This window comes from Streptomyces sp. NPDC058008 (genome assembly GCF_042886395.1).
Taxonomy (GTDB): Bacteria; Actinomycetota; Actinomycetes; order Streptomycetales; family Streptomycetaceae; genus Streptomyces.
Map to the genome: position 1 here is coordinate 1 of NZ_JBHVQX010000046.1, position 56,622 is coordinate 56,622.

Consider the following 56,622-nt stretch of genomic DNA (forward strand, 5'->3'; position numbering starts at 1 on the left):
GGTCGGGCCCGCCCGGGGAACGGCGCGGCGGCGGGGACACCGGGGCGTGTGGCGCGCCCTACCCCAGGTGCTGCGGCCCGAAGGCCTGCGGCAGCATCTCGTCGAGCGTACGGAGGCCGTCGGGGGTCTCCAGGACGAGCCCGGGCCCTCCGAACTCGTAAAGGAGCTGGCGGCACCGTCCGCACGGCACGAGCACCGAGCCCGTGCCGTCCACGCAGGTGAAGTGGGTCAGCCGGCCGCCGCCCGTGGCGGCCAGCCGCGAGACCAGCCCGCACTCGGCGCAGAGGCCGATGCCGTACGAGGCGTTCTCGACGTTGCATCCGGTGATCACGCGGCCGTCGTCGACGAGGGCCGCCGCGCCGACCGGGTAGCCCGAGTACGGGGCGTACGCCCGGGACATCGCGTCCCGGGCGGCCTCGCGCAGCCCCTCCCAGTCGACGGGAGCCGGGGCCGTCACTTGCCCTCGCCCTTGCGGTACGGCACGCCGTCCGCCTTCGGCATGCGCAGTCGCTGGGCGGAGAGCGCGAGCACCAGCAGCGTCGTGACGTACGGGGCGGCGTCGACGAACTGGCTCGGGACCTGGTCGGTCAGGGCGTACCAGGTGAACAGCACCGCGGAGATGACCGCCGAGATCAGCGCCGTCAGGTACTTCTTCCGGTACAGCTGCCAGAACACGACGATCACGAGGAGGATCGCCAGGAGCAGCAGCATCGCGTGGACGTTCTCGGCACCGCCGCGGAGCTTGAGGCTGTCGGTGAAGCCGAAGAGGCCCGCGCCCAGCGCCATGCCGCCCGGCATCCAGTTGCCGAAGATCATCGCGGCGAGACCGATGTATCCGCGCCCGCCGGTCTGGCCCTCCTGGTAGATGCTGGTGGCCACGATGGCCAGGAAGGCGCCGCCGAGTCCCGCCAGACCGCCCGAGATCGTCACGGCGATGTACTTGTACTTGTAGACGTTCACGCCGAGGGTCTCGGCCGCCACCGGGCTCTCACCGCAGGAGCGGAGCCGCAGGCCGAACGCGGTGCGCCACAGCACCCACCAGGTGACGGGGATGAGCAGCAGGGCCACGACGGTCAGCAGGGACAGGCCGGTGACCAGGCCGCCGATGATGCCCGCGAGGTCCGAGACGAAGAACCAGTGGTGTTGTTGGAGGTCCTGCATCCAGTCCGAGAGGCCTGGGACGGTGATCTTGTCGATCTCGGCCAGTCGCGGGGACTGCTTGGAGGACCCGCCGGGCGCGTCGGCGAAGGTGAAGTTCGAGAGGTAGCGGGTGACGCCGACGGCGAGGATGTTGATGGCCACACCGGAGACGATGTGGTTCACGCCGAAGGTGACGGTGATGACCGCGTGGAGCAGCCCGCCGAGCGCGCCGCCGATGATGCCGAAGAGGACGCCGACCCACGGGCCCCACTGGAAACCGGCCCAGGCACCGAACCAGGTGCCGAGGATCATCATGCCCTCGAGGCCGATGTTGACGACACCGGCCCGCTCCGCCCAGAGCCCGCCGAGACCGGCGAGGCCGATCGGCACGGCGAGTTCGAGAGCGCCGCTGACCTGGCCCACGGAGGTCACGTCGTTCGCGCCGCTGATCAGGCGGACCAGCGAGACCAGGGCCAGCGCCCCGGCGATGATCAGCAGGACGACGGGCAGGGAGAGTGTGCGTCGGCCGCCGCCCTTCTTGGGGGCGACGCGTGCGGCGTGGACATCGGTGCTCACAGGGCCGCCTCCTTCTCGGTGGTGAGGGCGTGGCCGGCGGCGAGTTCCTCGCCGACCTTCTGCTGCTGGCGGCGGGTCCCGTAACGGCGGACGAGTTCGTAGCTGACGACGACCGAGATCACGATCAGGCCCTGCATGATCGTGGCGATCTCCTTCTCGAAGCCGAACTGGTCGAGCGGGGACGACGCCTTGTCCAGGAACGCGATCAGCAGCGCGCTGAGCGCGATGCCCACCGGGTGGTTGCGGCCGAGCAGGGCGATGGTGATGCCGGTGAAGCCGAGGCCGACGGGGAAGTCGAGGCTGTAGGTGTGCGTGTCGCCCAGCAGCGTCGGCATGCCGACGAGGCCGGCGATGGCACCGGAGATCAGCATCGAGGTCAGGATCATCTTCTTGGCGTCCACGCCCGACGCCTGGGCGGCGCTCTCGCTGGCGCCGGTGGCGCGCAGGTCGAACCCGAACCGGGTGCGGTTGAGGACCAGCCAGTAGACGAGGCCGCAGCCCGCGGCGACGAAGGTGAAGCCGTAGATCTCACCGGCGTCGGGGCTCAGGGAGAGTCCGGGGAACCAGCCCGACTCCGGGATCTCCCCGGTCGTCAGGTTGTTGGAGCCCGTCGCCTGGTCGCCGAAGTTCTTCGGCAGGATGAGCCAGGCGATCAGCGAGGTGGAGATGGAGTTGAGCATGATCGTCGCGACGACCTCGCTCACCCCGCGCGTGGTCTTGAGGATGCCGGCGATGCCCGCCCAGAAGGCGCCCACGAGCATCGCGACGACGACGATCAGCGCGATCTGGAGCGGCCCGGGAAGGGTCACGCTGGCGCCGACGAGGGCGGCCACCATCGCCGCGAGGCGGTACTGCCCGTCCACGCCGATGTTGAAGAGGTTCATGCGGAAGCCGACCGCGACCGCGAGGGCGGCGAGGTAGTACGTCCCGGCCTGGTTGATGATCAGGACCTGTACGTCGCTGTACGACACCTGCTCGAAGAGCAGGCGGTACAGCTCGAAGGGGTCGCGGTCGGAGACGAGCAGCACCAGGGTGCTGAGCGCGAAGGCCACGACCAGGGCGAGTACCGGGCCGGCGAGGCCCAGGATCAGCCGGTCCTTGTCGAATTTCCTCATCAGGCCTCGTCCTCCGGTGCTGCTTCGAGGTGGCCTGCGGCGGCGCCGGTCATGGCCGAGCCCAGTTCCTCGGGTGTGATGGTGGCGGGATCGGCGTCGGCGACCAGCTGTCCGCGGTACATGACGCGCAGGGTGTCGGAGAGCCCGATGAGCTCGTCCAGGTCCGCCGAGATGAGCAGGACGGCCAGCCCCTCGCGGCGGGCCTCGCGGATCTGGTCCCAGATCTGCGCCTGTGCGCCGACGTCCACCCCGCGGGTGGGGTGGGCGGCGATCAGGAGCTTCGGGGCGTGGCTCATCTCGCGGCCGACGATCAGCTTCTGCTGGTTGCCGCCGGAGAGGGAGGCCGCCGTGACCTCGATGCCCGGGGTGCGCACGTCGTACTCGCGCACGATCCGCTCGGTGTCGGCGCGCGCGGCCTTCGGGTCGAGCAGCCAGCCCCTGCTGTTGGGCTTCTCGGTGACGTGGCCGAGGATGCGGTTCTCCCAGAGCGGGGCGTCCAGCAGTACCCCGTGCCGGTGGCGGTCCTCGGGGATGTAGCCGATACCGCCCTCGCGCCTCTTGCGGGTGGGGGTGCGCGAGATGTCGTCGGTGTCCAGCGTGATGGTCCCGCCGTCCGGGGCCCGCATGCCGACGAGCGTCTCGATCAGCTCGGTCTGGCCGTTGCCCTCGACGCCGGCGATGCCCAGGACCTCGCCCTTGTGGATCGTGAAGCCGACGTCGGACAGGACGTCGCGCACGACGCCGTCCGGGTCCGTCACGCTGAGGGAGAGGCCTTCGACGCGCAGCATCGGCACGTCGGTCACCGTGGACTCGCGGGTCTCCGGCGAGGGCAGCTCGCTGCCGACCATCAGTTCGGCGAGCTGCTTGGTGGTGGTGTTCGCGGGGTCGGCGGTGCCCACCGTGGTACCGCGCCGGATCACCGTGATCTCGTCGGCGACGGAGAGGACCTCGCCGAGCTTGTGCGAGATGAAGATGACGGTGAGGCCCTCGGCCTTGAGCTCGCGGAGGTTCGCGAAGAGCGCGTCGACCTCCTGGGGGACGAGCACGGCGGTCGGCTCGTCGAGGATGAGGATGCGGGCGCCGCGGTAGAGGACCTTGAGGATCTCCACGCGCTGGCGGTCGGCGACCCCGAGGTCCTCGACGAGGGCGTCGGGGCGCACCCCGAGACCGTACGCGTCGGAGATCTCCTTGATCTTCCTGCGCGCGGCGGATCCGATGCCGTGCAGCCCTTCGCCGCCGAGGACGACGTTCTCCAGGACGGTGAAGTTGTCGGCGAGCATGAAGTGCTGGTGGACCATGCCGATTCCGCGCGCGATGGCGTCACCGGGGTTGCCGAAGGAGACCTGCTCGCCGTCCACGGCGATGGTGCCCTCGTCCGGCTTCTGCATGCCGTAGAGGATCTTCATCAGGGTGGACTTACCGGCGCCGTTCTCACCGACGAGGGCGTGGACCGTTCCCTTGCGTACGGTGATGCCGATGTCGTGGTTGGCCACGACCCCGGGGAAGCGCTTGGTGATGCCGTGCAGTTCTACGGCGGGGGGGCTGCTGGACGCGTTGATGACGAACTCTCCTTGGCCGGACAGGAGCGGGGGCACAGGGGGCAGAGGGGCTGGATGGAATTATCGCCCCCGAGGGCTGTCTACACGCGTAGCGCTGCCGAATCGTGAGGCGCGGGGCCCGCGGCCCGGTCCGGTACACCCGGTTCAGCACCTCTGCGAGCGGGGCACCGCGGACGGCACGACTTCCTCGATGAGCACCCCACGGGCCCGGAGCGGCGGATGCGCGCCCCGGGCCCACGGGAAACCAGCGTGACGACCGGAATCGTTACGGGGCGGTCTTGACGGTGATCTTGCCGTCGATGATCTCCTGCTTCGCCTTGTCCACCGCGGCGATGACCTCGGTCATGCCGGTGAAGGCGGGGTTGGACAGGGCCAGGCCCACGCCGTCCTTGTCGAGGCCGTAGCGCACCTCGCCGGACTGCGGCTTGCCGTCCTGGGCGGACTTGATCAGGTTGAAGACGGAGTCCTCGACGTCCTTGGTGACCGAGGTCAGGATCGACGCCTTGTAGGCGGCGAGGCCTTCCTGCTTGTACTGGTCGGAGTCGACGCCGATGTTCCACTTGCCGGCCTTCGAGACGGCCTCGATGGCACCGGAACCGGCCAGGCCGGCCGCCGAGTAGACCACGTCGGCGCCCTTGTCGAGCTGCCCCTGGGCGGCGGCCTTGCCGAGGTCCGGCTTGGAGAAGCCGTCGAAGTTCGGCGGCTGCGTCAGGTACTGCGGGACGACCTTGACCGAGGCGTCGGTGTCCTTGACGCCCTGCTCGAAGCCCGCCTGGAACTTCTTGATGAGCGGGGTCTCGACACCGCCGATGAAGCCGACGGTCTTGGTCTTGGTGACCTTGGCCGCGGCGACGCCGGCGAGGTAGGAGCCCTGCTCCTCGTTGAAGACGATGTTGGCGATGTTGTCGCCCGTCACCGAGGCGTCGTCGATGATGCCGAAGGTGATCTTCGGGAACTTCGGGGCGACCTTCTTGATGGCGGGGGCGTAGGCGAAGCCGACACCGATCACCGGGTTGTTGCCGGCGCGGGCCAGCGCGGTGAGGCGCTGCACCTTGTCGGCGTCCGACTCGCCGTCCGACGGCTCGGCCTCGGTGCCCTTGACGTCGAGGTCCTTCTGGGCCTTGACGAGGCCCGCGTAGGCTGCGTCGTTGAACGACTGGTCGCCGCGGCCACCGATGTCGTAAGCGATGGCCGTCTTGTCGGCCTTGGAGTCGGACGCGCTGTCCGACGACGAGTTGCCACAGGCACTGACGCTCAGCGCGAGTGCCGTGGACATGACGCCCACGGTGGCAATCCTGGTGATCCGGCGCAAGGGAAGGCTCCTTCAAACCTGACCGAAGCGCCTCTTCCGGCGCTGGTTTCGCGGCGATCGTAACGCGCGTAGATGTCAGATAAGGACCCCTACGGAAGCCGTTATCGGATCGTCGCGAACAGGAGGTGTCCTGCCCGGTTACGAGCCGTTACGAGTGCGAAACACCAGGTCGTCAGGACTACGGGCGGCGCCCCCGCCCCCCGCCTCCACGGGGAGCACCGGGCGCGGGCGGGGGCCGCGCCGGAAACGGGCCGGCACCTCCCGTCGGCCGGAACCCGCCGGCTGCGCGGGGCGGGGAGCGACGGGGCCGGATACGCGGTGGGAAGCGGCGGACGCGCGGGAGCGGGGAGCGGGCGGCCGGACGCACGGGGCCGGGGCGCCTCCCCCCAGCCGGACGCACGGGGCCGGGGTGCGACCGCCCGGCCGGACGCGCGGGGCAGAGGTGCTGCCGCACGGCCGTGGCGTACGGGACCCTCCCGCACCGCGCCCACGGCGTCAGACGTCCAGCAGGGCGGCCGCGGTGAACAGTTCCACCCCGACCGTGATGGCTTCCTCGTCCACGTCGAAGTTGCCGCGGTGCAGGTCCAGGCCGCGGGTGTCCCCCGGTGCCCGCACGCCGAGCCGCGCCATGGCCCCGGGGATCTTCTCCAGGTACCAGGAGAAGTCCTCGCCTCCCAGGCTCTGCTCGGTGTCCTCGATCGCATACGATCCGCGCCGGATGGTCATCGCGGCGTCCAGCAGGCCGATGGTCTCGGCCTCGTTCACCACGGGAGGGACCCCGCGGACGTAGTCGATGACCGTCTTGGCCCGGTACATTCCGGCCACCTCGTCGATCGCCGCGTGCACCAGGTCGGGCGCCTGCCGCCAGCTCTCCAGATCGAGGCAGCGGACCGTGCCGGACAGCTCGGCGTGCTGCGGGATGACATTGGGCGCGTGACCGGTCTGGAGCCGCCCCCAGGTGACCGCGAGTCCGGCCCGTGCGTCGACGCGGCGGGCGAGCAGCGCGGGCACGTCGGTGGCGACCCTGGCCGCGGCGGTGACCAGGTCGGTGGTCAGGTGCGGCCGGGCGGTGTGTCCGCCGGGCCCGTCGAGGGAGACCTCCACCCGGTCGCAGGCCGAGGTGATCGCCCCGATCCGGAGCCCGATCCGGCCCACGTCCACCTTCGGGTCGCAGTGCACCCCGATGATCCGCCCCACCCCTTCCAGCACCCCGGCCGCGACGGCGTCCGACGCGCCCCCGGGCAGCACCTCCTCGGCGGGCTGGAACAGCAGCCGCACCGGCCGGGGCAGCAGCCCCTGGCGGTCCAGGCCGCTCAGGACGAGCCCGGCACCCAGGACGCAGCTGGTGTGGACGTCGTGCCCGCAGGCGTGCGCCCGGTCGGGGACGGTGGACCGGTAGGGGACCCCCGCCTTGGTGTCCGGGATCGGCAGGGCGTCGATGTCACCCCGGAGGGCCAGCATCGGCGTCACGCCGTCCCACTCCCCCACGTCACAGACGAGCCCCGTGCCCCCGGGCAGCACCCGCGGCTCCAGTCCGGCCTTCTCCAGCCGCGCCTTGATGGCCGCGGTGGTGCGGAACTCCTGGTTGCCGAGCTCGGGGTGCATGTGCAGATCACGGCGGAAGGCGATGAGCTCGGCACGCAGGTCGTCGGGCAGGGTGCCGGGCAGGACGGCCTCGGCGTGGGGCGCACGGGACTTCAACTGGTTCACCCAGTCAAGGGTAGGCCCCTGGTACCCACAACTGGCCACAGATCAACAAAAGTTCAGCCGCTTAGAGGAACAAAAGACGGCGCTGCGGCGTGTGACCGATGGCCCTGACGGGTAAACTCGCCCGTTTTCCGCCGCGATGCACGAGCGGAAGGGCACACGGGGCCTCCCGCCGCCCGGCCGGCCGCAGAGGGAACGGGCGGCGGGGCCGCACCCGCCCGGAACAGCACGTAGCAAGTCAATCACGAAGGGTGATCACACGGGGCCGGGGCACCGGCCGGGAACTCCGGTGCGCGACAGCGGCGTGCGGCCCCGGCGAACTCAAGTGTTCGAGCCGGTACGGGCGTTGCGTTCGAATACCCTGCGCGCATGTCACACGCGGGGGTACACAGCGGCTACCGGACGGGTGCCCTCTGGGCCGCGGCGGGGATCTCGTTCGCCGGCCTGGTGATCGGTTCGGCCATCGCCGCCGTCGGCATGCTGGAGTTCGACGAGCAGTGCACGCACGGTCTGATCCAGGGGCCGGGCAGGCTCCTGCGGGTCCGGGACCAGGCGTTTCCGCCGGCCACCGTCTGCGAGTTCCAGGGCGGGGACATCGCGTCCGTCGGCGGCCGTGAGGTGCTCGGCACCCTGCTCCGGGGCGGCCTGCTGGTCATGGTCCTCTGCGTGTTCGTGGCCCTGCTCGCGGAGTGCTTCGACCCGCGCCCCGGTGGCCGCCTCGTGATGCCGATGTCGCGGGCCGAGAAGCTCCGCCGCACGGGAACGGCGCTCACCGTCACTTGTTCCGTGTTCCTCCTGCTGTACGCGCCGGCCGGCTGGAAGCTGCTCGCGGGGCCGTCGTCGGCCTGCTCGGCGGGGGCGGACTGGGGGGACAACCCGCCCAGGACGCTGGAGTACAGCTTCTTCCCCCCTCAGGCGACCTGTCGGTACACCAGCGGCATGACGGAACGGATGAACCCCGGCTTCCTGGCCTCCCTGGCCGCGCAGTCGGCCGCTCCCGTCCTGCCGGCCGGAGTCGGCTTCGCCCTCGCCCTGCGCCGTTGGAGCAGGGAGCGCGCGGTCCGCAGCGGCGCGGAGGCGGCCGCCGTTCCCGACGGCGGCCGTCAGGACGCGCACTGACCGACCGCCGCGCCGGTCCGAGGGACCCGCGCGGTGGCCGCGTGCACCCCGCTCCGCCCGTCGACGGCGCGCGGCGGCCGGACCGCTGTCGCGCGTCAGCCCTCCGTGACCGCCGTGGCGCGCCACGGTGCCAGCCGCTGCACGTCACGGGCCGTCTCGGTGACCCCGCTCAGGAAGCCCTGGGCGCGCGGGGACGCCGTGTCCCGCAGCCACTCCGGCTCTATGTCGCACACCGCGACCTTCACCCCGGTGCCCGCCAGGGCCAGGGGCAGGGTGTGGACCACGGTGGACGGGAAGCTGAGGACGGTGTGGCCGATGGGACCCCTGCGGGCGATGAGTTCCAGCGGCAGGTCCGGGCGGACGATCTCCAGGCCGGTGGCGGCTTCCAGGGCGTGGAGCTTGTCCGCGGATTCGCGGCGGTGGGCGAAGTAGCGGGTGGCGCCATGGGTGCGGGCCAGCGAGGAGACCGCCTCCTCGTACGGGGCGGGGTCGACCACGCCCGTCTCCACCAGGGAGGTCCCGACCAGGTCGGCGCCCTTGGTGATGCGGGGCGGGCCGAAGCGCTCCCGCGTCCAGGCGAAGGTGTTCGCCGTGACCTCGACGCCCTCGGGGGCCTCGACCGGCATCGCGGTGAACACCTCGACGGTGCGGGTCGCCGACGGGGTGAAGCTGCGGCGGGCCGCCGAGGTGACGGGGGCCAGGAGCAGTTCGCGCGGGCCCCCGCTGCCCCGGCGGTGCCAGCGCACCAGCCGTTCGCCGCGCGCCAGCTGGGCGACGAACTCCATGGTGGCGGTGCCGTCGTCGACGACCGTGATCCGGCGGGTGCGGACCAGGCTGAGGAGCAGTTGCACGTACCGGGAGAACGGGTCGCCGATGACGATGCGGTCCGCCTTGCGGATCAGGCCCGTCAGCGCGCGCAGGGCCTTGAGAGGCGCGCCGGTCTCCCCGCGCGCCTCCTGCCAGCGGACGGTGACGCCCTCGTCGCGGGCCAGCTCCGCCATCCTGCGCAGCTGTCCGCGCGACATCGGGTCGACCGGGGGGAGGACGACGACGGTGGTGTCGGTTCCTCCCCGGGTGTGGGTCCACTCCAGGACGTTCAGGAGCTGGACCGGGCTCTCGACGAAGGCGAGGTTCACCGGTCGGCCCGTCAGACCGCGACCGGCTCGGCGGCCGGCGCGTTCTCGTTCTCGGCGACGACGCCCGCGACGCGGCGGAGCTTCTTCATCGGGCCGAGCTCCGACTCGTACACCTTCTTGACCCCGTCGCCGAGGGACGCCTCGATGGTGCGGATGTCGCGGACGAGGCGGGTGAGGCCCTGCGGCTCGACGGAGGCGGCCTGGTCGGAGCCCCACATGGCGCGGTCCAGGGTGATGTGGCGCTCGACGAACGCGGCACCCAGCGCGACGGCGGCGAGGGTGGTCTGGAGGCCGGTCTCGTGGCCGCTGTAGCCGATCGGGACGTTCGGGTACTCCTGCTGGAGGGTGTTGATGACCCGCAGGTTGAGCTCCTCGGCCTTCGCCGGGTACGTCGAGGTGGCGTGGCAGAGCAGGATGTTGTCGCTGCCGAGCACCTCGACCGCGTGGCGGATCTGCCGGGGCGTCGACATGCCGGTGGACAGGATGACGGTGCGGCCGGTGGCGCGCAGCGCGCGGAGCAGCTCGTCGTCCGTGAGGGAGGCGGAGGCGACCTTGTGCGCGGGGACGTCGAACTTCTCCAGGAAGGCGACGGCCTCGGTGTCCCACGGGGAGGCGAACCAGTCGATGCCGCGCTCGGCGCAGTGCTCCGCGATGGCGGTGTACTCGGCCTCGCCGAACTCGACGCGGTGGCGGTAGTCGATGTACGTCATCCGGCCCCAGGGGGTGTCGCGCTCGATGTCCCACTGGTCGCGCGGGGTGCAGATCTCCGGGGTGCGCTTCTGGAACTTGACCGCGTCGCAGCCGGCCTCGGCGGCCACGTCGATCAGCGCGAGGGCGTTGTCGAGGTCGCCGTTGTGGTTGATGCCGATCTCGCCGGTGACGTAGACGGGGTGGCCGGGGCCGGCGGTGCGGGTGCCGAACGTGCGCAGGCGGGAGGTGCTGCTCATGGTGGTGCTTCCTTACTCGGTGGGGGATGCGGGGGTTTCGGTGGAGAGGGTGAGGGTGGGGCCCAGGAGCCAGGCCGCGATCTCGCGGATGGCGCCGGAGCCGCCGGGGCGTGTGGTCACGGCGCGCGCGGCGGCGCGGACCGAGTCGTGGGCGTTCGCCACGGCGACGGGCCAGCCCGCCAGGCCGAAGCAGGCCAGGTCGTTGACGTCGTTGCCGACGTAGAGCACGCGGTCGGGGGCGATGGACTGCTCCTCGCACCACTGCTTGAGCGCCAGGTCCTTGCGGTCGATGCCGTGCAGGACGGGGACCTGGAGTTTGCGGGCGCGGGCGGCGACGACCGGGTTCTGTTCCGTGGAGAGGATCAGCAGCGGTACGCCGGCCCGGCGCAGGGCGGCGACCCCCAGGCCGTCGCCGCGGTGCACGGCGACGATCTCCCGGCCGTCGGAGTCGATGAGGACGCGGTCGTCGGTCTGCGTGCCGTCGAAGTCGAGGACGACGGCGTCGACGTCCGTCCGGGTGGGGTAGGGCGAGGGGTCCAGGAGCGGCGCGAGGGCGCGGGCGCGGGCCAGGTCGTGCGGGTCGTCGACCTCCAGGACCCGGGCGGGATCGGTCCGCACGAGCGCGGTGTGGCCGAAGAAGCGGTGCCGGTGGGTGCGGAAGCCCTCGACCTCCATGGCGTACGCGGCGCCGGTCTCCAGGTAGTCCTGGGGCCGGTCCTGGCGGCGGGGGCGTACGGCCTTGTCGTGGTTGACGCCGTAGGTGTCGTCCTCGACCGCGCTGCCGTCGCGCCACACGAAGCCGTGGAAGGGGGCCACGGTGACGGCGGTGTCGGCGCCGTCGCGGGCGACCGCGGCGGCGACGCCGTCGATGTCCTCACGGGTGAGGAAGGGGCTCGTGCACTGGACCAGGAGCACCACGTCGGCCTTCCGGCCGTGCGCTGTCGCCTCGTAGGCGTGCAGGGCGTGCAGGACCGCGTCCTCGCTGGTCGCCGTGTCACCGGCGATGGCGGCGGGCCGCTGCACGCAGTGCAGCCGGGCGTCCTCCTCCAGCGCCCCGGCCGCGGCCCGGGCCGCTGCGGCGATGTCCGGGTCGTCGGTGGTGACGACGACGTCCGTGACCTCGGGCGAGGAGAGGCAGGCGCGGACGGCGCGGGCGACGAGCGGGACGCCGCCGACCTGGGCGAGGTTCTTCGCGGGTACGCCCTTGGATCCGCCGCGGGCGGGGATCACGGCGAGCACGGTGGGGGTCGGGGTCATGGGTGCTCCTGAATCGGTGGTCACAGCTCGCCCATCCGCCGGATCACGGGGGCGACCCGCTGGACGCCGTGGCGGTAGGCGCCGCGCGCCGCGTTGCGTACGGTCTCGCGGACCGCGCCCCTGACCCCGCCCGTCCGGTCGGCCGTGACGGCGCCCGGCAGCGGCCGGCCGTCGGGGCCCAGGTGGTAGCGGGCGAGGATGCCGGGGAGGTATCCGGGTGCGGTGGCCGGTGTGTAGTAGGGCGCGACGGGGGGAAGCGGCCCGGCGGCGAGCAGCTCTCCGACCCGGGCGCGGGCGGTGTCGTAGGCGGTGCCGTACGAGCCGTCGGCGGCGACGCCCTGCCCGGCGAGCCACTCCTCGTCGGGCTCCGGGCGGAAGCCGCCGTCGAGGTGGTCCCAGGACGTGATGAGCCCCGAGCCGATGAAGTGGTGGTTGCCCAGGGCCTCGCGGACGCCGAGGTCGGAGAGGACGGCGGTCGGGATCCGCCGGTGCAGGGACTCCAGGGCCGCGGTCGAGGACACGGTGACCAGCAGGTCGGTGCCGTCCAGGACCTCGCCCATGTGCCCGTAGACGAGGCGGAAGTTGGGCGGGAGGCCGCCGGGGATCCGCTCCGCGAGGCGCTGGTAGGGCAGTTCCTCGATGTGGGTGGTGTGCTCGCCCGGCTTGGAGCGCAGCTTCAGCAGCACCTCGCGGCCGGGGTGGAGCCTGGCGTGCTCGACGAGCCGGCGCAGCAGGTACGTGCGGTCGGCGCGGGAGGCGGGGACGGAGGGCTGGGCGGCGAACACGACGGTGTCGCGCCCCTCCCGGGCCCGGTGCGGCTCCCCGCCGAGGAACGGCAGCGCGGCCTCGGTGACGGACGCCGCGTCGGCGCCGACCCCTTCGTACACGGCGCGGAAACGTGCCGCGTCGTGGCGGGAGTTGGCGAGGACGACGTCCGCGCCGTGGCGCAGCAGGAGCCCGTCGGCGAGCTTCTCGTAGACGACCCCGACGTAACCGGTGACGACGACGGGCCTGCGGGGCAGTTCCAGGGCGGCCAGCCCGTGCAGCATCGCCTGGACCGCGCCTCCCACGAGGGCGAGGACGACGACGTCGTACGCCTCGTCGCGCACCGTGTGCAGGAACTCGGCCGCGGTCACCTCGCGCACCCGGCCCGCGTCCACCCCGACCTCGCCCACCTCGGCGAGCTGACGGGGCGTCGGGGTGGCCCGGCCGCGCAGCAGCAGCCCGCTGATCTCCACGGGGCGCTCCACCGTGCCGGTCTCCGGGGCGGCGGAGAGGCGGCGCGCGGTGAGCGCGCCCCACTTCCACCGGGTGTCGGAGTCGGCGAGCACGGCTATGCGCAGAGCCGCGGGGCCGGCTGCTGGGGTGGCGGCCGGAAGGGCCGCGTCATCGGTACGAGGGGGCACGTCGTAAAAGCTAGGAAGCCATTCCGATCCGCGGCCCAACGCGGTGGCAACAGATGGTTAACAGCCGGTCGACGGTTGGGGACCGGGCCCGGCCCGAGGGGGAAAGGGCCCCGCATTCGGGCGGGTTCACTTTTCCGCCGCGCGCCGTTCACTTTCCGTACGGGCGGGGGTCAGGGCGAATGCCGGGACCGCCCCTAGCGTGACGCGGGTGGTTAAGCTCTCCGTCATCGTGCCGTTCTACAACGTCCAGGCATACGCGCCCGACACACTCAGAAGCCTGCGGGCCAATACCCGCGAGGACTTCGAGTTCATCCTCGTCGACGACTGCTCCACCGACGGTACGGCGGACCTCCTGCGCCGCGCGGCGGACGGTATGGAGGGGGTGGTCGTGCGCGGGCACGGACGCAACGCCGGTCTGGCCACGGCGCGCAACACCGGACTGGACGCGGCCCGCGGCGAGTACATCGCCTTCCTGGACGGCGACGACTGGCTCGCCCCCGGCCACTACACCCGTCTGCTCGCCGGGATCGAGGCGCTGGGCTGCGCTTTCGTGCGTACGGACCACGTCCAGGTCACCGGTACGTCCCGCACGGTGCGCCGCGTCCCGCACGGCCCGCGCGGGGTGGTGGGCGACCCCCGGGACGCGATCCTGCCGGCCGGCCGGACGACCTCGGTGGACTACGCCTTCGCCTGGGCGGGGATGTACCACCGCAGCCTGCTGGACCGGGGACTGCTGCGTTTCACCGACGGGCTGCGCACCGCCGAGGACCGGCCGTGGATATGGCGGCTGCACCGGGAGGCGGAATCCTTCGCGGTCCTGGGAACGCTGAGCCATTTCTACCGGCGCGGGGTCGCCACGTCCCTCACGCAGATCGGCGACGAACGCCAACTCGATTTCATTCGCGCGTACGACCAGGTGCTGTCCGAAACCGCGGCGGACCGTGATGCCGGGACACTCATGCCGAAAGCGGTACGGACGTATTGCGCGGTCATTTCCCATCACATCGGTTCCGTCGAGAAATTCGAACCGTCCGTGGCCCGCACGCTGAGAACACTGGGCGCGGCGGCACTCGGGCGTATGCCGCGCGACGTTCTCGACGACGTCCTGGACTCCATGGACACCGAACGGGCGACCGTCCTGCGCAGGCTGCGCCGCCGGTCCGCCACCACCGAGGGAGCGGCTGCCGCGTGACCACCCAGATCTTCGTCGCCTCCGGTCTCCGCGGCACGGCCGTGCTCGCCGCGGCCCTCGACTCCGGCTGCTTCCGGGAGGCCGGCCGCCGCGTCCTGCTGCTCTGCGACGGCTCGGCCGTCCCCGAGGCGGCGGTCCCGGCCGACGCCTCGCCCGGGTTCGGCCGGCTGCGCACCCGCTTCGACCAGGTCCTCTCGTGGAACGACGCCGTCTTCCCCCTGCACCCGGGCGCCTGGACCCCGCGCCCCGACGACGTTCCCCTGTGGGAGCGCCATCTGCGTCGCGCCTGGGGCCTCGGGGACGAGGAGGTCGAACTGGCCCTGGAATCGCCCCACACCGCCCCTGCCCTGGCGCTCGCCCAGATCTTCACCGGCGGTCCGGTGACCGTGTACGCGGACGGCCTGGCCGGTTACGGTCCGACCGGGGGGAAGCTCCCGCCCCTGATCGGCACCCGGGTGCGTCAGCTGCTCCACCCGGACCTGCTCCCGGGCCTGGAGCCGCTGCTGCTGGGCGAGTTCGGCGTACCGGCCCGGCCGCTCCCGGCGCCGGCCCTGCTGAAGGTCTTCCGTGAACTCGCCGAGGACACACCGGAGTCCGGCGGCTCCGACGGAGCCGCGCTCCTGCTGCTCCCCGGGCCGGGTCCGCTCTCCGCGGCGGAGGAGACGGAGCTGCACCTGCGGATGGTCCGGGGCACGGCCGCCCTCGGCCACACCCGTCTCGTCGTGCGGCCCCACCCACAGGGGCCCGCGCCCGCCCTCCCGGCCCTGCGGGCGGAGGCGGAGCGCCTCGGGGCGGAACTGACGGTGCCGGACTCCGGCGTGCCCGGCGTCCCGGTCCCGGCCGAGGTCCTCTACGAGCGGCTGCGCCCCGCGCTCGTCGTCGGCTGCTCCTCGACGGCGCTGCTCACCGCGGCCGTGCACTACGGCCTGCCGGTGGCCAGGACCGGGACCGGCACCCTCCTGGAGCGGCTCACCCCGTACGAGAACCCGGCGCGGATCCCGGTCACCGTCATCGACGCCCTGCTGCCGGACCTGGCGGGGCCCGCCGCCGCGCCGGACCGGCCGCCGGTGACCGTGGCGACGGTGGCGGAGGCGCTCGACGGCCTGCTGCCGGCGGTCGCCTTCGCCATGCAGCCACGCGTCCGCCCGGACCTCCGCCCGGCCGCCGAGCGCTATCTCGCCGGCCATCTGGATGCCCGGACCCGGCGCTACTTCAAACGGCGGCGGCTCGGTGCGCTGGCCCTCCCCGGCGTCGTACCGGCGCGCCTCGCCTTCGTCCGCCGCAGCCCCGTCCTCCGGCGCATCGCGCGGCGGGCACGGGCCCTCAGGCACCGCTGACGGCCGGCCCGTCCCCCGGGCTCAGCCCAGGAGACGGGTCAGGCCGAGGCGGGTCCACAGGAGGGCAGCCCCGAAGGAGAGCGCGGTCGTGGCGGCGGTGACGGCGAGGACCAGGGCCGCCGCCACGGGCAGGGCCGGGCGGGTGTCCACCAGGACGTCGGTGAGGACGCCCAGCACCAGCACGTGGATCATGTACGCGCCGAACGAGGCGCCGGCCAGCCGGGCCAAGGCCGGGCGCGTCCGCTCCGGGACGCGCAGCCGGTGCAGGCCGAACAGCACCGCGGCGCTGAACAGGGCCACCAGGACGCCGGCGTACGGGATCGCGTAGTGCACCTCGTGCTGGTACACGACGATCGCGGCCAGGAAGGCGCCCGCGGGGAGCAGCCACCACAGGCTCCGCCTGCCGAACGTGCCCGCGGGCAGCGCGAGGACCAGGGCGCCGAGGACCGCGTAGATCAGCTGGTACGGGCCGAAGCCCCAGCCGAAGCGTGGCAGGTCCAGGCCGGTGGTAGCGGACAGGTCGCCGGCCAGGGTGGGCGCGGCGCCGAGCGCGAGGAGCGCGACGCCGAGGCCCCACGGGCGCTTGCCCGACATCACCAGGGCGGCGAAGGCCAGGAGCAGGATCACGGGGATGTAGGCGTACAGGTACCAGAGGTGGTAGGCCGGGCGCACCGAGGCGAACAGCGCGTCGAGTCCGAGTTCGCCGGCCGGGGCGCCGTTGGTGCCGCGCACCCGCCCCCACGCGATGTAGAGGACGGTCCACACGGCGAGCGGCACCACGATCCGCACGATCCGCTGCCACAGCCCGCGGCCGTCCCGGACCGGGGCCCCGACGAGGACCACCCAGCCGGCGATGGCGAAGAACAGGGGGACGGCGAAGCGGCCCGCGGAGTCCGCCACCAGGCCCGCCCAGTAGACCCCGGGCCCGTTCGCGGCCTCACGGCCCGCCGTGTTCACGAACGCGGACCCGGTGTGGCAGAGGATCACGCCGACGGAGCAGAGCAGCCGGAGGAGGTCGATGTCGTACCGGTGTTCACGGTGCGGGCGGGCTGCGGGGGCGGGCTGCGGGGACTGCGCGGGGACAGGTGAGCCGGCCTGGGAGACGGAGGAAGGCATGGTCATCGAAGGCTATGGAGGGGCTGTCCCGGGGTGAACTCCGTCCGGGTGAACAGTCACTTCGTCCGGGTGTCGGGCAGGTGAAGGCCCCGTGCCGCCCCGGCGGCGCGGGGGCCGGGGACGTGCGGGGCGGGGGGTGCGGAGAAGGGGTCGGGCAGGCCGAAGAGATCACGGAGCCCGGCGAGGTTGTCGCGGGTGACCGACCAGAGGTGCTCCTGCCGCCCGTGCACGTCGGCCACGGCCGCCCGGTGGTCGTCCAGCACGGCCGCCGCCCGCTCGGCGAGACGGGCGCCCAGCGAGCGGTCGTGGACGGAGACGCCCCAGTCGGGGCGGCCGATGTCGGAGAGGAAGTAGGCGAGTTTGGGGTGCGAGACCAGGCTGATGACCGGCGTGCCACAGCCGAAGGGGATCATTCCCGCGTGCCCGCGCATACCGATCACCAGGCGCGTGCGCCGGTAGAGCTCCCGGATGCGGTCGTTGGTGAACAGGTACAGGGGCTCCACCGGGAGGGCGATGCCGTGCTCCCGGCGCAGGTCGTGGACGAACCGCTCGTCGGCCGGCATGTGGGCGGCGTAGCGGACCTCGGCGCGCGTGCCGATGGCGCGCACGGCGGCGGCCGTCTCGGCCAGGAAGTGGCCGTAGTCGTGTCCGAAGCGCAGTCCGGCGCGGTCGTAGGCGCAGTTGACGAGCACGGTGTCGTCCCGGTGCCCGTCGTCGTCCCGGCGGGGGTCGAGGTGGCGGGCCACCGTCGTGGGGCAGGGCTGGTAGCGCACCCGGTCGCGCAGTTCCTCCGGGAGCAGTTCACGGACCCGTTCCACGGAGCCCCGGTTGCGCAGTCCGAAGAAGGCCGACGTGGCGACCAGGGTGCGCAGGCTCTCCGCGAAGCGCTCCCGGCGGTAGCGCTGGCCGTCGAAGACGTTGTAGCCGACCGCGAAGACGGCGAGCGGCGCGGTCACGCGGGCCAGGATCCCGTCGGGGATGTTCCACTGCCAGCCGCTGTTGCCGTTGGGCGCGGTGTCCGGGAGGAAGAGCCCTCCGCCGCCGACGACGACGCCGCGCCGGGCGTTCAGCTCCTCCAGGGCAGCCCCGTCCACCAGCCGGTGCACGGACCGTTCGTACCAGCGGGCGGGGCCGGTGTCGGGGCCGAAGCACATCCGCACCGCTTCGGGGAGCACCTTGTCACCCGCGTTCTCCTGCCCGTCGGCGAACAGGGCCACATGGGCGAGCTGTTCGTCCGCGGGTGCCGGTGCGGCCGCCGGGACCACGGCCGGGGACGGGGCCGTACGCACGTACCAGGCGTGGCAGTTGCCGTCGGTGGGGTCGGCGTCGAGGCCTTCGGCGGCGTAGGCGCGGGCGTCCTCGGTGCGGCCCAGCAGCCAGGCGAGCCGGGCGAGCTGGCCGTAGGCGCGGGCGGCGAAGTCCGGTGACACGGTGGCCAGCAGGAGGTGCGCCTCGGCCTCCTCGTAGCGGGACAGCGCCATCAGGCTGACGCCCAGCGTCTCGTGGCAGCGCGGCAGGTCGGGCCGGCCCGCCACGGCGTCGGTCAGCAGGGCGACGGCCTCGTCGTGGCGGCCCTGCTGCCGGTGCACCTCGGCGACCTGGCGGACCAGGTCCACCGGCGCGCGCTCCCCCTCGGGGAACGGCAGGGCGCAGTGCAGGAGCAGTTCGGGGTGCTTGGGGCCCGGCAGGGCGCAGAAGGCGGCGCGGAACGCCCCGTCCGTCATCTCGTACCGTTCACGCGCCGCACGCGCCGGGGCGGACGCGGCGCACTCCTCGTCGAAGCGCAGGACGACGGTGCTCGCGGGGACGGGGGTGTCGTCGTGGAGCGGTCCGGCCGGGACGTCGTAGCGTGAGCCGAGCGGTTCGAGGAGACCCGCCGAGGACAGGGCCCGGTCCACCGCGCCCTCGCCCCCCGTGGCCAGGGCGGCGAGAGCGGTGTCCGTCACGTCCTGGGACTGGATCACCAGCAGCCCGCCGTCCGGCACGGCCGCTCCGCCGCCGGGGCCGGGCCGGGGCACCCCGGCGACCCCGGTGCGCAGTGCCAGCAGCGGCAGCAGGGAACCCAGGACGACCATGCCGGGGTCCAGGGCGACGACGGTGTCGTAGCCGGTCGCCCGGAAGACGTCGAGGCGGCTCTCCGCGACGCGGGGGACGAGGCGCGGGTGGAGCCGGCGGGCGGCGTCGAAGGCGGATCCGGGCAGCCCGGGGTGCAGGACGAGGAAGTCCTCGCAGAGGTCCGGGTTGGTCAGGGCGAGGCTGCGCAGGAGCGTCAGGAGCCCGGGCACCCGGCCTGCGTCGGTGTACGCGGCGAAGGCGATCCGCCGCCTGCCGGTGACGGCGCGCCGGTCGTCGGCGCCCTCCCCGGAAGCGGTAGCGGGGGCCGCGCCGGGGACGGCGGGCGGCCCGGGCGGGGAGGTCCCGGCGGACGGTCCGTCCTGGGGCCCGCCCCGTCCGTCGTCGGTGGGTTCGGCAGGGGTGTTCATCGCAGCGCGGTCCTCATCCCGGTCTCGTCCTCGTGTACCGCGCGCGCCCTGACCCACGCGCGCTCGCGCGGCCGCAGCTGCCCCGGCAGCCCGAAACCGATGAGGTCCAGGCGGTCGGCCGCGTCCAGGAAGTCCAGGAGCCGGAGCACCGTGAACGCCGTCGCGGTACCGGGGCCCCAGCCGTCCTCGCCGAGCAGCGCCGGATCGTCCAGGGGGTGCCGCAGCGAGGCGTCGCCGACGCGGTCCTGCGCCCCGGCGACCAGGCGGGCGCGCAGCGACCGGCGCCAGAGCGGGAGCGGACCCCCGAGGACCAGCCTCGTACCGGCCGGCCGGTCCCAGGCCGGGCCCGCCCACGGGGTGTCCCCGCGCAGCGTGACCGCGTGCAGGTCCGTGCGCCGCGCGGCCGGCGGCAGGGTGTCGCAGCGCACCACCACGTCGTATCCGCCGACGAGCCGGCCGATCGGGCCGTCCGGGTCCCGTTCCTCGTCGGCGACCCTGGCCGCGCCCGCGACCAGGCAGACGGACCGGCCGGCGATCAGGCGGCGCAGCCCGGGGACCCCGACCGGTTCCGCGCCGCCGAGCAGGGGGTCGGCCATCCTGTCCCGGTCCAGCAGCCGGCGGTGGGCGGCGTACAGGGTGGTGAGCCGGCGTACGGCCGGGTCGGCCAGGCCGCCGCTCCGCACCGTGCGCAGGCGTACCGCCTCGGCGAAGGCGGTGCGGACCTGCCCGGCGGGTGCGTCGTGGAGCGCGCGCAGTCCGGCGCCGTCCTCACCGGGCAGCAGGCCGGCGGCCTCGTCCAGACAGGCGCGGAGCTCCTTCAGCACGGCGACGCGGCGCACGATGTCCTCGGCCGCCGCCGGGTTCCGCTGGAGCTCCAGATGCCGTTCGTAGGCCCGGACCGCCTCGTCGCGGCGGCCCGCCGCCTCCAGGGCGCTCCCCCGCAGCCGCCACGCGCCCTTGGACCCGGACCGCAGCGCCGTGGCCTCGGCGGCGAGGTCCAGGGCCAGGCGCGTCTCCGTCTCCCCGCCGGTCTCCAGGGCGCGCCGTCCCGTGCGGAGCAGCGCGTCGAACCGCTCGTCCCCGTCGGTCCCGCAGGCGGTGGTGAGCGTGCCGATCGCGGCGACGAGCCGTGTCCGGCCGGTGTCGTCCAGGGGGCCGCTCACGGCGAGGCCCGCGAGGTAGTCGCCGCACAGGCGCAGGACCTCGGCGGAGACCGCACCGCCCTGCCCGGATCTGGCCCGGGCTGCCTTGAGCAGCCCCGTGAAGGTCTGGCCCATGCTCGTTCCGCCGTTCTGTCATCGGGGGCCGGATCCGGGGCGCGCCCCGGTTGCGGGGTCAGAGGCCGAGGCTGCTGCGGGTGCGGCGTACGGTGCGGCGCAGCCGGATCGCCGCTCCCCGCGGGCCGCCGCCGGGCAGCGTGAGCTTCTGGAGGCGACGCCGCTTGAAGTAGTGCTGCGTGCGGGGGTCGAGGTGGTCCCGCAGCCACGCCTCGGCCTCGGCGCGCAGTGCGGGGTGGAGCCCGGACTGCATGCAGTAGCCGACGGTGCGGACCAGCGGCGCCAGTGACTCCGGTGCCGTGGGGGGCAGTACGGGTACGGGCCCGCCGTCCTGCGCGTCCAGGTCCGGCACGAGGTGGTCGACGATGGTCAGCGGGATGCGGTTGCTGTTCTCGTACGGGGTGATGCGGTCCAGGACGAGACGGGTGCCGACACGGGCGACGGGGATGCCGTAGTAGGCGGCGGCGGTGAACATCGCGGTGGAGAAGCAGCCGACGACGAGCGTGGGCGCGCACCGCTCGTACAGGGTCTCGGCGAGCAGCGGGCTGTCCAGCGTGGTCAGCCGCACCCCCAGTGCGGCGGCCTCGTCGTCGAGCGCCCTGGAGTAGCGGGCGGGCGCGGTGGGGTGGGGTTTGAAGAGGACGGAGGTGTGACCCGCCCGCGCCGCGCCGCGCAGCATGCGCAGGTGCAGGTCCTCCTCCTCCTCGGCCGTGAGGATGTCCAGGGCCGCGAGGTACTGGCCCAGGAGCACCGCCGTGGGCGCCTCGGCCTCGGCCTCGGCGAGCCGGCGGTCGCCGTCCGCCGCCTCCGCGATCTCGCCGAGCACCGTGCGGAAGGCGTCGTCCGGGACGAGTTCGGGCTCGACGCCGGACTCGGCGAGCAGCAGCGGGCGCAGTCCCGGTACGAGGTCGAGGTGGAGCACGCGCTGGACGCGGCAGGCCAGGGACCTGGGCACCTTGTTGCGCGTCGGGCCGTAGCTCATCAGGCCGTCCGCGTAGACGTGCACGGCGCTCTCGGAGAAGATCGCGGCCAGCGCGCGGGCCGGGTTGACCTGGATGGACTCGACGGCGAGGTCGACGGGGGCGTCGGGTTCGATGCCCCAGGCGAGGCGGAAGGCGCGCTGCCAGAGCTCGGTCTCCTCGGCGCGCGGGCCCCAGCCGCTGGGGTGGTGCGGGCTGATGGCGTCGTTCCAGTCGACGACCGAGTCGAAGCGGGCGGCGATCCCTCCGTAGCCGCGCATCTCCTCCAGCCGGAGGGCGGTCTCGGGGATCGCGGCGTTGTTGGAGACGAGCAGGATCCGGTGGCTGTCCTGGCCGGGCCCGAACTGGCCGGCGTCCAGCGCCGCGGCGAGCGTCGCGGCCCCGTACAGGGTCGAGACCTGGAAGATCTGGGTGCGCGTGGGGGGCATGGGTCAGGCGGCCTTCTGCTTGTCACGCAGGCGGTTGAGCAGTGTGCTGCGCCTGGTGTCCATCATCGTCAGGGTGTGGTCGAGCACCTGCTGCGGCATGCGGTGCAGCGCCGCCGCCGACTCGTGGCGCAGGCGCCGGAAGGTCGCGGGCTCGTAGGCGTCGGCCTTCTCGTTGTGGAAGGCGATCATCGCGCAGTAGGTGCGGACCGCCTTGGGGAGGAAGAGCTCCGCGTCCGGGTGCGCGAGGATCTCCTCGATCAGCGTGTCGTAGGCGGGGAAGAAGTCCAGCTGCCGGGAGTCCTTGATCTGTGTCAGGGACGTGGTGACTCCGCGCCGGTAGAAGATGCCGTAGAGGTTCAGGGCCGCGCAGGTACGGGCCCGCAGGTGCAGCTGCCAGATCCACAGCCGGTCCTCGGCGGTGCGCAGCCGGGGGGTGAAGCGGTGGCCGCCGTCCTCGAACAGCCGGCGGTGGTAGACGCCCGCCCACACGAAGGGGTAGTCGACCATGGTCTCCCATTCGGGGGACGCGATGCCCTCGCGCGGGTCCAGGACGGTCTCGCGGAGCCGGGCGGGGGCGCGCCGCACGACACGGCTGTTCCCCGTGGCCTGGACGTGGTCGGTGCGGGCGAAGTCGCAGTCCAGCCGGGCGGCGGCGTGCAGCAGCCGGTCCAGGTGGCCGGGGGCGTACCAGTCGTCGCCGTCGAGGAAGGTGACGAAGTCGCCGCGGGCCACGTCGATGCCGCTGTTGCGGGCCTCGGCGATGCCGGCGTTCTTCTCGTGCCGGATGACCTCGGCGTGCGGGAGTCTGTCGGCCCAGCGGTCGATGACGGCCGGTGTGTCGTCCGTGGAGCAGTCGTCGACCAGCAGGAACTCGATGTCCGGGCCCGCGTTGCGGGCAAGGCTTGCCAGCGTCGTGTCGGCGAAGGCGCCGACATTGTGGAACGGAACGACAACGGACAGTTTCGGCACGCGGGCCCTCACCTTCGATCTTGGTCCGCACACGCTAGTGACGCGGGTGGAGGGGAGGGTGTCGCCCGGCCCGACGAACGGTGAACTCTGGGCGTCGCCGGGGTGACCCGCACCGGAGCGCGCCGTACGGGTCCGCGGTCCGGCCTTGACCTCGACCTCGCTCGAGGTCCTACGGTCCGGGGCATGGACTACTCACACGGCATGGACTACTCACATGACGACGCCGGTCTGGCGCGGCAGCCCATCGGCTACTGGAGCTGGGCCGCGCACGAGGCGACCGTGACCCACATCAGGGCGGCACTGGCCGAGCACGGCCTGACCCAGCCGCCTTGGTGGGTCCTCAACCAGCTCACCGAGGCCGGCGGACCCGGCCGTCCGCGTGCCGAGGTGGTCGCGGTGCTCCGCGGCTATCTGAACACCGGCGAGGCGCTGGGGCCCGAGATCGACGCCCTCGTCGCCCAGGGGATGGTCACCGAGGACCCGGGAGCGGGCCTGCGGCTGACCCCCGCAGGACACGCCCTGCGTACGGCGGCGTCCGAACGGGTCGACAGGGCGAGGGCGGAGATACACGCCGGGATCCCGGACGAGGAGTTCGTAGCCGCCCTCAAGGTGCTCCAGCGGATGATCCACAACGTGGGCGGCAGGGCCTGGCACCACTGAGCCGGGCCCCCCGCCGTGTCACACGCCGCTGAGCGACAGCTTCGCCGCGAACCCGAGGAAGAGCACACCCGCCGCCGAAGTGGCCCCCGCCGACAGCCGCTTGCGGCGGCGGAAGGCGGTGGCCAGGCGGGTGCCGCCGAAGATGAGCGCCGAGAGGTAGAGGAAGCTGCCGATCTGGAGCAGCGTGCCCAGCAGCAGGAAGGACAGCGCCGGATAGGCGTACCCCGGATCGACGAACTGCACGAAGAAGGAGATCAGGAACAGGATGGCCTTGGGGTTGAACAGGCTCACCACGAGGGCCCGCCGGTAGGGGTGCTCCACGCCGGCCGCCGGCGCGGCACTCTCCTCCGTCAGCTCGGCGGCCCGCTGGTGCCGTTCACGCCACATCGACACGGCGGTCCGCATCATCCCGATCGCCAGCCAGGTCAGATAGCCCGCGCCCGCGTACTTGACGACGGCGAAGAGCAGGGGCGTGGTCTGGAGCAGGGAGGCCGCGCCGAGCGCCGACAGGGTCATCAGGACCGTGTCCCCGGTCCACACACCGGCGGCGGCCACATAGCCGGTGCGCACCCCGCGCCTGGCGGCGACGGAGAGCACGTACAGCGAGTTGGGCCCCGGCAGAAGAATGATCAGCACCAGGCCGGCGAGATAGGTCGGGAGGTCGGTGACACCTAGCATGGACGGAGTGTCGCACGCGGGTACGACACTCCGGTACGGCGGTCCGGAATGCGGAGGATCAGCGCTCCGCGCCGCCCGGGACCGGCCTCCGGCGCCGCGCCCGACGGGCGTCCCGCCGCTCGCGGGCCCGCCCGCGTCCCCGCCGGAACGCCTCCCCGCCAAGCGCCCCTGCCGGACCCGCGTCCTCGCCGGAACGCGTGCCGGCCGGAACGCCCCCGGCCGGACCCCCCTGCCTGCCGGAAGGCCTCCCCGTAAGACCGTGTCCCCGCCGGAACGTGTCCCCGTCGGACCACGTCCCCCTCAGAACGCGTCCGCCGGGACGTACGTCCCCCAGACCTCCCGCAGCGCGTCGCAGACCTCGCCCACCGTGGCCCGCGCCCTGAGCGCCTCCTTCATCGGGTAAAGCACGTTGTCCGTGCCCCCGGCCGCCTTCTTCAGCTCCGTCAGCGCCGCGTCCACCACCGGCTGGTCGCGTCCGGCGCGCAGCTCCGCCAGGCGGGCCATCTGCCGGGCCTCGATCGCCGGGTCGACGCGGAGCGGCTCGTAGGGCTCCTCCTCGTCGAGGCGGTAGCGGTTGACGCCGACGACGACGCGCTCGCCGCTGTCCGTCTCCTGGGCGATGCGGTACGCGTTGCGCTCGATCTCGTTCTTCTGGAAACCGCGCTCGATGGCGTCGACCGCGCCGCCCATGTCCTCGACCGTGCGCATCAGCTCCAGGGCCGCGGCCTCGATGTCGTCGGTCATCCTCTCCACGACGTACGAACCAGCGAAGGGGTCCACCGTGGCCGTCACGTCCGTCTCGTACGCCAGGACCTGCTGGGTGCGCAGCGCGAGGCGGGCCGACCGGTCCGTCGGCAGGGCGAGGGCCTCGTCGAAGGAGTTGGTGTGCAGCGACTGCGTGCCGCCGAGGACCGCGCCCAGGCCCTGCACGGCGACCCGGACCAGGTTGACCTCGGGCTGCTGGGCGGTGAGCTGGACCCCGGCGGTCTGCGTGTGGAAGCGCAGCATCAGGGACTTGGGGTCCTTCGCGCCGAACTCCTCCCGCATCACGCGCGCCCAGATCCGGCGGGCGGCACGGAACTTGGCGACCTCCTCCAGGATCGTCGTACGGGCGACGAAGAAGAAGGAGAGCCGGGGCGCGAAGTCGTCGACGTCCATGCCCGCCGCGACGGCGGTGCGGACGTACTCGATGCCGTCCGCGAGGGTGAACGCGATCTCCTGCGCGGGCGAGGCACCCGCCTCCGCCATGTGGTAGCCGGAGATCGAGATCGTGTTCCACCTCGGGATCTCGGCCCGGCAGTACCGGAAGATGTCGGCGGTCAGCCGCAGCGAGGGCTTCGGCGGGAAGATGTACGTGCCCCGGGCGATGTACTCCTTGAGCACGTCGTTCTGGATCGTGCCGGTCAGGCGTCCGGCCGGCACGCCCTGCTCCTCGGCGACCAGCTGGTAGAGCAGGAGGAGGAGTGAGGCGGGGGCGTTGATGGTCATCGAGGTGGAGACCTCGCCCAGCGGGATCCCGTCGAAGAGGACGCGCATGTCGTCGATCGAGTCGATCGCCACCCCCACCTTACCGACCTCACCGGAGGCGAGGGGCGCGTCGGAGTCGTGGCCCATCTGGGTGGGCAGGTCGAACGCCACGGACAGGCCCGTCGTCCCGTCGGCGATGAGCCGCTTGTAGCGGGCGTTGGACTCGGCGGCGGTGCCGAAGCCCGCGTACTGCCGCATCGTCCATGGCCGGCCGGTGTACATCGTGGGGTAGACACCACGGGTGAAGGGGAAGCCGCCGGGGGCGCCGAGCTGTTCCTCGGCCCGCCAGCCCCGGAGCGCCTCCGGCCCGTAGACCGGCTCGATGGGCAGCCCCGACTCGGACTCACGCGTCATCTGGTGTGCCTCCCGTTCCCGCTGCTTCCCGGACGGACCTCGCGGCGGACCGCTCCCGCGTGTCCCTCCCATCATGAGCAGGATTGGGCAACCGGGCAGGACGGGAATCCGTCTCATGGGACATCCGTGCCACGCGGCGGGGTCACGACGAGCGCGACGGCGAGGGACGAGCCAGGGGGCGGGGATGGGACACGGACGGACGATCAGGTACAGGCGCGGGGTGCGTACGGCGGCCGTGGCGGCTGCCGGAGTGCTCGCGCTGACCGCCCTCACGACGGGATGCAGGATCGAGGAGGTGGGGGCCGCACAGCCGACGGCCGTCCCGTCGGGGACCTCCGCGCACCCGACGTCCCCGAAGACCCCGGACGACGCCAGGCCCGGCGGTGGCCCGGCGAGCACCTCCGCCGCCCCCTCACGGACACCGGACACGCGCCCTTCCCCGGGGCCCAGCACCCTCATGTCGGTCGGCGACCGGAGCGGGCGCGTACGGGAGCTCCAGGCCCGGCTGCGCCGGATCGGCCACTTCGACCGCAGTCCCACCGGCTACTACGGCGCGGCCACCGCCGCGTCCGTGCGGTCCTTCCAGAGCAAGCGGGGACTGCCCCGCACAGGGGTGGCGGACACCGTGACCTGGGACCGGCTGCTCGCGATGACACCGAAGCCGACGGCAGCGGAACTCGACCCGCGGGCCGCCGGGCAGAAGGCGTCGAAGCCCGACCCCCGCTGCCTGGAGGGGCGGGTCCTGTGCGTCAGCAAGAACAGCCGGACCCTGTCCTGGATCATCGACGGCAGGATCGTCTCGTCGATGGACGTGCGGTTCGGCTCGCAGTACACCCCCACCCGGGAGGGCACCTTCTCGGTGTACTGGAAGTCCCGCCACCACGTCTCGACGCTCTACGGCTCCCCCATGCCGTACGCCATGTTCTTCAGCGGCGGCCAGGCGGTCCACTACTCGCCGGATTTCGCGGCACGCGGTTACAGCGGCGCCTCGCACGGCTGTGTGAACGTCCGGGACGAGGGGAAGATCGCGTCGCTCTTCGCCCAGGTGCGCACCGGCGACAAGGTCGTCGTCCACCCGTAGGAACGGCGGCGGGTTCGGGGGCGCGGGCGGGACCGGGGGAACGTGTCCCGCCCGCGCCGGATGCGCTGAGCCGAAGGTACGGGGGGAACCCCGGCTCGTTGCGCGGCCGATGACCAGTCGGCACTCACTACTGCGCCGTGCCGTCGAAGAACGTTACAGCTCGCGCGTTCGTGCAGGTCAGCGCGTTGCCGAGGTGAGCGTGGAGGACGGTCCCGCCTGGGGTGCCCGCGTCGGCCGCCGGTTGGTGCCGCCCTGCGACGCGTCGTCCGGCGCGCTCTCCCGCGACGGCTCGCGGAAGGTGATCGAGGGGAGGACGCCCTCGCCGTCACCGCCCTTGTCACCACCGCCGCCCTCGTCGCCGTCGCCGTCCTCGTCGCCCTGGCCGTCGTCGCCGCCACGGCTGTCCGGGCCCAGGAGTCGGTCGCAGAAGCGGTCCAGGTTGGCCTCGCCGTCCGCCAGTTCGAGAAGGCGGCGCTTCTCCTTCTGGCTCAGGGTGCCCTCGCGGTAGCCGCGGCAGGCCCTGACCGACTTCTTGTACACCTCGGCCGCGGACCCTTCGGGGCTCCGCCGTCCGTCCGTACCGTCCTGGGTGCCGGAGTCCCCGCTGTCCTGGCCGCCGCGCTCGCGGGCCGTCGCACCGCCTTCGTCCTGCCCGGACCGCCCGTCGCTCCCCGGCGTCCCGCCGTCCGGCGCGTCCGGTGCCGCCGGAGGGCTCGGGGTGCCGGACGGGAGCGAGGGCAGGGGCGAGGGCGTACCCGCGTCGGGCACCTCGGCGCCCAGTTCCTCGGGGGACGCCGCCGCCGAGACGGACGTCGCCGGAACCGGCGAACCGTGGCCGCCGAACGGGGCAGGAAGCATGCCCGTGCCCGCCGCGACCGCCACCCCGCCCAGCGCGCATCCGGCGAGCGAGACGGCGAGCCCGAGGCGTACGGGGCGGGTCCAGCGCGGACGCCGCCGGGGCGCGGCGGTGGACACGGCCCCGATCCGTACGGTGTCCAGGGCGTTCCGCTGGTCCGCGTGCCCGGCGGTCCCCGTCGCGCCGGCCCGTTCTCCACCCCGGGAGGCCTCGCGGAAGGCGGCCAGCGCGGCGGCCTCGCCGGGCAGTTCGTCACGGGCCGGGGCCGGGGTCCGCAGTGCGAGCAGCGCGGCCTCCAGCCGCCCGGCCTCGGTCCTGGCGTGATCGCCGACGGGCTCGACGGACCCGCCGCGGAGCAACAGCTCCGCCACGTCCGCGTCAAGCCACTCGTGCTGCTCGTCGGCCATCACATGTCCCTCTGCGTCCACGGACGCGAATGCGTCACACCGGCGGGCGCCACCGCACCCTGGCGTCCGGGGCGTTGCGCGGGTACGGCTCCGAGCTCCGCACCCCCCGCCGGAATATCGTCCTCCGGCCCGTGGTCGGCGCCGACCAGCTCGGCCAGCCGCTTCAGTCCGCGGTGGGCCGCCGTCCGCACCGCGCCGGGCCGCTTGCCCAGGGTCCGGGCCGCGCTCTTGGCGTCGAGCCCGATCACCACCCGGAGCACGACCGCCTCGGCCTGGTCCTGGGGCAGCTGCGCGATGAGGGACATGGCGCGTCCGGTGGCCAGCGACTCCAGCGCCTCGCCCGCGGTGTCGGACTCGGCGGCCTCTCCGGCCAGTTCGCTCTCGTCGCCACCGATCGCGGGGCGCCTGCCCCGCATCCGTATGTGGTCCAGCGAGCGGTTGCGCGCTATCCGGGCCGCCCAGCCGCGGAAGCGGTCGGCGTCGCCGCTGAAGCGGTCGAGGTCACGCGCTATCTGGAGCCAGGACTCGGACGCCACGTCCTCGGCGTCCGGTTCGCCCACCAGCGTCCGTATGTAGCCCAGCAGCCGTGGGTGCACGGCGCGGTACACAGTCCGGAAGGCGTCCTCGTCCCCGTCCTGTGCCGCGAGCACCGCGGCGGTCAACTCCGCGTCGTCCCCCAGCACTCCCTCAACCCGCCCTGCTGATCAGAATCGTAGCTGGTCACCACTACCGCGCCACGCTGCGCGACTCAGCACGCTACGTGGTGGGACGGTGCTCCGTCCATGACTTGTACAACCCGCAACTGTCCCCTGACGCAGCGCGGTGTGACAGAAAACGCACCCGTGGCGCTGAGAGGGGTACGGGGTCGCTCAGCGGCCCCGTGGAAGACGGCCGGGGCCTCTCCTGTGGGGGGTGGCGGCCCCGGTCGTCGTCCCCCACTCCCCATGACGTCACGTCAGGGACACCTCGTCCGGCCTTCCCCGGCCGCGAGCGCGGCGGGACATCACCGCACGCAGCACCCGCCGGCCCTCGGTCGACAGGTCCAGGACCTGGCGCAGGCCCCCGCCCGACTCCGAGGCGAGGCTCTCCAGGATCTCGGTCTGGCGGCGCAGCTCTCCCGTGACGAGCGGACCGCCGCCCGCGGCCCCGGCCGCCCGGAGGGCGGCCGTCCCCACACCGTCGCCGGCCGGGAGGTCGAACGCGCGGTGGACGTCCAGCGCGAGGAGCGAGCAGGCGTCCGCCCAGGCGCGCAGCGGCCCGGCGGCGAAGTCCCGGGGCGCCGCCGCGAGCAGCGCGCGGACGCGGGCCACCGTTTCGTCGGTTCCCGCGGGGATCTCCAGCGCGGCGTACGCGGCGTCCAGGAGGCCGCCCCACCGCTCCGCGCTCCCGCAGCCGGCCCAGAGCGGCCGCAGCGGCTCCGGATCGGCATCGCCCTCCGGCGGCGGGAGGCAGCGGTCCAGACAGGCGACCCCGCTCGCGGCCAGACCCCGCTCGTCGGCACGAGCGATCAGCTCCAGCACATCCATCGACGCCTCCCCCTCCGGTCCATCGGCCCACCGGCCATCGGTCCCCGGGAGCACACCGCTACCCGTTACCGCGTACAGCGCCAGATGGCTGAAAAGCGTCACTCTTCCGGCACGGCGGATCACAACGGGAATCAGCGGGACAGGCTCCCGATGCCCAGACGGTCCAGGAAAGCGAAGAAAAGTTCCTCGCCGGACCGTGCGGGCCGCTCGACGCGCAGGAGTTCCAGCAGGGGCCCTTCGAGGACGCCGCGGCCTGATTCGGCCGCCCACAGGACCGCCCTGGCCGCCGCGTCCTCGGGGGACAGGAAGAGGTCATCGGCCGTCGTGCCGTCCCGGTCGAGGCGTGCGGCCATCGGCGCCCTGCCGAGGCAGGCGTACCAGGACCCGCTGCGCGGTGCCGACGCCTCCACGGCCACGCAGACGCCGTCCATGACGAACCCGAGGAGGACCGGCGCCCGCGCGGCGTCGGCGAGCGCGGCCATGCTGCCGAGCGGCGGCTCGGTGGGGTGGGACCAGACCTGCCACCCGTCCGCGCGGTACTCGCGCAGCGTCAGCCGCTCACGGGCGTCCCGCAGGGCGGGGTGGAAGATGAGCGGCTCACCGCTGCGGCCGACCAGATAGCAGCCCCAGAAACCCACGTCGTGCTCCCCCCGCGGTCCGGGCTGTCATCCTTTCCCGTCCGGCGCCGCGGGAAGCGCGAGAACGGGTCAACCTGGACGGGCCCGGAACCCGGGGGACGCCTGTGCCGCGCGCCCCTCCGGGGGACGCGCGGCACAGGGTGCTGCGAAGGCTCAGCCGATCCGGTCCGCGAGCTGCTGGAACTGCGCCCAGGTCAGCTTCGGCTTCCCCGGGTCCCACAGCTTCTGGGAGACCGCGTTGAGCGGCATCCGGATGCCCGCGGCCACCTGCGCCTGCGTCTGCGCGTTCGGGAAGTCGCCCCAGACCGCGAACCGGCCGCCCAGGATCTGCGGGGAGTACCGCTCGGCCACCGGCTCGGTGCCGCGCAGGACCAGCGGGGTCCACTGCTCGTAGATCCGCTCACCGGTCGGGTACGTGAAGTCGTTGGGCTCGCCCAGCACGTAGTAGAGGTACTCGTCGTTGAGGTTGATCACCTTGCGGCCCTCGGCCAGGTAGTCCTGGGGCGGCCGCGCGCCGATCTCCTTGCCCGTCCAGTACTCGACCTCGATGCCCTTGTCGGCGGTGACCGTCCCGCCGCTGAAGAAGCCGTCGTTCCACGCCTTGGGGATCTTCCCGGCCTTGCGGATGACCGCGGCGCGGTCGTTCAGCCAGCCCTCGGTCAGGTCCTGGACGGTGGCGCCGTCGCCGTACTTCTTCCGTGCGGCCGTGGCCAGCTGCGGGTAGGAGGCGGCCGGGTTGCTCACGGTCAGCGCCTGGTACTCGTCCGCGCCGACGTGGAACCAGCCGCCGGGGAAGAGCTGCGCGTACTCGTCGAGCAGGTCGTCGACGATCTTCGCCGAGCCGGGCTTCGAGATGTCGATGGCGCCCTGCCGCGCCACGCCCTGCGTGTTGCGCAGCTGGAGGTCGGGGTGTGCGCGCAGGACGGCGCCCAGGTGTCCCGGGGAGTCGATCTCGCCGACGATCGTGATGTGCAGGCTCTGGGCGAGCTTCACGATCCTGCCGACCTCGGCCTTGCTGAGGTGCTCCGCGGACACCACCTCGGGGTGCGTGTCGGACTGGATCCGGAAGGCCTGGTCGTCGGAGAAGTGGAGGCCGAGCTGGTTGAGCTTGAGGTCGGCCATCTCGCGCAGCCGGTCCTCTATCCAGCCGGGCGCGTAGTACTTGCGCGCGATGTCGAGGTTGAGCCCGCGCTGCGGCCGGTCGGGGGTGTCGCGCACGACGCCCTCGGGCATCGTGTCGTCGGCCTTGAGCGACTGCTTGAGCGTGCGCGTCCCGTAGAAGACACCGGCCTCACCGGGGCCGCTGATCGTGACCCGGTTGTCCTCGGTCTTCAGGGTGTACGACTCCGGGCCGCCCTTGTCCGAGGAGGCGAGCGCCAGCTGGACGTCACCGGAGCGGGGGGCCTGCTCGCCCCGGTAGCCGATCTTCAGCTCCCCCGCGAGCAGTTTCGCCTCGTCGGCGAGCGCGGGATCGGCCGCGACGACCGCGCTGTCCTTGGCCGGCTTCCAGCCGGGCCCGCGCGCGGCGGTGTGCTCACGGACCGCGGGTATGGTCCGGGGCGTCGTGGAGAGCGGGTAGCTCCGGGTGGGCGACGGCGAGGCGGACGTGCGGGGCGAGGACGAGGCGCCGTTCTGGGTGCCGGGGCCGGAGCCCTCGGGCCAGGCGACGACGGTGAGGGTGACGGCGGCGGCCACCGCGACGGCGGCGCCGGCCACCCGGGGTGCGCGTGAGGGCGACATCGGTCAGAAACCTCCGGATGAGGGGGAAAACAGTTCAAAGAAGATGAGAAAGCCGGGCATTTCCCCCGCCGATTCGTCCATCAAGCGTTCCAAAACACTCCCGTCCGGGTGAATTTCTCGCATCCTTCGACTGTGCTTCGCCTGGTCTCGCTAGCGTGACAGCTCACAGGAACCACTTCTCACTCCCGCCCCGCGCAACCTCGTCGCTGCCCTGCCCCTCTCCAGGGTCACAGATGTCATTCATTCGAGGAGTCCCGCTGTCCAGGTCCAGCGAGTCCCACGCCGACCTGCCGAACCCACCGCAGCAGGCCGGCCGGACGGCCGTTCCCGTCCAGAACCGGGGTCACGCCCCGGGCCTTACGGAGGCCCTGGTGGAGGCCCCCGTTCCGGAACCAGTGTCCGTGAGTACCCACCGGAGTGCCCACTCGAGTGGGCTCGCCCGCTTCAACGCCTGGCCCCGGGACCTGGCCGAGGCCGCCCTGCTGGAGTGCTGCGCCAGCCGCCGCTGGGCGCTGCGCATGGCCGCCCACCGCCCGTACCCGGACCTGGACACGCTGCTCGCCGCCTCCGACGAGGCGGGGTACGACCTGGCGCCCCCCGACCTCGCCGAGGCGCTGGCCGCGGAGAGCGCTCCCTGCCTGCACCACGACGCGCCCCGCGCCGCCCATCTGGCACTGCGCGCGGCGCACGCCGCGTACGAGAGCCGTTTCGGCCACGTCTTCGTGATCTGCCTGGACGGCCTGCGCCCCTCCCAGCACGTCGACCAGGTGCTGGCCGCCATCCGCACCCGGCTGGCGCACGATCCGGACGAGGAGCGTTCGCTGACCGCGGAGGAGATGCGCCGACTCGCCCGGGGCCGCATCATCGAGCTGGTGACGGAGGCCGGCCTGCCGCCCGGCCCGTTCTCCCCCGTGGCATATGGGCCCCGGTAGCCCGTCCGTGCCCGTTTGGCTGCCGCTTTGATCACACCGGAGGCCCCGCCGCCATGGAACCGACAAAGCGTCGCTACGATGGCCGGGGCCGGTGGACCGTACCCGGCCGGGTCAGACCGACAGTCAAGCCGGCCGGCCCCAATCCCCGCTCCCGGAGGGTTCTTCCGTGCCGGCTGGAACGCTGTACCGCGGCCGGGAAGGCATGTGGTCCTGGGTGGCTCATCGAGTCACCGGTGTCCTCATTTTCTTCTTCCTGTTCGTACACGTCCTGGACACCGCTCTCGTCCGCGTCTCCCCCGAGGCGTACGACGACGTCGTGGCCACCTACAAGACTCCGCTCGTGGCGCTGCTCGAGTACGGCCTGGTGGCCGCGATCCTCTTCCACGCGCTGAACGGTCTCCGCATCGTCGCCGTGGACTTCTGGGCCAAGGGCCCGCGCTACCAGAAGCAGATGCTCTGGACCGTCCTGGGTATCTGGGTCGTGCTGATGGTCGGGGCCCTGTACCCCGTCCTCGGCCACGCCGTACGCGAAGTCTTCGGGAGCTGAGGCCGATGTCCACCGAGACACCTTCTTCCGCGATCGGCGACGTCGAGGGCGTCAGCCTGTTCGACGTCGACAACCCGGCCCCGGTGATCGAGCCCCCGCGCAAGCGCACGGGCAGGACCCCCAGGGGTTCGCGCACCAACTTCGAGATGTACGCCTGGCTCTTCATGCGCCTGTCGGGCATCGTGCTGGTCGTCCTCGTCATCGGCCACCTGCTGATCCAGCTGGTGCTGGACGGCGGCGTGTCCAAGATCGGCTTCGCCTTCGTCGCGGGCCGCTGGGCCTCGCCGTTCTGGCAGGTCTGGGACCTGGCGATGCTGTGGCTCGCCATGCTGCACGGCGCCAACGGCCTCCGTACGGTCATCAACGACTACGCCGAACGGGACAACACCCGCTTCTGGCTGAAGATGCTCCTGTACACCGCCACGGTGTTCACCGTCCTGCTGGGCACGCTGGTGATCTTCACCTTCGACCCGAACATCCGCTAGGCGCCGGGACAGAGGGACCAGAGGGAATCATGCAGATCCACAAGTACGACACCGTCATCGTCGGCGCAGGCGGCGCCGGCATGCGCGCGGCCATCGAGTCGACCAAGCGCAGCCGCACCGCCGTGCTCACCAAGCTCTACCCCACCCGCTCCCACACGGGCGCCGCGCAGGGCGGCATGGCCGCCGCGCTGGCCAACGTGGAGGAGGACAACTGGGAGTGGCACACCTTCGACACGATCAAGGGCGGCGACTACCTGGTCGACCAGGACGCCGCCGAGATCCTCGCGAAGGAGGCCATCGACGCCGTCCTCGACCTGGAGAAGATGGGCCTGCCGTTCGGCCGTACGCCCGAGGGCAGGATCGACCAGCGCCGGTTCGGCGGTCACTCCCGCAACCACGGTGAGGCTCCGGTCCGCCGCGCCTGCTACTCGGGCGACCGCACCGGCCACATGATCCTCCAGACGCTGTACCAGAACTGCGTCAAGGAGGGCGTGGAGTTCTTCAACGAGTTCTACGTCCTGGACCAGCTGATCGTCGAGGAGGACGGCGTCAAGAAGTCCGCCGGCGTCGTCGCCTACGAGCTGGCCACCGGCGAGATCCACGTCTTCCAGGCGAAGTCGGTCATCTACGCCTCGGGCGGCACCGGCAAGTTCTTCAAGGTGACGTCGAACGCGCACACCCTGACCGGTGACGGCCAGGCCGCCTGCTACCGCCGGGGCCTGCCGCTGGAGGACATGGAGTTCTTCCAGTTCCACCCGACGGGCATCTGGCGCATGGGCATCCTGCTGACGGAGGGCGCCCGCGGTGAGGGCGGCATCCTCCGCAACAAGGACGGCGAGCGCTTCATGGAGAAGTACGCGCCGGTCATGAAGGACCTCGCGTCCCGTGACGTCGTGTCCCGCTCCATCTACACGGAGATCCGTGAGGGCCGCGGCTGCGGTCCCGAGGGCGACCACGTCTACCTCGACCTCACGCACCTCCCGCCGGAGCAGCTGGACGCGAAGCTCCCCGACATCACCGAGTTCGCGCGCACCTACCTCGGCATCGAGCCCTACACGGACCCGATCCCGATCCAGCCGACCGCGCACTACGCCATGGGCGGCATCCCGACCAACGTCGAGGGCGAGGTGCTGGCCGACAACACCACCGTCGTCCCGGGCCTGTACGCCGCCGGCGAGGTCGCCTGTGTGTCCGTGCACGGCGCCAACCGCCTGGGCACCAACTCGCTGCTCGACATCAACGTCTTCGGACGCCGCTCGGGCATCGCCGCCGCCGAGTACTCCGCGAAGAACGACTTCGTCGAGCTTCCCGAGAACCCGGCCCAGCTGGTCGAGGACCAGGTCGAGCGGCTGCGGAACTCCACGGGCACCGAGCGGGTCTCGGCGCTGCGCCTGGAACTGCAGGAGTGCATGGACGCCAACGTGATGGTGTTCCGCACCGAGCAGACCATCAAGACGGCGGTCGACAAGATCGCCGAGCTGCGCGCGCGCTACCTCGACGTGTCCATCCAGGACAAGGGCAAGCGGTTCAACACGGACCTGCTGGAGGCCATCGAGCTGGGCAACCTGCTCGACCTGGCCGAGGTCATGGCGACCTCCGCGCTGGCCCGCAAGGAGTCCCGCGGTGGTCACTACCGCGAGGACTACCCGAACCGCGACGACGTCAACTTCATGCGCCACACCATGGCGTACCGCGAGGTCGCGGACGACGGCACCGAGTCGATCCGGCTCGACTACAAGCCGGTCGTCACGACCCGCTACCAGCCGATGGAGCGTAAGTACTGATGGCTACCCCGACCCTGGACAAGACCGACAAGGCCGAGGCGGGCTTCGCCGACACGCCGTACATCACGGCCACGTTCCGGATCCGCCGCTTCAACCCCGAGGTCTCCGACGAGGCCCAGTGGCAGGACTTCCAGATCTCGATCGACCCGAAGGAGCGTGTCCTCGACGCCCTTCACAAGATCAAGTGGGAGATGGACGGCACCCTGACCTTCCGCCGCTCCTGCGCGCACGGCATCTGCGGCTCCGACGCGATGCGGATCAACGGCAAGAACAGGCTCGCCTGCAAGACGCTGATCAAGGACATCAACCCGGAGAAGCCGATCACGGTCGAGGCCATCAAGGGCCTCACGGTCCTCAAGGACCTCGTGGTCGACATGGACCCGTTCTTCCAGGCCTACCGCGACGTCATGCCCTTCCTCGTCACCAAGGGGAACGAGCCGACGCGTGAGCGCCTCCAGTCCCCCGAGGACCGTGAGCGCTTCGACGACACCACCAAGTGCATCCTGTGCGCCGCGTGCACGTCCTCGTGCCCGGTGTTCTGGAACGACGGCCAGTACTTCGGCCCGGCGGCCATCGTCAACGCGCACCGCTTCATCTTCGACTCGCGTGACGAGGCCGGTGAGCAGCGGCTGGAGATCCTCAACGACCGTGACGGCGTGTGGCGTTGCCGCACCACGTTCAACTGCACGGACGCCTGCCCGCGTGGCATCGAGGTCACCAAGGCGATCCAGGAAGTGAAGCGCGCGCTGATCACGCGCCGCTTCTGACCCTGGCGTTCGCCTTCCCGGGCCCCGCTCACCGCACGGACCGTGCGGTAAGCGGGGCCTCTTGGTGCGTCGGGCTGTCCGGGACGGTACGGTCGTGCGGAGCCGGTGACCGGCTCGCCTCTCCCGGAGCAGCACGGCGCGGGAGCGGACTGCTCGATGGAGAACGGGGAACGTCATGAGCGATCCGAATCCGTACGCGGACGACTCATACAAGTGGGGCCCGCCCCAGCCGCCCGGCAACCCGCCCACGATGCCGGACGGCCAGGGCTACGGCTACCCGGCCGCCGGCGCCCCTCCCGCGTACGGCTACCCGCAGCCGCTGCCCGACGGCGCGGCACAGCCCGGCCCCGGCTACGGCTATCCGGGCCACGGTCAGCCGACGCAGCCGGGTTTCAACCTGCCGGCCCAGCAGGGCGGCGGCAGTGTGCCGGTGCTCTCGCTCGGTGACATCACCGTACTGAACGACGGCATCGTGACCCCGTCCGGCACCCTGCCGCTCAAGGGTGCGGTGTGGACGGCGACGGACATGTCGCGCACGGAGGAGAAGATCCCGACCGTGGGCATCGTCCTGGCGATCGTCTTCGCCCTGTTCTGCCTGGTCGGCCTGCTGTTCCTGCTGATGAAGGAGAAGCGCACGACCGGCTTCGTGCAGATCACCGTCACCAGCGGCGGACGGTACCACTCGACGATGCTCCCCGCGACGGGTCCCGAGACCTTCCCGTGGGTCATGTCCCAGGTGAACGCCGCGCGTTCGATGAGCGCCTGAGCAGCCTCCCTCCCTCCCCGTGCACGGCGTTCCGGTGGCGCGCCGGAGCGCGGCACCGGCCGGGCGCCCGGCTCCGGCGGAGGCGGCCGCCGGATAGCCTGGGGAGTGTGGTGAAGCATGAGAAGGACGCGGCGGACGCGGACGGTTCGCGAACGGCCGGAGACGGCAGGGCCGCCAGGAGGCCCAAGGCCCCGAAGAGCGAACAGACCCGCACCCTGATCCTGGAGACCGCGCTCAGGCTCTTCGAGGAACGCGGCTACGACCGGACGACGATGCGGGCCGTCGCCCAGGAGGCGGGCGTCTCCGTGGGCAACGCCTACTACTACTTCTCGTCCAAGGAACACCTGGTCCAGGGCTTCTACGACCGGCTGGCCGCCGAGCACGAGGCGGCGGTGCAGCCCGTACTGGCCGGCGACCGGGACCTCACCGTGCGCATCCGGGGCGTGCTGCTCAGCTGGCTGGACGTGGCCGGGCCGTACCACCGCTTCGCCACGCAGTTCTTCAAGAACGCGGCCGACCCGGACAGCCCGCTCTCACCCTTCTCACCGGATTCGGCCGCGGCCCGCGAGGCGGTGATCGCGGTGCACGAGCGCTGCCTGTCCGGCTCCTCGGCCAAGGCCGATCCGGAACTGGCCCGACTGCTGCCGCAGTTGATGTGGCTGATGCAGATGGGCCTGGTGCTGTTCTGGGTCTACGACCGGTCCGAGGGCACGGAGCGCAGCCGCCGGCTCGTGGAGCGCACCGCGCCGATCGCCGCCCGGGCGATCACGCTCTCCCGTTTCCGGGTGCTGCGACCGCTCGTGCGGCAGATCCACGACGTGCTGGTGGAGTTCCTGCCCGGGGCGTCCTCGCGGGTCGCGCGGGACGTCAGATCCAGCTGAGTTCCCACAGCCGCCAGATCCCCGTGCCGTCGGAGAGGTACTGGGATCCGGACACGGACTGCTTGCTGACGACGTAGTCCTTCTTCTGCCACAGCGGGACCAGCGGCACGTCCTCGCCGACCAGCTGCTGGAGTTCCTTGAAGTCGGCGGAGGTGCGCCCGCGGTCGCTGTACTGCTGCGTCGCCGAGATCAGCGCGTCCATCTTCGAGCTGGTGTAGCCGTTGTGGAGGGAGCTGTCGCGGCCGACCAGCGGCTGGCTGAAGGTGTCGGGGTCGGGGAAGTCGGGGAGCCAGCCGAGCGTGTAGGCGTCGTACTGACCGGCCGCGTAGCCCTTCTGGAAGGCCTGCCACTCCACGGCCTTCTCCGTCACCTTGAACAGGCCGTCCTTCTCCAGCTGGCGGACCAGCTCGGCGGACTCCTCCTTGTTGGCGTCGTCGTCGCGGTGGGCGAAGGTGATGTGCATGGGCAGATCCACCCCGGCCTCCTGCATCAGCTGCCTGGCCCGCTTCGGGTCCGACTGCGGGTAGGAGTCGAAGAAGGGGGTGCTGTGGCCGATGTAGCCCTGCGGGATCAGGGAGTAGAGCGGTTCGACGGTGTTGCGGTAGACCTTGGTGACCAGCGGCCCGCGGTCGATGATCCAGGCGATGGCCTGGCGGACCCGCTTGTCGGCGAGCGGCGCGCCGTCACGGACGTTGAAGACGAGGTTGCGGATCTCCGCGCTGTCCGCCTCGGTGACGCGCTGGTCGCTCGCCCCCGGGTCGAGCTTGGCGAGCTGCTCGGACGGGAGCTGACGGTGCGTGACGTCGACGTCCCCGGCCGTCCAGGCGGCCTGGAGCGCCTCGGACCCCTCGAAGTAGCGGATGGCCACGGGGACGCCCGTCTTCTTCAGTGCGCCCTTGTACGTCGGGTTGGGGACCAGTTCCGCGCTGACGCCGGACTCGAACGACTTCAGGGTGTACGGACCAGAGCCGTCGACCAGGTCGTCCGTGCGGAGCTTGTCCTTGGGGTAGCGGGTGCGGTCGACGATGGATCCGGCGCCGGTGGCCAGCTTCTGCGGGAACGTCGCGTCCCTGGCCGAGAGGTTGAAGGTGACCGTGCGGCCCTCGGACACGATGGTGTCGAGGCTGGGGAAGAGCACCGAGGGACCGGCGTCGGCCTTGATCCTGAGCATCCGCTCGAAGGAGTACTTGACGTCCTCCGCCGTGATCTTGCGGCCGTTGGAGAAGGTCAGGTCGTCCCGCATCCTGCACTGGTACGTCTGGAGCTTCTGGCCGACGAAGCCGCAGCTCTCGGCCGCGTCCGGCTCCGGCACGACGGCCCCGGACCTGAAGGTCATCAGGGACTGGTACAGATTGCTGTAGATCGCCCAGGAACCCGCGTCGTAGGCGCCGGCGGGGTCGAGCGAGGTGACCTCGTCGGACGTGCCGACCGTGATCGCGGACTCGTTCGCCTCGTCCGAGGGGAGCAGTTGCCAGGCTCCGACGCCTGCGACGACCAGTACCGCCAGAATCGCGAGAATCCGTAGACGGATGAATCGCATGTGCCGTGCTCCCTTGCCAACCCCACCCCGGCTCGCGTGCACAGAGAGGCACATCAACGCCGCATGTTCACCCTCACCCAATCACACGATATTCACATATGGAAGGCCAGGGTCAAGGCTCACAGGTTTCGCGGTCAGGCCTGCGGGGAAGCGAGTTCCACCACCGTGATGTCGGAGGGGGCGCCGACGCGGACGGGCGGCCCCCAGGCGCCCGCGCCGCGCGAGACGTAGAGCTGTGTGTCGCCGTAGCGCTCGTACCCGGCGACCGTGGGGTTGGCCAGCCCGGCCAGCAGGTTCCCGGGCCAGAGCTGCCCTCCGTGGGTGTGGCCGGAGAGCTGGAGGCCGACGCCGTACTCGACGGCGTCGTCGATGACCACGGGCTGGTGCGCGAGCAGGACGGAGGCACGGCTGCGGTCGCGGTCACCGAGCGCGCGGGCGAAGTCGGGGCCCTGGCCCTCGCTCTCGCCCGCGACGTCGTTGACTCCGGCGAGGTCGAAGCCGGCGACCTCCACGCGGGCGTTCTCCAGCGGGTGCAGGCCCAGTTCGCGTACGTGGTCGACCCACTGGGCCGCGCCGGAGAAGTACTCGTGGTTGCCGGTGACGAAGTAGCTGCCGTGGCGCGCCTCCAGCCCGGCGAGCGGCTCGGCCGCGTGACCGAGATCGGCCACGGACCCGTCGACGAGGTCTCCGACCACGGCGACCAGGTCGGCACCGGTGGCGTTGACCGCGTCCACGATCCGCCGCGTGTGGGCGCGGCCCAGGATGGGGCCGAGGTGGATGTCGCTGACCACGGCGATCCGGAAGCCGTGGGCGGAGCGCGGCAGCCCGGCGAGCCGGACGGTGATCCGCTTGGTGCGGGGGCCGCGCAGTACGCCGTAGGTGCCGTGGCCGACCGTTGCGAGTCCGGCGAGGGCGGCCGCGCCGCCCACGGCGCGGGCGACGAACAGCCGCCGCGAGGGGTCGGCGACGGACGACGGGGCGGGGACCTCGGCGGGCGCCGCGAGGTCCGTACGGCTGCTCCCGGCCCCGGGACCAGGACCGGGATCGGCGGACACGGCCGCGGTGGAAGCGGCGGCGGGCAGGTCCGCACGCCCGGTCTGCTCGGTCTGCTGGGTCTGATCGGCCGGCTCGCCCTGCTCGGCGGGCGGCGCACCGGCTGTCCCGGCGCGGCGGGCGAGCACCCGGCGCAGCAGGGGGCGGACGGCCTCTCCCACCAGCAGCGCCAGCGTCAGGTAGAGCAGGCAGGCCAGCCAGAGGTAGCCCGGCCAGGCCAGGATCTGCTGCACCAGGAAGGGGAAGCCCGCCCGGCCCGAGACGAACGCGCCGACGGTCAGCAGCGGCAGCACGAAGGCCGCGACGGTGCCCGCACGGCGCGCGAGGCTGCCCTTCTCCGTCGTGTCACCGATCAGCCTGCGCCACACGTACCGGTGCACACCGGCGAGCAGCGCGAGAACCGCGACCGCCACGACTACGAAGACCACAACCACGTACGCTCCCCCGCTGAAACGATCCTGTCGGGACGGCGCCCGGCGCCCGCCCCGTCGACTGCCTTATCTGCCTTCGCGACGCAAAGCCCTGACGCCACGGAACCCGATGGCCCCTACAGCCGTCCCCAGAAGAAACGAGGTGACGGCGAGCAGCAGATGGACCCAGAAGTAGGCGGTCGGGTCGCCCGCGTCGTCGAACGCGAGCCCGCTGCCGTCCTTCCAGAGATTCTTGACAAAGGTGACCCAGATGACCCAGCTCCACGCTCCGAAGACGAGCAGGAACCAGGAGACGGGGCGGCTGAGCTTCATGGAATCAGTATCGCCGCCGCGCTCGGGCCGGATCGCCCGGGGTGGGCTGTCCTGGCGGTATGCACGGCGGGTCAGGCCATCCGGGTCCCCATCGCCCGCGAGGCCCTGTACGTTTCCGACCGTGCCTGCTCTGAAAAAGACCGTCATGACGGTCCTCTCTGCCGCTTTGCTGTCCGTAACTGTTGTCAGTCCCGCGGGGGCGGCCGACAAGGACAAGACCGACGACGCACAGCCGAAGCCGACCGGTCCCATGTCGACCGTGGGCGGCGCGCGGCTCGGCCAGGTGGGCACCCAGGTCGACCTGGGGCCGGGCGCGCCGGTGCTGCCGAAGGACCTCAGCGCGCGGTCGTGGATCGTCGCCGACGCGGAGAACGGCCAGGTGCTCGCCGCTCACAACGCGCACTGGCGGCTGCCGCCCGCCTCCACCCTGAAGATGCTGTTCGCCGACACGGTCCTGCCCGCTCTGCAGCCCAAGACCCTGACCCACCTGGTGACCGAGGACGAGCTCTCCGGGGTCGGCGAGGGAAGCAGCCTGGTCGGCGTCAAGGAGGACCACTCGTACACGGTCCACGACCTGTGGCTCGGTGTGTTCCTGCGTTCCGGCAACGACGCGGTGCACGTGCTGTCGGAGATGTACGGCGGTGTGCCCGCGACGGTGGCCGCGATGCAGCGTCACGCCGACGAGCTCCAGGCCCTGGACACCACGGTCGTCTCGCCCGACGGCTACGACGCCCCGAACCAGGTCTCCAGCGCGTACGACCTGACGCTGTTCGCCCGGAGCGGGATGCAGAAGGCGGACTTCCGTGAGTACGCCGCGACGGCGACGGCGGAGTTCCCGGGGGAGCTGAAGAAGGGCAAGCAGGGAAGCTTCGAGATCCAGAACACCAACCGGCTGCTCACCGGGGACATCGGGGTGGAGCCGTACAAGGGCATCGCCGGCGTCAAGAACGGCTACACCACCCACGCGGGCAACACCTTCACCGGAATCGCCGAGCGGAACGGGAAGGTGCTGCTGGTGACGGTCATGAACCCCTCGTCCGAGGAGAGCCACGCCGTCTACAAGGAGGCAGCGGGGCTGCTCGACTGGGGCTTCGCGGCGAACGGCAAGGTGACCCCGGTCGGCGAACTGGTACCGCCGAAGTCCGCCATGATCGCGAAGGGCTCCGAGACGGCGCCGGGCACGGACCAGGGCGCCGGCAAGGAGAAGCACGGGGCGGCGACGGCCCACGCCGCCGCCGCGGGCTCCAGCGGCATCCTGACCGCGCTGTCGGTGGCCGGCGGGGCGCTGGTGGCCCTGGCGGCCGGGGTGTTCCTGGTCAACCGGCGCTGGCCGCTGCCCGACCTGGTGCGTCGCCTCCCCCGTCGCTGACCTCCGCGCCCTCCTGGTCCGCCGGACCGTCCCTGCCCGGTGTCGCGGTCCAGGCGGCGCAGACCAGCAGCAGCTTGGCGCTGAAGTTGATCCACAGGAGGAGTGCGATCGGCACGCCGAAGGCGCCGTACATGCTCTTCGAGGCGACGTCCCGCATGTAGCTGCCGAGGAGCAGTTTGAGCAGCTCGAAGCCGACCGCGCCGACCAGCCCGGCCACGATCAGGCGCCGGCGCGGCGGCTCCACACCGGGCAGCAGTGTCAGCAGGTAGAGCAGGATCAGGAAGTCGGCGAGGACCGCCACGGCCACGGCCGCCACCTGGAGCAGCACCCCGCCCGCGCCGTTCCCGGGGATGCCCAGGCGGTCGGCCGTCCAGCCGATGGCCGTGGAGGCGACGGTGGACAGCGCGATCGTCGCGAGGGCCGCGCCACCGAGGCCGAGCAGCAGACCGGCGTCCTTGATCTTGCGGACGACCGGGTTCCCCTGGTCCACGTCGTCCTTGCCCCAGACGGCGCGCAGGCAGTCCCGCATCGAGCCGATCCAGCCGATGCCGGTGAAGAGCAGCAGGAGACCGGCGACGACCCCCACGGTGCCCGCGTGGGCCACCAGGTTGCCGATGCCGAGCTGGTCCGAGATGCCGGGCACCTGTTCGGCGAGCTTGTGCTCGATCTTGTGGAGCTGGCCGGGGGAGAGCAGCGCGGCGCCGATCGCGGCGCCGAGGGCGATGAGCGGGAAGAGCGCGAGGAAGCTGAGGAAGGTGATCGCCGCGGCGAGCCTGGCCCAGTGGACCCGTTCCAGCGTCTCGTAGGAGCGCCACGCGTGCGTCTCCATCAGCCGTGTGACGAGCGGCCCGACGACGGGAAGTTTTTTCAGCCAGTCCATGACGTACGCGTACCCGTCCGGGCGCGGAAAACCGACGTCTGCGGCCTCCCGAGCCACCTGTCACCCATTTCGGTGAGCGCTGTAACAAATCCCTCAAAAGGGTTTTGCCGGGCGATACGGTCACGTTCGTGTCCGCCCGTCCCGGCCGTCCGCCGCCCTCCGCGCGGCCCCGCCGCCGCCCTGCCCGCTCCGTCACCGCCTCGTCATCCCGCTAGGAGTTATCCCGTGAAGGACGCCTTCGGTGCCCCGCAGTCCCTGCTCGTCCTCGGCGGCACGTCGGAGATCGGCCTGGCCACCGCGCGCCGGCTGATCGCCCGCCGCACCCGGACCGTGCTGCTGGCCGGGCGGCCCTCCCCCGCCCTGGAGCAGGCCGCTGCGGAACTGCGCCGGATGGGCGCCGACGTCCGTACCGTCGCCTTCGACGCCCTCGACTCCGCCTCCCACGAGGAGGTGCTGGGGAAGCTCTTCACCGAGGGCGACATCGACATGGTGCTGATGGCCTTCGGCGTGCTGGGCGACCAGGCGCGCGACGAGGAGGAGCCCCTGTCCGCGGTCCGGGTGGCGCAGACCAACTACACGGGGGCGGTCTCGGCCGGTCTGGTGTGCGCCGGCGCGCTCCAGGCGCAGGGACACGGGTCGCTGGTGGTGCTCTCCTCGGTGGCGGGCGAACGCGCCCGGCGCACCGACTTCATCTACGGCTCCAGCAAGGCGGGCCTGGACGTCTTCGCGCAGGGTCTCGGCGACGCGCTGTACGGGACGGGCGTGCACGTGATGGTGGTACGCCCCGGCTTCGTGCGGTCGCGGATGACGGCCGGGCGCGAGGAGGCACCGCTCGCCACGACTCCGGGCGCGGTCGCGGACGCGATCGTGGCGGGGCTGGCGCGGCGGGCGGAGACGGTGTGGGTACCGGGGGCGCTGAGGGTCGTGATGTCGGCCCTGCGGCACGTGCCCCGCCCGCTGTTCCGGCGGCTGCCGGTGCGGTAGGGCCGGGGTCGGCAGGGTGCCGTGCTCAGGGGTGCAGGGACGGCTGGTCCATGGAGCTGCCGCCCTGGGCCGGTACGGCGGGCGCGCTCCCGCCGCCGCCGAAGGGGAACTCGTTGATCTTGCGCCAGACGCCGTCCGCGCCCTGTTCGTACAGCGCGAAGGAACCGCAGGTCCAGGCCGCCTCGTACGAGGACAGTTCCTCGTACGCGCGGTCCATCGCCTCCTCCGCGATGCCGTGCGCCACGGTCACGTGCGGGTGGTACGGGAACTGCAGCTCGCGCACCAGGGGGCCGGAGGCCTCGCGGACCCGCTTCTGGAGCCAGGAGCAGGCCGAGGCGCCCTCGACGACCTGGACGTAGACGACCGGGGAGAGCGGGCGGAAGGTGCCCGTGCCGGACAGGCGCACGGGGAAGGGGCGGCCGGCCGTGGCGATCTGTGAGAGATGGGTCTCGATCGCCGGCAGGTCGGCCGCCTCGGCCTCGGTCGGCGGAAGAAGGGTGACGTGGGTGGGGATGCCGTACGCGGCAGGGTCCCCGAAGCTCGCGCGCCGCTCCTGGAGCAGGCTGCCGTAAGGCTCCGGGACCGCGATCGAAACGCCAAGCGTTACGGTCCCCACATCGTTCTCCTCAATCTTCGCAGGCCGCACTTCGGTCGTGCCGACGTCAGTGTGGCCCCTTCGGCCGTGGTCTCGCCAGGGTCCTTGGACTCAGTGCTTGGCGGGCAGAAGGCCCATCCGGTCATAGGTCTGCGCCAGCGTCTCGGCGGCGACCGTCCTGGCCTTCTCGGCTCCCTTGGCCAGGAGGGCGTCCAGGGTCTCCGGGTCGTCCAGGTACTCCTGGGTCCGGGTCCGGAACGGGGTGACGAACTCCACCATGACCTCGGCGAGGTCCGTCTTGAGCGCGCCGTAGCCCTTGCCCTCGTACTTCTGTTCGAGGTCGGTGACGGCGGTGCCGGTGAGGGTGGAGTAGATGCTCAGCAGGTTGCTGACGCCGGGCTTCTTCTCCGTGTCGTAGCGGATCACGGTGTCCGTGTCGGTCACCGCGCTCCTGACCTTCTTGGCGGTGACCTTCGGGTCGTCGAGGAGGTTGATCAGGCCCTTCGGCGTGGACGCCGACTTGCTCATCTTGATCGCCGGATCCTGGAGGTCGAAGATCTTCGCCGTCTCCTTGAGGATGTACGGCGCCGGGACGGTGAACGTCCGGCCGAAGCGGCCGTTGAACCGCTCCGCGAGGTCCCGGGTGAGCTCGATGTGCTGGCGCTGGTCCTCGCCGACCGGGACCTGGTTGGCCTGGTACAGCAGGATGTCGGCGACCTGGAGGACCGGGTAGGTGAACAGGCCCACGGTCGCCCGGTCGGCGCCCTGCTTGGCCGACTTGTCCTTGAACTGCGTCATGCGGGACGCCTCGCCGAAGCCGGTGAGGCAGTTCATGATCCAGCCGAGCTGGGCGTGTTCGGGGACGTGGCTCTGGACGAAGAGCGTGCACCGCTCGGGATCGAGCCCGGCCGCCAGCAACTGGGCCGCCGCGAGGCGGGTGTTGGCGCGGAGTTCCTTCGGGTCCTGCGGCACGGTGATCGCGTGCAGGTCCACCACCATGTAGAAGGCGTCGTGGGACTCCTGCAGCGCCACCCACTGGCGGACCGCACCGAGATAGTTGCCGAGGTGGAACGAGCCTGCGGTGGGCTGGATTCCGGAAAGCACGCGGGGTCGATCAGAGGCCATGAACTCATTGTCTCAGGTGTGGAACCGATCTCCGGCAACCGGTGTAGGAAAGATGTGAGGACGCGGGACGGGGCTCCGCAGCCGGGCCTGGAGGAGGGCCGCACCATCGACGTCGGGGGTGGGAGCGGCGGTGTCGGGCATGCCGGAGGGCTGTCCACGGGCCGTGACGACAGCGAGGCGGCGGTGATCGCCCGGGTGCGCGCCGGGGAGGCGGAGGCGTACGCACAGCTGGTGCACGCCCACACGGGGGTCGCGCTGAGAGCGGCGGTCGCCTTCGGCGCGGGGGCCGACGCGGAGGACGTGGTGCAGTCCGCCTTCTTCAAGGCGTACCGGTCCCTGGGGCGTTTCCGGGACGGTGCGCCCTTCAGGCCGTGGCTGCTGCGCATCGTGATGAATGAGACGAGAAACACGGTCCGCTCGGCGGGACGGGCGCGAGCGGTGGCGGGCCGGGAGGCCTGCCACCAGGGCGCGGATCCGGTGATACCCGATTCGGCCGACCCGGCGGTGGCGGCGCTCGCGCAGGAGCGCAGGGCGTTGCTGACGGCCGCGCTGGACGAGCTGAGCGAGGAGCAGCGCCGGGTGGTGACGTGCCGCTATCTGCTGGAGATGGGTGAGGCGGAGACGGCGCAGGCGCTCGGCTGGCCTCGGGGGACGGTGAAGTCCCGGCTGAACCGCGCGCTGAAGAAGCTGGAACGGCGGCTCGGCGGGCAGCTGGGCCCGGAGCGGGACGGACGGGAAGGAGGTGAGGGCGGTGCACGGGGCGACGGGCGGCGATGACCTCGGGGGGCCGGGGCGGCCGGAGAACGGGCGGGCACACGGCGGGGAGCGGGATCCCGGGCAGCGGGCGGACGGGGAGCGGGCGAACGGGCAGCGGGAGCGGCTGCGGGCCGAGCTGATGGCGCTCCGCGCGGGTCTGGACGTGCCGGACACGGACGGCGCGACGATGGCCGAGCGGGTCCTGGCGCAGATAGTCGCGGAAGGGGTGCCCGTCCCGGTGCGGGAGCCCGCCGGGCGGCTTGAGCGGGTCCGCGTGTGGTGCCGCGCACGCCTGCGGGCTCTGGCGGCCGTCCTGGCGGGGCTGCTCGTGGTGCTGGTGCTGACGCCCCCGGTGCGGGCGGCCGTCGTCGACTGGTTCGACTTCGGCGGGGTCGCCGTGCGCCGGGCACCCGGTGCGCCGGGCGTCCCACCGGCCGAGGAGGCGCGGGAGCCGGACTGCGGCGTTCCGCTGCCGATGCCCGAAGCGGTCCGGCGGGCGGGGTTCCGGCCGGTGGTGCCGGGCCTGCTCGGGGCGCCGGACAGCGTGGCGGTGGCCGGCCTGCCGGAGGGCCGGTCGATGATCACGCTGTGCTGGAAGGACGACGGGCGGACGATCCGGCTCGACGCGTTCGAAGCCGGCCTCGATCCGTACGTCACCAAGCAGGTGCGCACCAAGCCGGAGTGGGTGGAACTGCACGGCGACGGGCAGGACGGAGACGGGTGGGACGGGCGGGACGGGGCGTGGTTCGCGGAGCCTCATCTCCTGGAGTTCATGCTGACCGGGCAGGACGGCCGCCGGTGGGTCAGGACCGAACGGACCGCCGGCCCGACCCTGTTGTGGATGCGGGACGCCGGGATGACGCTGCGGCTGGAAGGCGTGGACGACGTGCGACGGGCGCGCGCCATAGCGGAGTCCACCCTCTGAGCGGTCGCGGTGCTCCCGGCAGGGCGGCGCCGTGTCCGGCACTCCGAACGGCCGACTCGTCGGGGGCGGGGGCTCGTTCGCCGTGACGGATGCTCGCCGTGGTGGGGGGCCGTTCGCCGTGACGGGGCGGGACCTGAGGGGGCGTGGGCCGCACCACGGCTGCGGTCGGGGGTGGCAGTCGGGGCGGCTTCGGGGGCGGGGCGGGGATGGCGGGGTTTCCTCCGGGCGCGCGGACGGAACCTGACGGCCTCGGCCGGTGTATCCAGGGTGACGCCGTCCGGAAGGGCCGGGCGGGTCGGACAGGGGGACGACATGCGGGAGCGGCCGGGGGGTGGGACGGAGCTGCGGGGGAAGCCGGGGACAGGACGCGGGGGCGGGGTTGTGGCGGGCTTCGGGGGGACGGGGAAGGAAGCACGGTGGGGGCGTCGTCTCGTCGTTCTCGCGGCGGCATCGGCCCTGGCCCTTCTGCCGGCCTCCGAGGCCTCGGCCGGAGGCGCGACGAGTGTGCTGATCACCTCTCCGTCGAGCCGCGAGGCCGTCGCTCTCACCGTCTCCGACCGGAGGTTCGGCGCGCTGGAGAAGCTGCTCGGCCCCGGTGAGGAGGGCGAGCGGGCGCAGCCTTCCGCCCTGGACGGTTCGGTGGGGGCCCGGCAGATCAACGTGACGTGGATGGCACTCGATCTCCAGCCGGCCAGGACCGACCGGGTCTTCCCCGGTGAGGAGGCGGACACCGTCTGGATCCACACCGCCACGGAGGTCCCCGACACCTACCGGGGACGCTGGCACCGGGCCGCCGAACCGGAGGAGTTGGTGGCGCTCCTGGGCGAGCTCGGCCTGATGGGCAGGACGAGTGCGGACGGAGGGAGCCCCGCTCTCTTCCCGGAACCCTGGGACGGCGAGGGCCTGTTCGGGCACGGGGACGGACGGGCGTCGGCTGCGGAGTCCGCGCCCCGGACGGGGTCGGCGTCCGGGGCGGAGATCATGTCGGCGTCCACGCCGGAGGACGCCGGGATGTACGCACGCCTGGACCACTGGTGGTGGGCGATACCCGGCCTCGCGGTGGGCTCGGCGCTCGCCCTCGCGGCCCTTCGGTCAGGGACCGGCCCCGGGAAGCCCGGTCGCCGTCAGAAGTTCGTCGACGGCTGAGCGACAGCGGACCGGGAGGCGGCCGGGCTCCCTCGGCGGCTCCGGGCGGGAGCAGCCGAGAGGCGGAGACGGGAGCGGGGGACGCGGGGCGCGCCGGGCACAGAAGGTTTCCCCGTCCTGTATACGACCGACGATACAAAGTGGGCACAACCCCGCCCACGCCGCACGACGAACGGAGACCCCGTGTCGACCACGGAAACCGCCATCGCCTCCGCCGAGGCGCACAGCGCGCACAACTACCACCCGTTGCCGGTCGTCGTCGCCTCGGCGGACGGCGCCTGGATGACCGATGTCGAGGGGCGTCGTTACCTCGACATGCTGGCCGGGTATTCGGCGCTCAACTTCGGGCACGGCAACAGGCGGCTGATCGACGCCGCCAAGGTCCAGCTCGAACGCGTGACGCTGACCTCGCGCGCCTTCCACCACGACCGCTTCGCGGACTTCTGTACGCAGCTCGCCGAGCTCTGCGGCATGGAGATGGTCCTCCCGATGAACACCGGGGCGGAGGCCGTGGAGACGGCGGTGAAGACGGCCCGGAAGTGGGGTTACCGCGTCAAGGGCGTCCCCGACGGGATGGCGAAGATCATCGTCGCCGCCGACAACTTCCACGGCAGGACCACCACGATCGTCAGCTTCTCCACGGACCAGGAGGCCCGTGCCGACTTCGGCCCGTACACACCGGGGTTCGAGATCGTGCCGTACGGGGATCTCACCGCGCTCGCCGAAGCGATGACGGAGAACACCGTCGCGGTGCTGATGGAACCGATCCAGGGCGAGGCCGGGGTGCTGGTTCCGCCACCGGGCTATCTCGCCGGGGTGCGGGAGATGACCCGTGAGCGGAACGTCCTGTTCATCGCGGACGAGATCCAGTCGGGGCTGGGCCGCACGGGCCGCACCTTCGCCTGTGAGCACGAGGGCGTCGTCCCTGACATGTATGTGCTGGGCAAGGCACTGGGCGGCGGTGTCGTGCCCGTCTCGGCGGTCGTCTCCTCCGCGGCGGTCCTGGGCGTCTACCGGCCGGGCGAGCACGGGTCCACGTTCGGCGGGAATCCGCTGGCCTGCGCGGTCGCTCTGGAGGTGGTCGCGATGCTGCGCACCGGCGAGTTCCAGCAGCGCGCGGCGGAGCTGGGCGACCACCTCCACCACGAGCTGGGGCTGCTGACCGGCGGCTCGGTGCAGGCCGTGCGGGGGCGGGGCCTGTGGGCGGGGGTCGACATCTCCCCTGCGCTCGGTACGGGCCGGGAGATCTCGGAGAAGCTGATGGACCGGGGGGTGCTGGTCAAGGACACCCACGGCTCCACGATCAGGATCGCCCCGCCCCTGGTGATCAGCAAGGAGGACCTGGACTGGGGCCTGGAGCAGCTCCGCGGCGTGCTGGCCGGCTGACGACCCCGGTCCGGCGGGGCGCCGGACGTCGGCTCAGAGGATGACGTGGGGCAGGAAGCGGGCGTACTCGTCCGTGACCAGCCCCGCCGATTCCCGGATGCCGAGCCCCGCGGACTCGTTGTCGACCACCCAGGCGCCGAGCACGGTGCGGTTGCCCGCGAAGTCGGGCAGGGGTGCCAGCTCCTGGTAGCAGCAGGGCTCGTCGCGGAGCACGGGTGCGCTGCCCGGTTCGTGGACGGTGACTCCGGCGCCCTCACGGCCGAGCAGCGGCTTGGCGACGTAGCCCGCTCCGCCGGGCCCCGCCAGTTCGCGGGGGCCGTCGAGGTAGGCGGGGAGGAGGTTGGGGTGCCCCGGATACAGCTCCCAGAGGATGGCCAGCAGGGCCTTGTTGGAGAGGAGCATCTTCCAGGCGGGCTCGATCCAGCAGGTGCTGCCCGTGCCACCGCCGTTGTCGAGGGTGGTCAGCACGTGCGGGCCGAAACGGTCCGTCGTCAGCCATTCCCACGGGTACAGCTTGAAGCAGCTGCGGATGAAGCGGAGCCTCTCGTCGACGAACCGGCCGGTGAGCTGGTCCCAGCCGATCCGTTCGACGGAGAGCGCCTCGGTCTCGATGCCGGCCTGCGCCGCGGTTTCCCGCAGATAGGCCACCGTCATCAGGTCCTCGCCCAGCTCGTCACCGTCGGAGTGGGCGAAGTGCAGGGGACCCGGCGGCAGCAGAGGTGCCTGTCGCTTCCACGCCTCGACGAGCCGCTCGTGGAGGGAGTTCCACTGGTCGGCTCCGGGGAAGCGGTCCTCCATCCAGAACCACTGGGGGCTGGCGGCCTCCACCAGCGAGGTGGGGGTGTCCGCGTTGTACTCCAGCATCCTGGCCGGACCGGTCCCGTCGTACCGCAGGTCGAACCTTCCGTACAGGGACGGGAGTTCGGCTCGGCGTCGCCAGGACTCGGCGATCAGGCGCACCAGCCGGGGGTCGGTGATGCCGAGGGCGGCGAAGCGGTCGTGCTCGACGATGTGTGCGGCGGCGGCCAGACACATCGTGTGGAGTTCCTCCACGACCTCTTCCAGTGCCTCGACCTCGGGCAGGGAGAAGACGTAGTAGGCGCTCTCGTCCCAGTAGGGGCGCAGGGATCCGTCCGGGTAGCGCGTCAGGGGGTAGATCAGCCCCTGCTCCTCGACGGTCTGCTGCCAGCCGGGGCGCGGCTCCGTGGTGCGGCGTTCCATCGGGTGTCAGCCGCCGCTGGAGCTGGAGGAACCGAACCCGCCGCGATCGACGGCCGACTTGTCGAAACTGCCGCCCGAGACACGGTTCTTCTTGCTGTTGCCGCCGTAGTAGTACGAACCGCTGCCGTTGCTGTTCTTGCACTCGTAACTCGGCAGGATCTCCCGGGTCACGCGATCCACGCACCGCTTGTCCGGTTCCGAACCGCACGCGGTGAGCGTCGCCGCGAGTACACCCATGCCGCCGAGCACGACGGTGCCCGACCTCAATGTGCGCCTGTCCATGTTCTGTTCTCCCCCGTCACAACCAAGAGCCGGTTCACGTACCCGTGAACTGCCAGTCAGATTAGATGCATGACTCCGGTGGCCGAAACCCGGCGCCGCTCACTCCTCTCATCCGCCTGCCTGCCCTCGACAACGGAACATCCGGCTCCGCCCGGTGGTCGCAGCGTCCGGCGGTACGTCTACGGGAGTACCCGGCGGAGCGCGTCCAGGGCACCGGCCCAGCCACTCTCCGACGGCGTGCCGTAGCCGATGACCAGCCCGTCGCGGCCTGGTGCCAGGCCGGGTGCTTCGCTCGGCGCCAGGCCCGGCGCCGCGCCCGGTGCCAGGCCAGGTGCCGCGCTCGGTGCCACGCCCGGCTCCGGCGGCTCCGGCTCCGCAACCGGGCCAGGTCCTACGCCCGGCTCCCCGGCCGGTTGTGGGGCAGGCCTCATGCCCGACTCGGGGTCAGGTTGCGTGGCCGGTTGGGTGTCCGGTTCCGCGTCAGGGTGACGGAAGCGTGAGAGCCGTTCCAGGGCGAGCCCTTGCCAGGCGGCCGCCTGGGCGACCGACTGCTCGGTCCCGGGCGGAAGTTCGAGCACGGCGTGCAGCCCTGCGGCGATGCCGCTCACCCGGAGATCCGGGGCCAGTCCGGCGAGCGCGTCGACGAGCTGGTCGCGGCGGCGCCGGTAGCGCAGGCGCATGGCCCGTACGTGCCGGTCGTACGCCCCCGACGCGATGAACTCCGCGAGCGTCAGCTGGTCCGGCGACCCGGACATCCACTCGAAGCCGCCCTTCGCGGCGCAGACCTCCTCCACCAGTCCCTCCGGCAGCACCATCCAGGCCAGCCGCAGCCCGGGGGCCAGGGACTTGCTGGCCGTTCCCATGTAGACGACCCGTTCGGGATCGAGCCCCTGGAGGGCACCCACCGGCTGGCGGTCGTAACGGAATTCGCCGTCGTAGTCGTCCTCCAGGATCAGGCCGCCCGAGGACCGTGCCCAGTCGACGGCCTCGGCCCGGCGGTCGGGGTGCAGCGGGACGCCCGTGGGGAACTGGTGGGCGGGTGTCAGCAGCATCGCGCCCACACCCGGCTCCCCTGCCAGCGACCCGGTCCTGGCCCCCAGGGCGTCCACCGGAAGGCACGGGGTGCGCAGGCCGGCGTCGGCCAGGAGGTTCCGGTGGATGTCCAGCCCGTACGACTCGACGGCGACCTCCTGTACCCGACGGCGCCGCAGTACCTTCCCCATCAGCGTGAGCCCATGGACGAACCCGGAGCAGATCACGATGCGGTGCGGGTCGGCGTACACGCCGCGCGCCCGCGCCAGGTAGTCCGCCAGCACGCTCCGCAGTTCGATGCGGCCCTGCGGATCGTCGTAGCCGAAGGCCGCGTCGGGAGCGGCGGTGAGCGCGCGCCGGGCGGCCTTGAGCCACTCGGCGCGCGGGAAGGACGAGAGGTCGGGCGACCCCGGCATCAGGTTGTGGACGGGCCTGCGGCGCACCCGCCGGGTCCTCGCACCCGTCGTGGCCGGCCCGGGCGCCGCGGCCCGCTGCGCGACCCTGGTTCCCGAACCCTGGCGGGCGGTGAGCCAGCCCTCGGCCACGAGCTCGGCGTACGCGTCGGCGACGGTGTTGCGGGCGATGCCGAGGTCCGCGGCGAGCGTCCGGGAGGAGGGCAGCCTGGTTCCGGGGGTCAGCCGTCCGGTGCGCACGGCGTCCCTCAGCGCGTTCATCAGACCGCTGCGCAGGCCCGTGCCGACCGGTTCGATGTGCAGGTCGGCGCCGAAAGCGGCCCAGGAATCTGTCATGGAAATGGACCATACCGGTGCGCCATCCGGCCATTAGCGTCGTACCCATGACCACGCACACGCATCACGAAGGACCCACCGGCAACGCTCCGGAGCACCCTGCCCGGCTCCCGTGGACCCAGCTCGCCCCCGATGTCTACAAGGCCATGGTCCGGCTGGACGCGGCGTCCCGTAAGGGACTCGACCCGACGTTGCTGGAATTGGTGAAGATCCGCGCGTCGCAGCTCAACCACTGCGCCTTCTGCCTGGACATGCACTCGAAGGACGCCCTCGCGGCGGGCGAGTCCGTCGAGCGGATCATCCAGCTCAGCGCCTGGGAGGAGTCTCAGCACTTCTACACGCCCAAGGAGCTGGCGGCGATCCGGCTGACGGAGGCGGTGACGGTCCTGACCGACGGTTTCGTACCGGACGACGTCTACGCGGACGCCGCCGAGCTCTTCGAGGAGGCCGAGCTCGCCCAGCTGATCGCCGCGATCACGGTGATCAACGCCTGGAACCGGTTCGGAGTGACCGCCCGCCTGACCCCGGGCCACTACACGCCCGGCGACGTCAAGCACTGAGCCGTCGCCGCGCGGGCGGAACAGGAAGCACCGCCCGGTCCGGACCGGGCGGCGGGACCGAACTGTCCCCGCCCCGTCTGCTCTCCTTGCCCTGTTCGGACCGGGCGGGAACCCTTATCCCCGCGCCGGGCAGGAATCCCGGTCCCGGCCGGACCGGGCGGAGGCCACCGTCCCGACCGGACCAAGCAGGAACCACCACTCCCTGCGAACCGAGCAGGAATCACGGTGCCGACCGGACCGCGCAGAGATCACTGTCCCGACCAGACCGCGCAGGAACGACCACTCCCTGCGAACCGAGCAGGAACCCGCAACCCCGGCCGGACCGCGCAGAGATCACCGTCCCCTCCGGACCGGGCAGGAACCGGCAACCCCGGCCGGATCCAGTCGGAATCCGCAGCGGCCTCGTAGCGCCCCGAACGCCCCCGCCGGGGACGGTCCCTGGGCGGCGCGCATCGGATGCCGGGCGTCGGTGCGCTGCCCGCTGAGCACCGGGCGCAGAAGCCGAGCACCCGGCGCTTCCGTCAAGGCCGTCGAGTACCGCCGGGCTCCCTCGGCGCCGAAGCACCGCGCCCCGGGCGCCCGCCGGGCAGCTCACCCCACGCTCCGCACTCCTCGTACTCCCCCGCTGCCCCCACACCGCCCCCACCAGCTTTCGCGCAGCCGCAGGCGCAGCCGCAGACCCAGCCAGCCCCGTTGCCCCAGACCCGTACGCTCCCCGGCCCCGCTCCTCCACGCCACCGCACCCGCCCCGTTCCCTCTCACCCGCCCGGAGCTCCGATGAACGAGAACGCGTCCGTCTTCCGTGCCCTGCACCACGGCCGGCCGCCAGGTGATCCGCTGGTCCTTCCCGGCCCGTGGGACGCCGCGAGTGCCCGTGTGTTCGAGGAAGCGGGCTTCCCGGCCCTGGCCACGCCCAGCGCCGGTGTCGCCGCCTCCCTGGGGTACGCCGACGGCCGGACGCCCGCCGCCGAGATGTTCGCGGCTGTGTCCCGGATCGCCCGAGCGGTGTCCGTTCCCGTGTCGGCGGACGTGGAGGCCGGGTACGGCCTCGCCCCGGACGAACTCGTCGAGCGACTCCTGGAGGCGGGAGCGGTCGGCTGCAATCTGGAGGACTCCGTCGGCGGGGTGCTCGTGGACCCGCGACGGCAGGCCGACCGGCTCGCGGAGGTGCGCGCCGCGGCGGGCGGGCTGCTCTTCGTCAACGCCCGTGTGGACACGTACATCCACGGGGCCCCGGACATCGTGGACGTGGTCACGGAGACGGTCACCCGGGCCCGGCTCTACGCCGAGGCCGGCGCGGACTGCGTCTATCCGATCATGGCCCCGGCGGAGGACCTTCCCCGTCTGGCCGCCGGAGTCCCGGTGCCGCTGAACGCCCTGTCCGCGCCCGACGGCCCGGCCGTCACCCGCAGGCTCGGCGAGCTGGGCGCGACGAGGATCACCTTCGGCCCGCAGCTGCAACGCGGGGCGGCCGCCGCGGTGGGCGGCCTCGCGGACCGGCTGCTCGGCCGCTGAGCGCGCGGAGCCTTCCGGACGACGCAGGAGGGCGCCCCCCGCCGCGGTGGGGCCGGGGGGGCCCGCCGGGGGGGGC

General features: G+C 72.3%; 51 protein-coding genes. 20 read left to right on the plus strand and 31 right to left on the minus strand.

Annotated features, from left to right (window positions below):
• Window positions 1–58: 58 nt before the first annotated feature.
• From ACFVS9_RS31870 to ACFVS9_RS31895, 6 genes are all read right to left on the minus strand, one after another.
• Window positions 59–457: a cytidine deaminase gene (locus ACFVS9_RS31870; protein WP_383115597.1), complete on the minus strand. Its 399-nt coding sequence runs from the start codon at window positions 455–457 to the stop codon at window positions 59–61.
• Window positions 454–1,716, minus strand: a complete 1,263-nt coding sequence (locus ACFVS9_RS31875) for an ABC transporter permease (RefSeq protein ID WP_383115598.1) — start codon at window positions 1,714–1,716, stop codon at window positions 454–456. Before ACFVS9_RS31875 ends, ACFVS9_RS31870 begins: the two co-directional genes overlap by 4 nt.
• A complete protein-coding gene (locus ACFVS9_RS31880; protein ID WP_383115599.1) occupies window positions 1,713–2,831 on the minus strand; it encodes an ABC transporter permease in 1,119 nt (372 codons plus the stop codon). The genes ACFVS9_RS31875 and ACFVS9_RS31880 overlap by 4 nt, the downstream gene beginning before the upstream one ends.
• Window positions 2,831–4,414 (minus strand): ABC transporter ATP-binding protein, encoded by a 1,584-nt coding sequence (locus ACFVS9_RS31885; RefSeq protein ID WP_389938167.1) that lies wholly within the window; start codon window positions 4,412–4,414, stop codon window positions 2,831–2,833. Before ACFVS9_RS31885 ends, ACFVS9_RS31880 begins: the two co-directional genes overlap by 1 nt.
• 241 nt (window positions 4,415–4,655) lie before the next feature.
• Complete coding sequence (locus ACFVS9_RS31890) at window positions 4,656–5,702, minus strand: BMP family protein (RefSeq protein WP_383115600.1); 1,047 nt, start codon at window positions 5,700–5,702, stop codon at window positions 4,656–4,658.
• Window positions 5,703–6,197: 495 nt separating this feature from the next.
• A complete protein-coding gene (locus tag ACFVS9_RS31895) occupies window positions 6,198–7,412 on the minus strand; it encodes an amidohydrolase (protein WP_389938099.1) in 1,215 nt (404 codons plus the stop codon).
• A 366-nt stretch (window positions 7,413–7,778) separates the two neighbouring features.
• On the opposite strand from ACFVS9_RS31895, the gene ACFVS9_RS31900 reads away from it, so the two are divergent.
• Window positions 7,779–8,528, plus strand: a complete 750-nt coding sequence (locus ACFVS9_RS31900; protein ID WP_389938102.1) for a hypothetical protein — start codon at window positions 7,779–7,781, stop codon at window positions 8,526–8,528.
• Between the two features lie 95 nt (window positions 8,529–8,623).
• Here ACFVS9_RS31900 and ACFVS9_RS31905 read toward each other — a convergent pair whose 3' ends face one another.
• Genes ACFVS9_RS31905 through ACFVS9_RS31920 form a run of 4 tightly spaced genes read right to left on the minus strand, consistent with a single transcriptional unit; the run spans window position 8,624 to window position 13,274 of the window.
• Window positions 8,624–9,664: a hypothetical protein gene (locus ACFVS9_RS31905; protein WP_383115603.1), complete on the minus strand. Its 1,041-nt coding sequence runs from the start codon at window positions 9,662–9,664 to the stop codon at window positions 8,624–8,626.
• Window positions 9,665–9,675: 11 nt separating this feature from the next.
• Window positions 9,676–10,611 (minus strand): N-acetylneuraminate synthase family protein, encoded by a 936-nt coding sequence (locus ACFVS9_RS31910; RefSeq protein WP_383115604.1) that lies wholly within the window; start codon window positions 10,609–10,611, stop codon window positions 9,676–9,678.
• 12 nt (window positions 10,612–10,623) lie between these two features.
• Window positions 10,624–11,868 carry a cytidylyltransferase domain-containing protein gene (locus tag ACFVS9_RS31915; RefSeq protein WP_383115605.1) on the minus strand — a complete coding sequence of 415 codons (1,245 nt, stop codon included), beginning with the start codon at window positions 11,866–11,868 and terminating at the stop codon, window positions 10,624–10,626.
• Between the two features lie 20 nt (window positions 11,869–11,888).
• Window positions 11,889–13,274, minus strand: coding sequence for a DUF6716 putative glycosyltransferase (locus ACFVS9_RS31920; RefSeq protein WP_389938106.1), 1,386 nt, complete (start codon window positions 13,272–13,274; stop codon window positions 11,889–11,891).
• 208 nt (window positions 13,275–13,482) lie between these two features.
• On the opposite strand from ACFVS9_RS31920, the gene ACFVS9_RS31925 reads away from it, so the two are divergent.
• Both ACFVS9_RS31925 and ACFVS9_RS31930 read left to right on the plus strand, forming a co-directional pair.
• Window positions 13,483–14,466 (plus strand): glycosyltransferase family 2 protein, encoded by a 984-nt coding sequence (locus ACFVS9_RS31925; protein ID WP_389938109.1) that lies wholly within the window; start codon window positions 13,483–13,485, stop codon window positions 14,464–14,466.
• Entirely contained in the window at window positions 14,463–15,803 is a 1,341-nt protein-coding gene (locus ACFVS9_RS31930) for a polysialyltransferase family glycosyltransferase (protein ID WP_389938111.1), read from the plus strand. Before ACFVS9_RS31925 ends, ACFVS9_RS31930 begins: the two co-directional genes overlap by 4 nt.
• Window positions 15,804–15,824: 21 nt before the next feature.
• Here ACFVS9_RS31930 and ACFVS9_RS31935 read toward each other — a convergent pair whose 3' ends face one another.
• The 5 genes from ACFVS9_RS31935 to ACFVS9_RS31955 are packed head-to-tail and all read right to left on the minus strand — an operon-like array spanning window position 15,825 to window position 23,056.
• Entirely contained in the window at window positions 15,825–16,925 is a 1,101-nt protein-coding gene (locus ACFVS9_RS31935; protein WP_389938114.1) for an acyltransferase, read from the minus strand.
• A 50-nt stretch (window positions 16,926–16,975) separates the two neighbouring features.
• Entirely contained in the window at window positions 16,976–19,402 is a 2,427-nt protein-coding gene (locus ACFVS9_RS31940) for a polysaccharide pyruvyl transferase family protein (protein ID WP_389938117.1), read from the minus strand.
• Window positions 19,399–20,679 (minus strand): hypothetical protein, encoded by a 1,281-nt coding sequence (locus tag ACFVS9_RS31945; RefSeq protein ID WP_389938120.1) that lies wholly within the window; start codon window positions 20,677–20,679, stop codon window positions 19,399–19,401. The genes ACFVS9_RS31940 and ACFVS9_RS31945 overlap by 4 nt, the downstream gene beginning before the upstream one ends.
• 58 nt (window positions 20,680–20,737) lie before the next feature.
• Window positions 20,738–22,087 (minus strand): polysialyltransferase family glycosyltransferase, encoded by a 1,350-nt coding sequence (locus tag ACFVS9_RS31950; RefSeq protein WP_383115612.1) that lies wholly within the window; start codon window positions 22,085–22,087, stop codon window positions 20,738–20,740.
• Between the two features lie 3 nt (window positions 22,088–22,090).
• Window positions 22,091–23,056, minus strand: coding sequence for a glycosyltransferase family 2 protein (locus ACFVS9_RS31955; protein WP_383115613.1), 966 nt, complete (start codon window positions 23,054–23,056; stop codon window positions 22,091–22,093).
• Between the two features lie 201 nt (window positions 23,057–23,257).
• On the opposite strand from ACFVS9_RS31955, the gene ACFVS9_RS31960 reads away from it, so the two are divergent.
• Window positions 23,258–23,716: a MarR family winged helix-turn-helix transcriptional regulator gene (locus ACFVS9_RS31960; protein ID WP_383115645.1), complete on the plus strand. Its 459-nt coding sequence runs from the start codon at window positions 23,258–23,260 to the stop codon at window positions 23,714–23,716.
• An 18-nt stretch (window positions 23,717–23,734) separates the two neighbouring features.
• On the opposite strand, the gene leuE is transcribed toward ACFVS9_RS31960, so the two are convergent.
• Window positions 23,735–24,394 (minus strand): leucine efflux protein LeuE, encoded by a 660-nt coding sequence (leuE, locus tag ACFVS9_RS31965; RefSeq protein ID WP_383115614.1) that lies wholly within the window; start codon window positions 24,392–24,394, stop codon window positions 23,735–23,737.
• Window positions 24,395–24,694: 300 nt separating this feature from the next.
• A complete protein-coding gene (locus tag ACFVS9_RS31970; protein ID WP_389938124.1) occupies window positions 24,695–26,275 on the minus strand; it encodes a methylmalonyl-CoA mutase in 1,581 nt (526 codons plus the stop codon).
• Window positions 26,276–26,459: 184 nt separating this feature from the next.
• On the opposite strand from ACFVS9_RS31970, the gene ACFVS9_RS31975 reads away from it, so the two are divergent.
• Complete coding sequence (locus tag ACFVS9_RS31975; RefSeq protein WP_389938127.1) at window positions 26,460–27,356, plus strand: peptidoglycan-binding protein; 897 nt, start codon at window positions 26,460–26,462, stop codon at window positions 27,354–27,356.
• Between the two features lie 177 nt (window positions 27,357–27,533).
• Here the strand turns inward: ACFVS9_RS31975 and ACFVS9_RS31980 are convergent, their stop codons facing one another.
• The 5 genes from ACFVS9_RS31980 to ACFVS9_RS32000 form a co-directional block, all read right to left on the minus strand.
• Window positions 27,534–28,619, minus strand: a complete 1,086-nt coding sequence (locus ACFVS9_RS31980; RefSeq protein WP_383115617.1) for a hypothetical protein — start codon at window positions 28,617–28,619, stop codon at window positions 27,534–27,536.
• Complete coding sequence (locus ACFVS9_RS31985) at window positions 28,619–29,302, minus strand: RNA polymerase sigma factor (RefSeq protein WP_383115618.1); 684 nt, start codon at window positions 29,300–29,302, stop codon at window positions 28,619–28,621. The genes ACFVS9_RS31980 and ACFVS9_RS31985 overlap by 1 nt, the downstream gene beginning before the upstream one ends.
• 267 nt (window positions 29,303–29,569) lie before the next feature.
• The gene (locus tag ACFVS9_RS31990; RefSeq protein ID WP_389938130.1) at window positions 29,570–30,145 is read right to left on the minus strand and encodes a hypothetical protein; all 576 of its coding nucleotides are present in this window, start codon (window positions 30,143–30,145) and stop codon (window positions 29,570–29,572) included.
• A gap of 131 nt (window positions 30,146–30,276) precedes the next feature.
• Window positions 30,277–30,783, minus strand: a complete 507-nt coding sequence (locus tag ACFVS9_RS31995; protein ID WP_383115620.1) for a hypothetical protein — start codon at window positions 30,781–30,783, stop codon at window positions 30,277–30,279.
• A gap of 153 nt (window positions 30,784–30,936) precedes the next feature.
• Window positions 30,937–32,523 (minus strand): family 20 glycosylhydrolase, encoded by a 1,587-nt coding sequence (locus ACFVS9_RS32000; protein WP_383115621.1) that lies wholly within the window; start codon window positions 32,521–32,523, stop codon window positions 30,937–30,939.
• 371 nt (window positions 32,524–32,894) lie between these two features.
• Between ACFVS9_RS32000 and ACFVS9_RS32005 the strand changes: the two genes are divergently transcribed.
• The 7 genes from ACFVS9_RS32005 to ACFVS9_RS32035 all read left to right on the plus strand — a co-directional run bounded on the left by ACFVS9_RS32005 (window position 32,895) and on the right by ACFVS9_RS32035 (window position 38,685).
• Window positions 32,895–33,455 (plus strand): 2-oxo-4-hydroxy-4-carboxy-5-ureidoimidazoline decarboxylase, encoded by a 561-nt coding sequence (locus ACFVS9_RS32005; RefSeq protein WP_389938171.1) that lies wholly within the window; start codon window positions 32,895–32,897, stop codon window positions 33,453–33,455.
• Between the two features lie 166 nt (window positions 33,456–33,621).
• A complete protein-coding gene (gene sdhC, locus ACFVS9_RS32010; RefSeq protein WP_079099469.1) occupies window positions 33,622–34,002 on the plus strand; it encodes a succinate dehydrogenase, cytochrome b556 subunit in 381 nt (126 codons plus the stop codon).
• A 5-nt stretch (window positions 34,003–34,007) separates the two neighbouring features.
• A complete protein-coding gene (locus tag ACFVS9_RS32015; RefSeq protein ID WP_383115623.1) occupies window positions 34,008–34,487 on the plus strand; it encodes a succinate dehydrogenase hydrophobic membrane anchor subunit in 480 nt (159 codons plus the stop codon).
• A 29-nt stretch (window positions 34,488–34,516) separates the two neighbouring features.
• Window positions 34,517–36,271, plus strand: coding sequence for a succinate dehydrogenase flavoprotein subunit (sdhA, locus tag ACFVS9_RS32020; RefSeq protein ID WP_389938135.1), 1,755 nt, complete (start codon window positions 34,517–34,519; stop codon window positions 36,269–36,271).
• The gene (locus tag ACFVS9_RS32025; RefSeq protein ID WP_383115625.1) at window positions 36,271–37,038 is read left to right on the plus strand and encodes a succinate dehydrogenase iron-sulfur subunit; all 768 of its coding nucleotides are present in this window, start codon (window positions 36,271–36,273) and stop codon (window positions 37,036–37,038) included. Before sdhA ends, ACFVS9_RS32025 begins: the two co-directional genes overlap by 1 nt.
• A gap of 175 nt (window positions 37,039–37,213) precedes the next feature.
• On the plus strand, window positions 37,214–37,804 hold the full coding sequence (locus ACFVS9_RS32030; protein ID WP_389938138.1) for a hypothetical protein: 591 nt from the start codon (window positions 37,214–37,216) through the stop codon (window positions 37,802–37,804).
• A gap of 107 nt (window positions 37,805–37,911) precedes the next feature.
• Entirely contained in the window at window positions 37,912–38,685 is a 774-nt protein-coding gene (locus ACFVS9_RS32035) for a TetR family transcriptional regulator (protein WP_389938141.1), read from the plus strand.
• On the opposite strand, the gene ACFVS9_RS32040 is transcribed toward ACFVS9_RS32035, so the two are convergent.
• From ACFVS9_RS32040 to ACFVS9_RS32050, 3 genes are all read right to left on the minus strand, one after another.
• The gene (locus ACFVS9_RS32040; RefSeq protein ID WP_383115628.1) at window positions 38,672–40,225 is read right to left on the minus strand and encodes an ABC transporter substrate-binding protein; all 1,554 of its coding nucleotides are present in this window, start codon (window positions 40,223–40,225) and stop codon (window positions 38,672–38,674) included. The genes ACFVS9_RS32035 and ACFVS9_RS32040 overlap by 14 nt on opposite strands.
• 134 nt (window positions 40,226–40,359) lie before the next feature.
• A complete protein-coding gene (locus tag ACFVS9_RS32045; protein WP_389938144.1) occupies window positions 40,360–41,712 on the minus strand; it encodes a metallophosphoesterase in 1,353 nt (450 codons plus the stop codon).
• Between the two features lie 63 nt (window positions 41,713–41,775).
• Complete coding sequence (locus ACFVS9_RS32050; protein WP_351285470.1) at window positions 41,776–42,021, minus strand: SCO4848 family membrane protein; 246 nt, start codon at window positions 42,019–42,021, stop codon at window positions 41,776–41,778.
• Window positions 42,022–42,142: 121 nt separating this feature from the next.
• Here ACFVS9_RS32050 and ACFVS9_RS32055 point away from each other — a divergent pair, with 121 nt between their 5' ends.
• Complete coding sequence (locus ACFVS9_RS32055; RefSeq protein ID WP_383115630.1) at window positions 42,143–43,390, plus strand: D-alanyl-D-alanine carboxypeptidase family protein; 1,248 nt, start codon at window positions 42,143–42,145, stop codon at window positions 43,388–43,390.
• On the opposite strand, the gene ACFVS9_RS32060 is transcribed toward ACFVS9_RS32055, so the two are convergent.
• Complete coding sequence (locus ACFVS9_RS32060) at window positions 43,338–44,270, minus strand: YihY/virulence factor BrkB family protein (RefSeq protein WP_383115631.1); 933 nt, start codon at window positions 44,268–44,270, stop codon at window positions 43,338–43,340. The two genes, ACFVS9_RS32055 and ACFVS9_RS32060, sit on opposite strands and share 53 nt — an antisense overlap.
• Before the next feature lie 225 nt (window positions 44,271–44,495).
• Here ACFVS9_RS32060 and ACFVS9_RS32065 point away from each other — a divergent pair, with 225 nt between their 5' ends.
• Window positions 44,496–45,254, plus strand: coding sequence for a decaprenylphospho-beta-D-erythro-pentofuranosid-2-ulose 2-reductase (locus tag ACFVS9_RS32065; RefSeq protein ID WP_383115632.1), 759 nt, complete (start codon window positions 44,496–44,498; stop codon window positions 45,252–45,254).
• Window positions 45,255–45,279: 25 nt separating this feature from the next.
• Here ACFVS9_RS32065 and ACFVS9_RS32070 read toward each other — a convergent pair whose 3' ends face one another.
• Together ACFVS9_RS32070 and trpS are read right to left on the minus strand one after the other, a co-directional pair.
• Window positions 45,280–45,870, minus strand: coding sequence for a 2'-5' RNA ligase family protein (locus ACFVS9_RS32070; RefSeq protein WP_383115633.1), 591 nt, complete (start codon window positions 45,868–45,870; stop codon window positions 45,280–45,282).
• A gap of 90 nt (window positions 45,871–45,960) precedes the next feature.
• Entirely contained in the window at window positions 45,961–46,974 is a 1,014-nt protein-coding gene (trpS, locus tag ACFVS9_RS32075; protein ID WP_383115634.1) for a tryptophan--tRNA ligase, read from the minus strand.
• A 54-nt stretch (window positions 46,975–47,028) separates the two neighbouring features.
• Here trpS and ACFVS9_RS32080 point away from each other — a divergent pair, with 54 nt between their 5' ends.
• The 4 genes from ACFVS9_RS32080 to rocD all read left to right on the plus strand — a co-directional run bounded on the left by ACFVS9_RS32080 (window position 47,029) and on the right by rocD (window position 51,187).
• On the plus strand, window positions 47,029–47,751 hold the full coding sequence (locus ACFVS9_RS32080) for an RNA polymerase sigma factor (RefSeq protein ID WP_389938149.1): 723 nt from the start codon (window positions 47,029–47,031) through the stop codon (window positions 47,749–47,751).
• Complete coding sequence (locus ACFVS9_RS32085) at window positions 47,726–48,655, plus strand: hypothetical protein (RefSeq protein ID WP_389938152.1); 930 nt, start codon at window positions 47,726–47,728, stop codon at window positions 48,653–48,655. Before ACFVS9_RS32080 ends, ACFVS9_RS32085 begins: the two co-directional genes overlap by 26 nt.
• A 504-nt stretch (window positions 48,656–49,159) precedes the next feature.
• Window positions 49,160–49,801: a hypothetical protein gene (locus ACFVS9_RS32090; RefSeq protein WP_383115637.1), complete on the plus strand. Its 642-nt coding sequence runs from the start codon at window positions 49,160–49,162 to the stop codon at window positions 49,799–49,801.
• Window positions 49,802–49,984: 183 nt separating this feature from the next.
• Window positions 49,985–51,187 carry an ornithine--oxo-acid transaminase gene (gene rocD / locus ACFVS9_RS32095; protein ID WP_389938156.1) on the plus strand — a complete coding sequence of 401 codons (1,203 nt, stop codon included), beginning with the start codon at window positions 49,985–49,987 and terminating at the stop codon, window positions 51,185–51,187.
• A 33-nt stretch (window positions 51,188–51,220) separates the two neighbouring features.
• Here the strand turns inward: rocD and ACFVS9_RS32100 are convergent, their stop codons facing one another.
• From ACFVS9_RS32100 to ACFVS9_RS32110, 3 genes are all read right to left on the minus strand, one after another.
• Complete coding sequence (locus ACFVS9_RS32100) at window positions 51,221–52,408, minus strand: glutathionylspermidine synthase family protein (protein WP_389938159.1); 1,188 nt, start codon at window positions 52,406–52,408, stop codon at window positions 51,221–51,223.
• Window positions 52,409–52,414: 6 nt separating this feature from the next.
• A complete protein-coding gene (locus ACFVS9_RS32105; RefSeq protein ID WP_383115640.1) occupies window positions 52,415–52,690 on the minus strand; it encodes a hypothetical protein in 276 nt (91 codons plus the stop codon).
• Between the two features lie 179 nt (window positions 52,691–52,869).
• On the minus strand, window positions 52,870–54,471 hold the full coding sequence (locus ACFVS9_RS32110) for a PLP-dependent aminotransferase family protein (RefSeq protein WP_389938162.1): 1,602 nt from the start codon (window positions 54,469–54,471) through the stop codon (window positions 52,870–52,872).
• A 47-nt stretch (window positions 54,472–54,518) separates the two neighbouring features.
• On the opposite strand from ACFVS9_RS32110, the gene ACFVS9_RS32115 reads away from it, so the two are divergent.
• Window positions 54,519–55,031 carry a carboxymuconolactone decarboxylase family protein gene (locus ACFVS9_RS32115; RefSeq protein WP_383115642.1) on the plus strand — a complete coding sequence of 171 codons (513 nt, stop codon included), beginning with the start codon at window positions 54,519–54,521 and terminating at the stop codon, window positions 55,029–55,031.
• Window positions 55,032–55,808: 777 nt separating this feature from the next.
• A complete protein-coding gene (locus tag ACFVS9_RS32120; protein ID WP_389938165.1) occupies window positions 55,809–56,546 on the plus strand; it encodes an isocitrate lyase/phosphoenolpyruvate mutase family protein in 738 nt (245 codons plus the stop codon).
• The last annotated feature ends 76 nt before the right edge of the window (window positions 56,547–56,622 follow it).

Bases quoted from the DNA above. Each gene is read 5' to 3' on its own strand.
- ACFVS9_RS32025 (WP_383115625.1), top strand. From the start codon at position 36,271: ATGGCTACCCCGACCCTGGACAAGACCGACAAGGCCGAGGCGGGCTTC.
- ACFVS9_RS31940 (WP_389938117.1), bottom strand. From the start codon at position 19,402: ATGAACACCCCTGCCGAACCCACCGACGACGGACGGGGCGGGCCCCAG.
- ACFVS9_RS32105 (WP_383115640.1), bottom strand. From the start codon at position 52,690: ATGGACAGGCGCACATTGAGGTCGGGCACCGTCGTGCTCGGCGGCATG.
- ACFVS9_RS32040 (WP_383115628.1), bottom strand. From the start codon at position 40,225: ATGCGATTCATCCGTCTACGGATTCTCGCGATTCTGGCGGTACTGGTC.
- ACFVS9_RS31990 (WP_389938130.1), bottom strand. From the start codon at position 30,145: ATGGATGTGCTGGAGCTGATCGCTCGTGCCGACGAGCGGGGTCTGGCC.
- ACFVS9_RS31880 (WP_383115599.1), bottom strand. From the start codon at position 2,831: ATGAGGAAATTCGACAAGGACCGGCTGATCCTGGGCCTCGCCGGCCCG.
- leuE (WP_383115614.1), bottom strand. From the start codon at position 24,394: ATGCTAGGTGTCACCGACCTCCCGACCTATCTCGCCGGCCTGGTGCTG.
- ACFVS9_RS31915 (WP_383115605.1), bottom strand. From the start codon at position 11,868: ATGACCCCGACCCCCACCGTGCTCGCCGTGATCCCCGCCCGCGGCGGA.
- ACFVS9_RS31970 (WP_389938124.1), bottom strand. From the start codon at position 26,275: ATGACGCGTGAGTCCGAGTCGGGGCTGCCCATCGAGCCGGTCTACGGG.
- sdhA (WP_389938135.1), top strand. From the start codon at position 34,517: ATGCAGATCCACAAGTACGACACCGTCATCGTCGGCGCAGGCGGCGCC.
- trpS (WP_383115634.1), bottom strand. From the start codon at position 46,974: ATGGCCTCTGATCGACCCCGCGTGCTTTCCGGAATCCAGCCCACCGCA.
- ACFVS9_RS32100 (WP_389938159.1), bottom strand. From the start codon at position 52,408: ATGGAACGCCGCACCACGGAGCCGCGCCCCGGCTGGCAGCAGACCGTC.
- ACFVS9_RS32110 (WP_389938162.1), bottom strand. From the start codon at position 54,471: ATGACAGATTCCTGGGCCGCTTTCGGCGCCGACCTGCACATCGAACCG.
- ACFVS9_RS31980 (WP_383115617.1), bottom strand. From the start codon at position 28,619: ATGGCCGACGAGCAGCACGAGTGGCTTGACGCGGACGTGGCGGAGCTG.
- ACFVS9_RS32120 (WP_389938165.1), top strand. From the start codon at position 55,809: ATGAACGAGAACGCGTCCGTCTTCCGTGCCCTGCACCACGGCCGGCCG.
- ACFVS9_RS32000 (WP_383115621.1), bottom strand. From the start codon at position 32,523: ATGTCGCCCTCACGCGCACCCCGGGTGGCCGGCGCCGCCGTCGCGGTG.
- ACFVS9_RS32115 (WP_383115642.1), top strand. From the start codon at position 54,519: ATGACCACGCACACGCATCACGAAGGACCCACCGGCAACGCTCCGGAG.
- ACFVS9_RS31975 (WP_389938127.1), top strand. From the start codon at position 26,460: ATGGGACACGGACGGACGATCAGGTACAGGCGCGGGGTGCGTACGGCG.
- ACFVS9_RS31950 (WP_383115612.1), bottom strand. From the start codon at position 22,087: ATGCCCCCCACGCGCACCCAGATCTTCCAGGTCTCGACCCTGTACGGG.
- ACFVS9_RS31900 (WP_389938102.1), top strand. From the start codon at position 7,779: ATGTCACACGCGGGGGTACACAGCGGCTACCGGACGGGTGCCCTCTGG.
- ACFVS9_RS31910 (WP_383115604.1), bottom strand. From the start codon at position 10,611: ATGAGCAGCACCTCCCGCCTGCGCACGTTCGGCACCCGCACCGCCGGC.
- ACFVS9_RS31935 (WP_389938114.1), bottom strand. From the start codon at position 16,925: ATGACCATGCCTTCCTCCGTCTCCCAGGCCGGCTCACCTGTCCCCGCG.
- ACFVS9_RS32030 (WP_389938138.1), top strand. From the start codon at position 37,214: ATGAGCGATCCGAATCCGTACGCGGACGACTCATACAAGTGGGGCCCG.
- ACFVS9_RS31960 (WP_383115645.1), top strand. From the start codon at position 23,258: ATGGACTACTCACATGACGACGCCGGTCTGGCGCGGCAGCCCATCGGC.
- ACFVS9_RS32050 (WP_351285470.1), bottom strand. From the start codon at position 42,021: ATGAAGCTCAGCCGCCCCGTCTCCTGGTTCCTGCTCGTCTTCGGAGCG.
- ACFVS9_RS32060 (WP_383115631.1), bottom strand. From the start codon at position 44,270: ATGGACTGGCTGAAAAAACTTCCCGTCGTCGGGCCGCTCGTCACACGG.
- ACFVS9_RS32015 (WP_383115623.1), top strand. From the start codon at position 34,008: ATGTCCACCGAGACACCTTCTTCCGCGATCGGCGACGTCGAGGGCGTC.
- ACFVS9_RS31945 (WP_389938120.1), bottom strand. From the start codon at position 20,679: ATGGGCCAGACCTTCACGGGGCTGCTCAAGGCAGCCCGGGCCAGATCC.